This is a genomic window from Prosthecobacter sp. (genome assembly GCF_034366625.1).
Classification (GTDB): domain Bacteria; phylum Verrucomicrobiota; class Verrucomicrobiia; order Verrucomicrobiales; family Verrucomicrobiaceae; genus Prosthecobacter.
This window is the reverse complement of record NZ_JAXMIH010000027.1, coordinates 1-41924: the sequence shown is the minus strand read 5'-3', so window position 1 is coordinate 41924 and position 41924 is coordinate 1. Positions and strand designations below refer to the sequence as shown.

The following is a 41924-nucleotide window of genomic DNA, read 5'->3' as shown; positions in this document are numbered from 1 at the left end:
CGGCATCGCGCCGTTCCGTGCGTTCCTCGAAGAACGCAAAGCCACGAACGCCAAGGGCAAGGCGTGGCTCTTCTTCGGCGAGGTCAGCTCCAAGTCCTGCTACTTCTACAAAGACGAGTTCGACGCCTATCTCGCCGACGGCACGCTGACGAAGCTCAGCACCGCTTGGAGTCGTGATCAGGCCGAAAAAATCTACGTGCAGCACAAGATGCTCGAAGCCAGCGCCGAGTTCTGGGCCTGGCTCGAACAGGGTGCGATCATGTACGTCTGCGGCGATGCCGCCCGCATGGCCGGCGACGTGGACAAAGCGATGCACACGATCATCGAGAAGGAGGGCGGTAAAACGCCTGAAGAAGCCATTGCTTATGTGCAAGCGATGAAGGATGCGAAGCGGTATCGCAGGGATGTGTATTGAACCCTGGCAACGCCTCACATGACAACGGTGCCCCTAACTCGTCGAAGACAAGGCAGGGAGTCGTTGATTGTGATGGGCCTTTTCATGGCTGTTGGAGGGGCATGGCAACTTAGCGTGGTTGTCTCATCCGGCGGAATCGATGTTTGGTTTGCGTTTGGGCTTTTGGCAGTTGGCTTGTGGACGTTCGTGGACTGCTGGAAAGGAGCTCGTGGTGTTCATGCGCTTGAATGGGAAGCGGATCACGTCACGATCTCCAGCGACGGGAAGACCGTGTTTGATGGTGCTTTTCACGAGATCAAGACCGTCGTGGGAGATCAACTTGGCTACGACCTTCACCTTGGGACGTTTTTTGTTTATCGAGTGAAGTCCGCGAATGTCAGTGACGAACTCCGTGCGCTGCTGGATGCAGCATGCGCAAGCTGACGCTTGGATTACACTTACTTCACTAACCACAAAATCCCCGTCGCCGTCACCTGGATGTTCTTCTTCACGGGCGTGAGCTTGAAGGCTTCCAACGTGAGCGCGGCGGGATCGTACTGATCGCGGATCTTCTGCGTCTCATCGGCGACCTGCTTCTCGAGTTCTGCCATGTCGGCTTTGACGGACTCAAGCTCGTTTTCTGCGGCTTTGACGTCCTGGCCTTCCTTCCAGACGCGTGAGGCGCTGCTGATGGTGCTGGTTTTCACGAGGCTGGTTTTGCGGCCGAAGATTGCGCCGAGGATGCTGCCGCCGATGTGCATGGCGGTGCTCAGCTTGGCGCTGCTGGACTGTGTTTTTTGGGCATCCACCTTTGCCGCGGTCTTCTCGGCCCGGGTTTCGAGCGTTTTCATGGTTTTCGCCGTTTTCACGCGGAGGTCCTCGATGGCGGCGTCGCGTTGTTCGCGGGCGGTTTGGGTGACGCGGGCTTTGAACTCGTCCTGTTTCTCGCCGGGGTTGGAATAGGCCTCCAGCAGCGGGCTGAAGAAGACTTCGAGGCTGTGATTGGCATAGACCCAGTCGGTGAAGTCTTTCTTGATGCTGGTGTAGGTGCTGGATTTCAGCGCGGGGCCGGGGAGATCGGAAAAGGCGGCGCTTCCCTTCGGTTCGGAATCGTACTGCGAGAGATCGTCGTTCTTCGGGATGTCGATGAACTTGTCCCACAAGACCTTCTGCTTCTCGATGTCGATGGCGTTGACGAGCGTGACGATGCTCTTGCCGCTGATTTTGCGTTTCGCGTCGTCGAACACAACGGTGGCGCTGCGCACGATGGCGGGCGTGTAGGTGAGGCGTTCGCCGTCTTCGTCGCTGGGCTGGAACAGCTCGGTGGTGTCTTCCGGCAGCTTCGGACGCGTGGTGTTGCGGTCGGCGTTGGAAGTGCTGGCTCCGGGAGGCGCAAAGCCGTCGTCTTCGGCGGCAGCGGCTTCTTTTTTCGCGGGGCGGATCGGGTCCATCAGCGCCTTGATCTGCGGGCGTGAGAGCGGGCCGCTGAGGTAGCAGAGGATCCAGCGCACGTTGAAGACCACGGGATGATCTTCGTGGACGTTGTTCATGAGGAAGACGCGATTGCCGAGGCTGGCGAGCGTCTGCTCCATGAGCTGACGATCAAACTTGCCACCAGCGGTGTTCGCCGCGCCTTCGAGGCCGTCGAGAACGCGCATCTTGTCGCGCTCCGTCTGCAAACGACCGAGCCACCAGGTGCCGATATTGGCGAGCGCCTTGTAGTCGAGGTCGGCGGGGTTTTGCGTGGCGAGAAGGATGCCGAGGCCAAAGGCGCGCGCTTGTTTGAGCAGGAACATCATCGGCTTCTTCGACGGCGGCATGGCCGTGGGCGGCAGGTAGCCGAAGATTTCATCCATGTAGAACAGGGCACGCAGAGAGGTGGTGCCCTGCTGCGTGCGCATCCAGCCGAGGAGCTGATTGAGCAGCAGCGAGACGAAGAACATGCGCTCGGTGTCGCTCAGATGTGCGATGCAGAAGATGGTGACGCGTGGCTTGCCCTCCTTTGTGTAATACATGCGCTGGATGTCGAGCGGCTCGCCCTCCAGCCAGGTGCTGAAGCCGGGGGAGGCGAGCAGGTTGTTCAGTTTCATCGCCAGCGGCGTGCGCTTGGACTCCGGCATGAAGCTGTCGAGATCGACGACACCGATCTTCCGAATGGGCGGCTGCTGGATGTGGCGCACAAGGTTTTCGAGTGAGATGTTTTGCCCTTTCTTCCAGCAATGCGCGACGATGTTGCTGAGCAGGATGTGCTCCGGCGACTGGATGGGATCGGCTTCGATGTCCATGAGGCCGAGCATGGAGGAAACGGTGCTCTCGATGCGGTCCGCGAGCGCCTCCGCGTCTTCCATGACCTCAGCGGGCGGGCAGTTCAGTGAGCTGAGAATCGACACGGGCAGGCCGGCATTGCTTCCGGGTGTGTAGATCGCCATATCGACGGTCTCGCGCAGCTTTTTGATGCGGTCGGCGCTCTGACCCCAATCGCCGAGGCCCTTTTGCCACATGGCCGATTGGGCGGCGGCGTAGTCGTCGGGAGACTGGTTTTTGCGACGTGCCTCGTCCTCATTGATCCAAGGGCGGAACTCCTGCGGCGTGAGATTCGGGAACGTGAGCAGCGCATTGCCGAGATCGCCCTTGGGGTCGATGGCGATGACGGGAACGCCGTCGATGGCCGCTTCTTCGAGCAGCGCGAGGCAGAGACCGGTCTTGCCGCTGCCAGTCATGCCGAGCACGACACCGTGGGTCACGAGATCCTTCGAATCGTAGAGCACGAGATCGTCTTTGACCTGTTTGGCGGCGAGATCGTATTCGCGGCCGAGGTAGAAGGCACCGAGCTTTTCGTATTGGTCTGGGGAGATGGGCATGGTGGAAGAAGGTGTGCCGGAGCGTGGCGGGGGCGGGTGTAATTGCAAAATGAGAAATGGGAAATGCAAAATAGGAAATGGCAGGCAGGGTGCGCGTCTATGCGTGCCGCATCTTTAATCATGATGACTGTTTCCACTTTTGCTGCCGAAGGCTTGAACTACCCCACGACACGGAAAGAGAGCGTGGTGGATGTGCATCACGGAGTGAAGATCGCTGATCCGTATCGCTGGCTGGAGGATGACAATTCGGAGGAGACGAAGGCGTGGGTGAAGGCGCAGAACGAGGTGACGTTTGGGTATCTGGAAAAGCTGCCACGCAGGGGCGAGATCGAGAAGCGGTTGCGGGAGCTGTGGAATTACGAGCGTATCGGCATGCCGTTTGAGCGTGGTGGGCGGTGGTTTTATTCGCACAACTCAGGATTGCAGAATCAGGCGGTGCTGAAGACAGCAGAGTCACTGGAAGGTGAGGCGAAGGTGCTGCTCGATCCGAATGCGATGTCGAAGGAAGGGACGACCTCGCTGTCGGATTATGAGGCGAGTGAGGATGGCAAACTCATCGCGTATGGTGTTTCAGAGGCTGGGAGCGACTGGACGACGATTCGCGTGCGTGACATCGCCTCGGGGCGCGATTCAGACGATCTCGTGAAGTGGGTGAAGTTCAGCGGCGTGTCGTGGAAGAAAGACGGCAGCGGCTTTTTCTACTCCCGCTATGATGAGCCGAAGCCCGGTGCGGCTTTGACGGCGAAGAACGAATTTCACAAACTTTACTTCCACAAGCTGGGCACAGCGCAGAGTGACGACACGCTGATCTACGAGCGCAAAGACGAGCCGAAGTGGGGCTTTGGCGGCAGCGTGACGGAAGATGGGGAGTATCTCATCATCCAGGTGTGGCTGGGCACGGAGCCGAAGAACCGGGTGTTTTACAAGAAGATCGCCGGTGATGCTCCAGTGGTGGAGCTGCTGCACGAAAACGACGCGCGCTACGAATTCATCGACAACTACGGACCGGTGTTCTACTTCCGCACGGATTTGAATGCGTCTTGTTTTCAGGTCATCGCCATAGACACGCGCAAACCGCAGCGCGGCAACTGGCGCATCGTGGTGCCGGAAGTGCCGAGGGTGCTGCTGGAAGACGTCAGCACCGTGGGCGGACAGATGTTCTGCCAGTATCTGCGTGATGCTAAGACGGAGGTGAAGTGCTTCGATTATACTGGGAAGCTGATTCGTGACGTGAAACTGCCCGGCATCGGCTCCGCAGGCGGTTTTTGGGGCCATCGCAAGGACACGGAGACGTTCTTCACCTTCATGGGCTTCACAGAGCCGGGCGCGATCTACCGCATGGATTTGAAAACCGGCGAAAGCAAGCTGTGGCGGAAGCCGGACGTGAAATTCGACGGCTCTGCCTTTGAGACGAAGCAGGTCTTCTTCAAGAGCAAGGACGGCACGCAGGTGCCGATGTTCATCGTCCACAAGAAGGGCCTCCAGCTCGACGGATCGAATCCGACGCTTCTGTATGGCTACGGCGGTTTCAATATCAACATGGTGCCCGGATTCTCCGTCTCGCGTGCCGTATGGCTGGAAATGGGCGGCGTCTTCGCGATGCCGAACCTGCGCGGCGGTGGCGAGTATGGCCGCGAGTGGCATCTGGCGGGCATCAAGCTCGGCAAACAGAACGTGTTCGACGATTTCATCGCAGCGGCGGAGTGGTTGATCGCAAACAAGTACACGACGAGCGCCAAACTCGCGATTCAAGGCGGCAGCAACGGCGGCTTGCTCGTCGGTGCGTGTATGACGCAGCGCCCCGAACTCTACGCCGCAGCCTTGCCCGCTGTGGGCGTGCTGGACATGCTGCGCTTCGAGAAATTCACCATCGGCTGGGGCTGGAAGAGCGATTACGGCACCGTGGAGAACGGCGCGGAGTTCAAGGCTCTGCTCAAGTACTCGCCGTATCACAATCTGAAGCCCGGCACCCGCTATCCGGCCACGCTCGTGCTCACCAGCGACCACGATGACCGTGTCGTGCCTGCACACAGCTTCAAATTTGGTTCCAGATTGCAGGAATATCAGGCTAAAGACGGCCCGCCGACTTTGATCCGCATCGAAACCAGCGCGGGGCACGGTGCAGGCACGGCGCTGAACAAGACCATCGAGAAGACGGCGGACGAGTGGGCGTTTTTGGTGAGAGTGTTGGAGATGAAGGCTGAGTGATGAGGCGAAAGCCTTTAGATTTCCTAATTGCTCTTTAAATTTTCCACTGGTCAAACCGACAAGGCTCCGGCTTATGTGCCAGCTTACATTCTGCCATGGCATCCGATTCGTCATCTCCTGCCTCATACGACTTCTTCATCAGCTACACGGGGGTTGATCAAGCATGGGCTGAGTGGATCGCATGGCATTTAGAGGCTGTAGGTTACACGACCATCATCCAGGCATGGGATTTTAAGGCGGGAGGCGTTTTTCCCGCTGATATGCACCACGCGCTCCAGCAGAGCGCTCGCGTCCTGTGTGTGTTATCACCGGAATACATGCTTTCGGACTACTGCGAAGCCGAATGGCTCTCCGCATTCAAAAGTGATCCTGTTGGCAAGTTGGGTCGTCTTGTCTTGGTGCGTGTCGTGGATTGCAAGCCTTCCGGGCTTCTCGACGGGCGCACCTATATTGATCTTGTGGGCAAGCAGGCAGATGCTGCAATTTCAATTCTTCTCGAACGGCTCAAGGCGGCGCGCGCTAAGCCAGCATCTCCTCCTCATCCGCCCAGCATCAGCAAGCCCATTGCAACACCTCCGATCTTCCCCGGCACTCCAACGAATAACCTCCCTTCTTTGCAGCCCTTCTTCGGGCGTGAAAAGGAGATCGCTGACATTCGTGCGGCTATTGCCCCTGACTCGCATACCTGGGGAACCCTGATTGACGGTGAAGGTGGAATGGGTAAGACCTCGCTGGCAGTCAGTGTGGCCTACAACTTCCCGGCTACGCAATTCAAGAAGATCATCTTTGTCTCCGTGAAGCAGAGGGAGATGGATGATCATAAGGAACGGAAGCTGGATGGCTTCGCGCTCTCGACATGGCTGGAAATGCTCAATATCATCGCTCATGAACTCGGACAGAACGACATCACAAAGTCCCCTGAGAATGAACGCGCGAAGCTGGTTAAGGAAGCACTCCGTGGACAACAGGTGTTTCTGGTGTTGGACAATCTCGAAACTCTGTCTGAAGCCGAACAGGATCAGCTTTTCACCTTCTTGGAGTATCTGCCTAGTGGCTGCAAAGCCATTCTCACGAGTCGCATATTTTTCGGGAACAAACTGCAGGCCATCAAACTGCATGAACTGGATCAAGTCTCTGCGCTAAAGCTCTTCGACGAGATCGCTAAACACAACAAATCGTTCGCACAATCCACCAAGGAAGAGCGCATTAATCTTTATGAGAAGACCGGCGGAAGACCGCTTCTGATGCGTTGGGTGGCTGGTCAGGTCGGTAGCGGCCACTGCACCTGCCTTGCTGATGCACTTGCCCACCTTCGTAGTTGTCCAGATGGAAATGACGCCTTGAGTTTTGTTTTCGGCGATCTGCTATCTAGCCTCACTGGTGCAGACGTTAAGATTCTAGCCTCCCTCACGTTTCCCAGCCAATCCATTCCTGTAAAGGTGGTTGCGGAGATCAGCGGCGTAGTTTTGGAGCACGCACATCGACGCCTCAAACTCCTTACCAACCGCTCCCTTGTCGTTTCCGACCCGGAGGGGAAAGAATATACTCTTGTGCCGATGGTTGCTGACTTCTTACGCAAGTCCCGACCCGAAGTTGTGAATGAAATCGGCAGCCGTTTGGAGCAGCATTCCTATGCGCTCATTGTCAAGAATGGCGGTCGCGATAACGGTCACTTTGAGGCACTCGATGCGACTTGGTCAATCATTGCACCCGCCTTGCGGCTATTTCTCGCCGGGCCGAATGATCGACTTCAGATCGTTTGTGATGCGCTCCATGGCTTTTTCAATTTTAAGGGCCATTGGGATGACTGGTTCTCTCTTACACATGACGCCGAAGTCAGAGCTGTAGCGGCGGCGGATTTTTTGAAGGCCGGTTGGAGGGCTTATGATACCGGCTCTATCCATCACTTGCGCGGCGAGCCCGCAGAAGTGCTCATCTGCGCCGACCGCGCTGCGGCCTACTGGCTTAAAGCTCCCGCCGGTGTCTATGAGCAGGCCGCTGCCATTCAATTGCGCGGCTGTGGACACTGTTTGGCGAAGAATTACTCAGCGGCCATCGTGGCTCATCGTGAATCCGTAGAGCTTCGTAAAGCCTCGGGCGGTGAGTTTATCGATATCGCTGCCGAACTGAACTGGCTCGCTGGGGCCGAGCAACATTCCGGTGATTTCTCCTCTGCAGAGCGCGACTACAGTGAAGCTTTGAGCATCGCCCGAGCCATCAAACATCCTGAAGGCATCGTTACTTACACCGGCAATCTGGCCGAATTGGCACTAGTTCGCGAGGATTGGATTGGCGCAGAAACCTTGGCTCGTGAGGCCCTGACCTTGGCAGAAAAAGTTGGTCGCTTGGAACTGATCGCCACAGATAGCGCCCGCCTCGCCCTAGCCCTTGCTCGTCAAGGCCGCAAGTCTGAGGCTCTCACGTATGCCCAATGTGCGGTGAATATTTTTACAAAGCTTGGCCATTCCGCCTTCGTCGCTGCCCAGGAAGTGTTGCGGGAGTGTGAAGCGGCGGTTTGATTACTCAAGGATCACGGGCAGCCAGTCCGAAGCAGGTCATCGAAGAATGTGTGATTGAATCCTCGTGAAGCCGCGCTGCTTCTGCGGCTTCGGAGAGCCGCGCTCCCAGGCTGCTATTCGCGAATGAAGAAATTCGCGAAGGTCACGGGCGTGCCGAAGTCGGCGATGCCGATGGGGCCTTTGGCTTGGCCTTCGAGCGTGGCTTCGAGCACTTGAGGGCTGGCGTCTTGGGTCTCGGTGAGGGTGGCGGTGGCCTGTTTGCCGTCGAGTTTGAGGCGGAGGCGGTACCATTTGCCGAGTTTCACTTTGTCGGGGCCGAAGACGATGGGGGCTTTGCCGGTGCCGATGAGGACGGCGGGATTCTTTTCGCCTCGGACGCAGAAGCCGGTGTAAGGCGTGTTCAAATTGGCGGATTTGAGAATCTGGAAGTCGGCGATGAATTCGCCGTTGGCGATTTCGGCTTCACTCCAGAGCGGAGTGCCTTCCTGGCCGTCGGTGGTGACGAGTTGGAGATTCCAGTTGGAGGTTTTCCATCGCGATTCGGCATCGGCGGGCATTTTCCAGCCGCGGAAATCGAGACCGTTGTAGAGATGCTTCCAGCCTTGATCGAGCGGTGCGGAATCGGCGGCGGTGGCGCCAGTGCTGGGCAGTTCTTTGATGCGGACGTTGCGGAACTCGACGGGTGCGCCTTCGGATTCGAGGGCGAGGTAGCCTTTGCGCCAAAAGCATTTGTCGCCGCCGGAGACGACCTTGCCATTCACGGCGAGTGTGAGCGTGCCGTTGTTGCCGGTGATGCGGTAGTGGTTCCATTCGGGCGAGGGTTTGCTGCGTTCCTCGCTGGGGAAGCTGCGCTGGCCGTTGTGGTCGCCATGCGGCTCCATGGTGGCACCGTGGATGGGAAAGACATCGCCATGCGTGGTGAACCAGCGTGGCTTGGTGGGATCGGCCTTCTTCATGTAGCCGTTCTCGAGCACCTGAACCTCAATGCCGCGCAGGAAGGGTACGCCGGGAGCGGAGATGGGGCTGCCCCAGATGAAGACGCCGGAATTCCCGCCGCTGGTGAGGTGCCGCCACTCGCACTCCATGATGAAGTTCTCATACTGCTTCTCGGTGCGCATGGCTCCGGTGGGGATGCCGGTGCAGCGCACAACGCCGTCCTTGATGCTCCAGGTTTCGGGAGCGCAGTTCGCATTCACCCAGCCGCTGAGATCCTTGCCGTTGAACATCGGAACGAAGCCCTCGTCATCGGCGGCGTGGGTGAAGGTGAGCGCGGTGGAAAGTGCGAAGGCGCAGAGGAGCGAGGTTGGTTTCATGCGGCAAGAGTACGCTGCCGAAGGTCAAGGCTTCGCAGTCAAAGTGTCAAGGTGGTCAAGTGTCGCTGTCCTGACCTCCTTGACGAATCTTGACTGCTTGACTCTCTGCTTGATCACCCAAACAGCGCTGTCACCGCCTTGCCACCGTCCGTCAGCGGCACAGGGCGTGAGCCGTCCATGAGTTCCTTGTTCGGATCGATGCCCATTGCGGCGTGAACCGTCGCGTGGAAATCAACAAGCGGCACGGGGTTCACGACAGGTTTCTTCGCCAGTTCGTCGGAGACGCCATACGCGCCGCAATGCTTCAGACCACCACCGGCGAGCACCATCGAGAACGTGGTGCCCTGATGACCGCGTCCGCCGCGTCCGTCGAATTCTGGTGGGCGGCCGAATTCGGTGCCGACAACGATGAGGGTCTTGTCGAGGAGCTTCTGGGTCTTCAAATCGCGAATCAACGCGGCGAGCGCGGTGTCGAGTTCCTGGATGAGCAGATGCTGATTGGCGCTGCCTTCATTGTGAATGTCCCAGCCCGTGCCGTTCATGAAGTTGAGGTTGTGCGAGACTTCGATGAAACGTACACCGGCTTGGACCAGACGACGCGCGAGCAAGCAACGCTGGCCGAACTCGCCGCCGTAGTCGTTGCGCAGGTCTGCGGACTCCTGCTTGAGATTGAAATGCTTCATGAACTGCGGCCCGGAGAGCTTCAAGGCCTGCGCTTGCGCGGTCTGGTAGTCGGCAATGGCCGAATCCTTCGGCGAGCGCTCCATCAGCGGCTGTAGCAGTTTCGCGCGAGTACTAGCGCGACTTTCATCGACAAAGTCGGGGCGGGTGAAGCCGGAGGGGCCGGTGTTGGTGTCGGTGAGATAGACATAGCCCGACTTCGCCCCGAGAAAACCCGGCCCACGGCTCACATTCGGATAGCCGATCAAAATATACGGCGGCACCTCAGGATTGGCCGCGCCCCGCTCATGCGCGATGATCGAGCCGATGCTCGGATAGACCACATTGCCGGAGATCATGCGTCCGGTATGCACGATGTTCGTCGCGAAGGCATGCTCGTCGATGACCGCATGGTTCACCGTGCGCATCACCGTCACATGCTCCATCACCTTCGCCGTGCGGCTCAGATGCTCCGTCACCTGCACGCCCGGCACAGTGGTGTCGATGGCTTTGTACATGGAACCGGCGACTTTCGTCTTGCTCTTGTTATCCCCGAGCTTCTTCGGATCAAAGGTGTCGATCTGCGCCATGCCACCGCCGAGCCAGATGAAGATGCAATGCTCCGCCTTGCCCTTCGGCGTGTGGACGGGCGTGTTGTTCGCGAAAAGAGGCGCGGCACCGAAAGCGGCGGCTTGGGTGAGGAAGGAGCGGCGGTTCATGAGATTCATCACTCTATCAAACGCCGATCCGAGCCGTTTTTCACGCCGCATGGCACCTCACTTTCGTGGGGGATCAGTACAGCCAGTTTTCCACCTTGAGGCCGGGCACCAGCTCTGGACTTTCTATCTGAACAGCAGCGTGGACGCTCGATAGGTGCAACTTTGGGCGGGCCCCTACTGCCGCCCCGGCTTTGTTTGCTTTTTCAAAGGCCTTCCGAACCTGGGAGCAGAAACGGGGATTCTCTGAAACCGCTCCGCCAAATCCACAGTTCAACCCGTATGCGAAACGCATTTGTCGTCTTCATTTTTACCAGTCTGGTCCACGCCATCGTCGTCTCGGCACAGTCTCCTTTGACCATGGACTCGCCTGCTCCTGGGCAGTTCGGCCTGAACTACGCCAGCAGCCTGAATCATCCCTGGCGGCTCATGGCGAGTGATGATCTGACCCTCTGGCGCTACGATCCTGCGGTCACCGTGGGAAATGGCGGCGTGCAGTCGGTGATCAAGTCAGCAGCCGGGGTGGAGCGCCGATTCTGGCGTGTCACAGATTTCCCACCAGATGCGGGCTACAAGATGACTGCTGGCCCCTACACGGTGGCACCGTTTGCGGATGAGTCCTGGGTGGACACGGCTCGCGGCTACACCATGCCGGTGCGGATTTACGCACCCGCCATCGGCCAAGGGGGCGCTCCCTTCCCCATCGTCGTGCTCTCGCATGGTCTCAGTGGGTCGATCGGTGCGTTTGACACGCTTTCTGCCTATCTGGCCAGTCACGGTTATATTTGCCTCATGATCGAGCACGACGACACCCGCACTCTGAGCCGTGTCGCGCGGCCGCTGGATGTGACGTTTGCCATCGACGTGTTGCTCGCCAGTCCGACCCATCCGCTGCTCGCCGGGCGTGTGGACGGGGCTCGCATCGCCCATAGCGGGCATTCCTTTGGTGCTTTCACCACGCTGGCGGTGCTGGGGGCGCAGTATCACATCACGGATAACGAGGCCTCTGCCATCGTGAGTTATCCCGATGCTCGGGTGAAGTGCGGTGTGCCGCTATCACCGCAGGGTGCCACCACGCTGGGGTTGTTCAGCGGGTCGTGGGATCTGATCACACGGCCATCACTCACCATGCACGGCACGCTCGACACCGCACCCGGCACTCCGGTGGCGATCACGCGCCGCCAGCCGTATGATGAGATGCCCGCTGGCAACAAAGCTCACCTCACCCTGGATGAAGGCATTCATTCCGACTTCAGCGACACCGGCATCGCCGATCACGGGAACTACTATTCGCGATGGTATTTCCCCGCCATGCTCGCCTTCCTCGACACCCATCTCAGCGGCAATGCCACTGCTGCAGCGTGGCTCGATGCGCTCACTCTGACACGTCTGAGCAGCGGTGTGGTGCTGCTGGAAACGAAGTGATTTTTCTCACGAAAAATCATGGAGCCGCACGGCCATGCACCATTAGCAGCATCCGTTTCTCACATTGGCAAAACTACGGGCTGAAGGCCCACTCGGGAGCATTCAGCATGGCCCAGAGGACGTCTTCCATGCGGGTGCGCCATTGAGCGTCGAGTTTTTCGGTGGGAGGATCGCCTTGGCGGGCGGCGGTTTCCTGGGCCATGCGGACGGTGGTGGCTTCGCCGTCGAGGTGGTTGGACCAACTGACGTACTTCTCACGCGAGCGTGTTGGCTTGGAGCTTGGGGCCTGGGGCTTGGAATGACGGGTGTCGAAGTCGGTGCTGAGGTGCTGGATGTAGAGTTCGCGTTCCTGGGCGGTGGGCTTGCGGGTGAGGAGCTTCAAGAACAGGGTGTCGATGAGTTCATCCACTGACCGTGCTTTCACTGCGATGTCGGTGACACCGTGGTCGTCGCTCAAGCGCGTGAGCCAGACTCCGAGGGTGCCGTTGCTGAGGATTGCGGGCTGGAGGACGTTCGGGTCGGCATCGCGTTTGCTGATGGGGTCTTGGCGGCTGCCGCGCCAGCCGAAGGCTCCGAGCACGTCGGTGACGGCCTGGATTCTTGGCAGGGCGAGGCTGGGGCGGTCGCGCTCGTTGCTGGTGCTGGTGAGCATCCATGAGCGATGCGGTTTGCCCATGTGGATGGCGTTTTTGAGATCGCGAGTGTTGTCGATGTCGAGGCAGACTTCCTCGGTGTGGAAAGGCTTGCCGGTGGCGGCGAACAATGAGTCCACGATCTGCTCGGCCTGGAGACGACGCGGGGCAGGGGAAGTGTAGAGCGGGCTGGTTTGTTTTAACTCGGGATCGGTGGCGCGTTGGTAGGCGTGGCTGTTCAAGATGAGACGGGCGAGGTTTTTCACATCGTAACCGCCGCGCACGAATTCGCGACCGAGCCACTGGATGAGTTCTGGATGCGTGGGTTTGCCTTTCTCCCAATCTTCTACGGGCTCGACGATGCCACGGCCCATGAAGCGGGACCAGATGCGATTGGCGGTGACTTGCGCGAAGCGCTCGTTCTGCGGCGCGGTGATCATGGCGGCGAGTACGTCGCGTGTGTCCTTCGGATCTTCGGCGAGTTTGCCAGCGGACTCGTCGCAGAACTCGGCAAAGGGCCACTTCGGCTGCACTTTGGTGCCAGGCATGAGTGTGACCTGAATGAGCGGTTTGCGGCCACCGGCGTGGATCTTGTCCATCGGCACGCTACTGGTCTTCGGCACTTCGATTTCTTTCGTGCCGAGCATGGCGGCGAGTTCGAAGAGGTCTTGCTGCAAGGATTTACCGGTGGGCGAGTCGTGGCAGCGTGCGCATTTCATTTCTACACCGAGGAAGGCGGTGCTGACGATGGTTCCTTTCGCGGCCATCGGCACATCGTTCTGCGATGCAGTGCCAAAGCCGGCTGGTCCGCCGAGACGCTCGCTGCCCTTCATGCGCAGGAGTTCGGTGACGAAGAAATCCATCGGCTTGTTGTCCTTCAGCGACTCGTAAAGCCACCAGCGGAAGGGGCCAGTGTTGTTGAGTGTGGGATTGAGGATGTTCGGGTTTTCGGCGAGCACGTCTTGCCAGTAGCCCATCCAATTGTCAGCCCAGCGCGGGTCATTCAACAGGCGGTCGATGGCAGCTTTGCGGTCGGGATTCTTTTGGAATGCCTCGATCTCTGCCAGCGTCGGCACGACGCCGATGGTGTCGATGGTGACACGGCGTAGGAAGTTCAGATCATCGGTCAAAGGCGTGAGTGTGAGGTGATCAGCGCGGATGTCAGGCCAGTGAGCGCCTTCCTTGATCCAGGTGGTGAGCAAAGCGATCTCGTCCTTGGTTAGCGGCTTGCCTTTCGGCGGCATGACTTCGTCTTCATCGTCGGAGGTGATGCGGGCGATGATGGCGCTGTGATCCGGTTTGCCAGGCTCGACGGCGGCACCGTCGGATTTGCCGCCTTTGAGCGCGTCGGTCAGTGAATCGAGATGCAGGCCGCCCTTGGCCTTCGCGCCGCGATGGCATTCGTTGCATTTGGCCTCAAGAATGGGCATCACATCTTTGAAATAGTCGATGCTGCCTTTGTGCGAGTCCTGTTCCTTCACGCCGTCGATGCGCGCGGCGATGAAATGATCGATCTCGTTGCTGGCGGGGAAGTTCTTCGGCAGTTCGGGCACCTTCACAGGCTCCGCTTTCGCGAACCATGCCTTCGTGGCCTCGCGGCGCTTTGCCCAATATGGATCCGACTTCGCACGCAGTTCGGCACGCTTCTTCGCATTCACGACATCGTAGTGCGCGGTGCGTTCCTTCTCGTATTCGGCCCAGCCAGCGTCGTTGTAGGCCACTTCGCGTTTGCCAGCGGTGACGAGCTGCCAGGTTTCAGTGCCCTGTTTCGACCAAGCGACGACGGTTTCGCCGAGTTCGGGACGACGCATGCTTTTACCGGCGAAACTGCCGACCACCGTCTCCAGCACGATGAACTGCGGCTTGCCGGTGCCTTCAAACTCACACCACGATTCGCGATTGCCCGGCGGGGCGAAGCGGAAGTCAGTACCGAGGTCGAGATAGTCTTTCTGATCTGCCACGAGGTGATGGCCGTCGCTGTCGCTCGGCGGGAAAGGCGTGGTGAGGATGGTTTTGCCGTCGATGTAGAGATTTGTGGCACCACGAGCACGCAGCAGGAGGCGATGCTTGCCTTTCGGGAAGGTCACGCTGGCAGCGGCACGCAGCAGGAAGGGCACGTGACGTTCGCCGCGCACACCGGTATCGACATATTTCTGCGGCACGTCGAGGAAGCCAAGCACGTCCTCCGTGTAGGTCTCGGCGACCTTGGGCGGCTCGCTGGGCCACGCATTCGAGTCGGGCATGCCTTCTTCGGCCAATTGCACGAGCACGCGGCCTGCGGGCACCTGTTTTTTCGCGATGGGAGGCGGTGGTGGAACGAATTGATACTTCGCTTTGAGCGCATCGGTGTCGATGGCACCGCGATAGATCGCCACTTCATCAAGCCAGCCATTGAGCGAATGCGAGGAGGCCAGGGTGGAACCGCTGCCGATCATGAGCGCGTCGCCATCGGTCACTGGAGCACGATCTGTCTCGCCGCCCATGTCCCAGACGCCGTCGGTGGGCTGGCCGTCGATGAAGCCCTTGATGCTTTTGAGTTTTCCGAACGTGTAGGTCACCGCGATGTGGTGCCAGCCTTGCAGCGGCATGGTGTCCTTTGACCACCAGCGATGCCAGTCGCCCTTTTTGCCAGGAACATCGGCGCTGTGGAACAGGAAGCCGATCTGTGCTCCGCCCTTCGCTGTTTGCAGACGCAGCGCGTAGTTTTGGTTTTCTGCGCCGAACTCCTTCGTGCCGAGGCGTCCTTTGCCGATGATGTAAGGCGTGCCGCTGGCTCCAGGAGCCTTCACCCAGGCTTCGAGCGTGATCGTTTCGTTCAGGCCGAAGCGCAGTTCCTCGCTGTCCGCGACCTTCAGCGCCTTTTTGCCATCGCCGATGAAACGAATGGCCGTGTTGTCCTTGGCGAAGCCGGGATACGTCGGCGCGCGCGGGCCGGGTTCCGTGGCGTCAGCGAAGCTCCACTGCATGACCGGCTTGGCGACGACCTTGTCGGAAATGTCATTGCCCGCGTTGCTGTCGTTTTGGGTGAAAGCGGAAGGGGCGAATGCGAGGGATAGGAGGAAGAGGGTGAAGGACTGGCGCGTCATGCTGCTATCAACGACTATTTGGGACTGGTTTCAGCATTTTGGCACCCCACTTTAGTGAGGGGATCAATCGAGCGGATGCTACTCCAGGAGTGTCTGCTTATGGAGTCCTTACCAACCTCCAGAATCTTGGCCCAAGGCATCCAAAGAAAAAGAGTTCATCGATGGCACGAGTCATGAGGAAGGGGGGAATCTAGGAAGCCGCTCTCTGCCTTCCGTTTTACACTTTTCCCATTTGTCATCCCCACCTCTTGCGTCACCGCGCTCTTGCGCTATGGAAACCGACGAAGGCCGTTTGATCTCCACCTGGTTGTCGTTCCCCCCGTCCCCATGAAACATCCGTTCGCCTCCGCTCTACTCCTGCTGGTGCTCGCCGGCGCCTCCGCGTCGGCCATCGTCATCCCCGATCCGTTGCCCCCGGCACCGGAACCCATCGAGGACATCCTGCGTCTCCAGATCTTCCTCGACACGCAGCTCTTCGGTCCCGGCAAGCTCGACGGCCGTCCCGGCGAGTTCACCACCAAGGCCCTCAAGCGTTACCAACGCGCGCAGGGTTTCCCCGAGACCGAGCTTGAAGCGCACACCCTGGACCTCGCCAGCGTGCCGGAGACTTACACCACCTACACCATCCGCCCCGAAGACCTCACCTTCGTCGGCGACCTGCCCCGCCAGCCCTCCGCGCAGAGCCGGAAAAAGTACCTGCCCTACGACTCGCTGCTGGAGTTCCTGACCGAGCGCTTTCACAGCGCGCCCGAACTCCTCGAGTTCATCAACCGCCCGCTCAAGCTCAGCGCCCTCAAGCCTGGCGACGTCGTCAAAGTCCCCACCGTGCAGCCTTTCCTCATCGAGCAGCTCACCGAGGTGCCCAAACTGCCCGAAGTTCCCGAGTATCAGACCCGCATCATCAAGATCGACACGCGCGAGAAGCTGCTCGGCCTGTGGGAAGGCGAGAAGCTGCTCGCCAGTCTGCCCATCACCCCCGGCAGCGGCCACCTCGCCACGCCCCCCGGCACTTGGCGCATCGTCGGCATCACGCAGTTGCCTACCTTCCGCTGGGACAAAAGCGTGCTCGAGTACGGTGTGCGCAGCGGGAACTTCTACGAGCTGCCCATTGGCCCGAACAATCCTGTTGGCGTCATGTGGATCGGCCTCAACCGCGCCGGCATCGGCATCCATGGCACCAACCAACCGCAGACCATCGGCCGCAGCGCCAGCCACGGCTGCATGCGCACCGCCAACTGGGATGTCGTGCGGCTCGTCAAGCTGATCAGCCAGGGCATGACCGTCACCATCGAAGGCCCGCCGCCTGATCCCCGGCCCGTGATCGCCAAAAAAGCCATTCCGCTGCCGCCGCCTCCCGAGCCGCCCAAGCGTGGCTTCTTCAAGTGGCTCTTTGGGAAGAAGTAGGCGGAATCGTGCTCGATTCAGAGCTGCCGCACGCGGCCTCGGCGGATCATGCCGAAGCTACTTCCGCCACAGCCATTTCATCGCCTCCGGGAAGAGGCTCGCGCCATGCTTGCTGTTATGCGCGCCATCGCCAAAGGCGAAGGTGAAATCATACTGTTGGTAGGCCAGCGCCTTGGCCATCTGCTGGTTCGCCAGCGGCCAGTTGCCAAAGGGATTGTCCAGATCGCTGCTGCCATCTTGCAGGTAGATGCGCAGCGGTTTGCGCTCCGTCAGGCGGATGATCGAGGGATACACATGCCCGCCCGCCAGATCGACGTAGCTGCCGATGGTGGAGAACACTTTGCGGAACTTGTCCGGCCGCTCCCAGGCCACGGTGAAGGCGCAGATCGCCCCGCTGCTCGCTCCCGCGATGGCCCAGCCTTCCGGGTTGTCCGTCAGCTTGTAGTCCTTCTGCACCTGCGGGATGATTTCTTCGAGCAGGAAGCGCGCATACGTGTCGCCCAGCGTGTTGTACTCCTTGCCACGGTTGTTGTTCTTCCACGCGCTCGGCGGCTTCGTGTCGCCAAGGTGGCCCGGATTGATGAAGATCGCGATGGTGGGCCGCATGTCCCCGCTGGCGATGAGATTGTCGAACACCACCGGCACGCGCCACGCGCCCTTCACACCGACGTAGTCATGCCCGTCCTGAAAGACCATCAGGTTCGCTGGTTGCTCCGGCTTGTACTGCGCTGGCACATAGATCCACCAGTCACGCTTCGTCCCCGCATAGATCTTCGACTCATGCACCGGCATCGGAATCACCTTCCCCTTCGGCACCGCCGGGTTTTCCTGGGAGAGCGGACCGAGTTGGTAGTCATCCACTGCCAGAACAGAGAATGAGAGCGCAAAATGAACGGCAAAGAGTGTGCGTGTCAGCATGGTCGCGCATCATGAGGATTGGCCGCATGAGCGTCAAGCAGGATGGCGGCAGTCGGCCTACTCCAGCCAGTTCTCGAATTTCAGGCCGGGAACTTTGCCAAAGTCCACCACGTTGCGGGTCAGCAGCGTGGCATCATGTGCCAGTGAGATGGCGGCGATTTTGAGGTCGTTCGTGCCGATGCGGACACGCTTTTTCTCCAGGGCCTCGTATTCAGCCACCGACTCCTCATCCAGCAGCAAGATCGGCCAGCGCGCATGGGATTCGACCGTGCGGATCAAGCGCGCATACGCGGTGATCTGGCTGCGGGGCTTGGCGTGACGTTTGATTTCCACCAGCCAGCCGCGCAGTTGCTCCTCACAGGTCACGGCGGTGATGAACGCATCATCGTGGGCTTGTTCCAGCCTGGCCAGCAGTCTCGTCCCGGCGGGTGAGCGCACTTCCAGCTCGCTCAGGTGATCCGTGTCGAGCACCAGCATGGCATTCAGCGGGTTTTCCGTCCTTTGCGCCACTGCGCTCCCGCTTTGAAGGCCCGGCGGGTCATGGCATCATCCGGCAGCACACCCACTGTGCTGCGCCAGTCCTTCGCCACTGGCGCGAGGCCCAGCACTTTGTCACGCAGCACTTCAAATTCAGTTTCGAGCGTGGCGAGGCGTGCGCCGACGGTGGGACGTTTGGTGAGTGTCTTGCTCATGACCGGAGGCTAGCAGCAAGGAGGGAAACGCTCCAGCTTTTTCATGCGGTGGTGCTCGCAGCAGGACGTCGCAGAAAAGACATTGGCATGAACACTCGACGTCTTGGGGGGCGGAGTGCTGCGGGCTCGGAGGCCCGCGCTCCATCACACCGCAAACCTCTCCCCATCCTGCCGCGCTCTGCCCAGCGTCACCCAGCTCTCCAGAATCTCCTGCAAATCCGCCGCCTTGGCGCGGGAGAAGGATTGGGTGAGTTCTTCAGCGGTGACGGCTTGGCCCGCCGCATGCAGCGCCTGTTCCGTCGCGCGGATGCGTTCGGCCAGCGGCTTCGGCCAGGGCTGCCGCACGGGCTTAGAGCTTAGGGCGGAGGGCGTAGAGCCAGATTTGGCCTTCGCCCCCTTCTCCTGCTTGAGCGGCAGCTCATCAGACTCTTCGCCCTTCGCTCTTGGCCCTTGGCTCTGATACTCCGGCCGCAGCCAGTGGATGACGCCGCGTTGCTCATCGGCGGCGCGTTGGGCGTTGAGGGTGACGAGGCGGCTGAGGATTTCGGCGTCGGTCAGCGTCGTGGGCCAGCCGTAGGCGGCGCACACGGCGGCGTCGAGGTCGTCGTGGAGTTGTTTGAGCAGAGAGACGAGGCCACGGTCGTGGATGAGGCGTTCTTTGTCGGTCAGGGCGGCGGGCTTGGGCATTGTAGTCCCGCCTTGAGGCGGTTCTGGGGACTCCAAGGCACCGCCTGAAGGCGGAACTACAATACTCCTGAGCTTCTCCAGCACGTTGTACATCCCGGTCAGCGTCAGGCCGGGATGCTGGGCCTGCACGCGCTTGCGGTGCGCGTCGAGCTCCTCCGCCACGGCCCGGATGCGCTCCTGTTCCGCTTCTCCGCACAACGGAAATGGAAACTTCTCCATGCAATCGGAGTGATTGTAAGTGGAGTCGTTGCCAACACCAAGCCATCCTCCCGCAGCGTTCGCAAACACCACATGGACGTGTGATGAGAGCACGCCAAGAGCGAAACCATCGTCGAACGCCATCACCAACACCTTGCTCTCAGGGAGATACTCCGAGCTCACGAATTGAAACACGCGATGCCTCGCTGTTCGTGACGTGACTATAAAGCGATCAAGTCCTTTGAGTGCTTCACGGAAGCGCCCCCGAGGCTCAGCATGGATCCACCAGTCGGTTCGATACTTCTCGCGAGCATTCGTGAGCCTCTCTGGCCGCACACGATCATAGAGACGTTGAAAAGCATCTGGATACTTTGTGCGGAGCTCTTCGACGGTCAGTCCAATCGTATCAATCACATACAGCTCGCGTGTTTCTTGCATCAGATCGCGACCGGTGATGTAGGGGCGTAATAAAGCAGACCTTGTACTGCCTGCTAAGCCTGTAAGTTCTTCAGGCGTGACCACAAAGCCTTGTCCTGAAAGCTGCACACCAGGATTTGCCAATCCATAGTTTGCCTTGAGCGGAGTGATATTCGAAATGTTAGAACCGACGGTTAGATCGCCAAAGATCTTGCCGTGCTTCGTCGGCGCAAACTTCACGATGGACGAGCCATCGTCGTGCGGTTCCTCTTCCGTGACTTCGAGCAAATCGCCTTCGCTCTCACCCGCGACACCCACGGTCATGGCGATGCGCACGGCGGCACCTTCAGCCGTGTCCACCCACGGGTGATCGGGGATGGCGAAGGCGAGGGAGAGCGGCGGTTTGGCGCTGAGATGAAGCTGCACCACGCGGCGGGCGAAGGTCTGGCGCAGGCTGTTGGTGGTGATGAGACCGAAGCGCTGTGCTTTGCCAGTGCGGACGAGTTCGGCGGCCTTGTGCCACCAGTAGAGCACGAAGTCGGCGGAGTCGGGCACGTCGGGATACGCGGCACGCAAGGTTTCCGCGTAGCCGTCGCCCAAATCCTCACGCACCTTCACTTTGCCGATGAAGGGCGGATTGCCGACGATGTAATCGGCTGCGGGCCAGAGGGCGGGACGTGGTTTGGCATACGCGAGCAGCGGCACGCGTTTGGTTTCATCCGGCAGTTCGCGATTCGTGACGGGATCGATGCGGAGACTGCGGCGATCCCAGACGGTGCGGATGTTGCCGTCGGCATCGCGCAGGGGCTGCGGCTCGCCGTCATAGGCCAGCACGGCGTCGCGGCACTCGATGTTCTTGAAGGCGCGCAGGATCGGCTCCGGCGGGGTGCGCTGGCCGTGGATGCGGAAGTGCCACTGCAAGTAGCCGATCCACAGCACGAGTTCGGCGATGGAGGCGGCACGCGGGTTGAGTTCGATGCCGAGGAACTGGTGGGGATCGATGGTGTGCGTCTCCAGCTCGAGCTTCATGTCCTCGCCGAACTGCGAGCCGACATCGAGCACCTCGCCTTCGAGGATTTTGAGATGCTGCAAGGCGACGTAGAGAAAGTTGCCGCTGCCGCAGGCGGGATCGAGCACGCGCAACCTGGCAGAGCTTGTCGTGAAAGGTGTTGATCTCCTTGCGCGCCTTCTTGAGGTCGTCGGCACGCGCATGGGTGATGGCGGCGGCGCGGACGTTCTCCCATTCCTCGCGCAGCGGCTCGATGACGGTGGGCAGCACGAGGCGCTCGACATACGCACGCGGCGTGAAGTGCGCGCCGAGGGCGTGGCGCTCCTCCGGCACGAGGGCGCGCTCCAGCAGCGTGCCGAAGATGGCGGGCTCGACGTTCTTCCACTGCTTGCTGGCCGCCTGCTTGAGCAGGCCGAGCTGGAGGCCGTTCACGGGCAGCACGATGTCATCGGCAAACAGGCCGCCATTGAACTTGAGCAGCTTTTTGCGCAGCACGACGGAGATGCTCTTGCCGGTGCCGGTGTTCATCTCACGGAACAGCGTGCTGAGCAGCTCGGGGAAGCCGATGCCGTCCTTCGGCACGGAATTCAACAGCTCGGTGAAGGCGTGGTCGGGCAGCAGGCCCACGTCTTCGGCGAACATGCAGAACAGGCAGCGCGTGAGGAACTGGGCGACGACTTCGGGGTCGTGCTTTTCCTGTTCGAGGGACTTCGCCAGCTCGGCGAGATAACCGGCGATCTCGCGTGTGACCTCGGCGCTGACCTTCGCGGGATCGAGCGCGGCGGGGTTCGTCCAGATGAGGCGCAGGCGTTCGCGGATGTCCTCGCGCTCCAGATCCTTGAGCTGGATGCGGAAGGTGCGCGGGTCGGGGAACGGCAGGTAGGCCTTCCCCGCCTGGGTGAAGTCGGCATAGACCTCGAAGCTGTGGCCCACATCGCAGACGAGGATGAAGGGCGGATTCGGCTCCTCGGCCGGCAGGGAGCGCACATAGCGCTCCGCCTGGCCCTTGGCGCGGATCATGGCGTCGTCCCAGGAGCCGGTGCCGCGCACGGGGCCGGACTTTTTCACACCCGCGATGGCCCCGGCCTCGATGGCGGCGGCTTCCAGGGCGGACTGCTCCAGCTTCTGCGCGGTGAACTGCTTCGATTCGAGCACGAAGTGCGCACGGCGGTAGAGATCGAGGAAATTCGTGCTCTGCCCGCCCGGCACCTTCACCGGATACTCAAAGCTGTAGCCGTCCGCGTGATTGTGCGAGGGCGGCGGGACGCCGAGGAGCTGCGTGAGGCCGATGAGGAAGGATTGCGAGTTCGCCCGCTCATTGGACTCCGCCTTGGACCAGTGGTCGATGAAGGCGGTGGGAGTGGTGAGAGCGGTCATCGGAGAGGGTGGCAACAGGAGAGATGGAGTGCTGGAGTGTTGCTGCGCTGATGAAAGCGGAAGTGTGTTGGGATGGCAAGAGGTGGAATGGATTTGCGCGGAATGACGAAGCGAGTGGGAACCGGGATCAGGGATCGGGGATCAGAACATTTAGGCATTAGATCGAGTAATGTTTTGACATCAAAGCCCCTCACTCACTAAAATCATTCATATGTGCTCTGAAAGCTCCTTGTCTGCCTGATCGAGATTGCGCCAACCCTCATACCCTATGAAATACGTCCACGCCTTCCTCGCACTCCTGTTATGCTCATGTGCCGCCACGACGCAGACCAAGAACCCAGCCCAATCGTATGCGAACACCCAGGTGTTTCGTGAAAAGGATGGTGCGCTGCAGGTGGTCGCAGATTGGGATGCCATCGCCCTCTCAACAACGACAGACCCGCCAATGGCGGTCCTTGGGGGTCTTAAAGGGCGCATTGTCGGCGGGAAATGCGCTTATGCATATTACATCATTGATTGCGAGTACCAAGCCAAGGCTGGGTCCATGCAGGTGGCGGAGGAAGATATTAGCACCAAAGTCAGAGAGCTCCCTTATACCAGAGGCATGCTGGAGCAGGCAGCCCAAGGCCAGGGGTTGCATGTGCCCCTGCCCCAATGGCGGACACGCCAGGTTCTCTCCGCCGCCTATGTGCGCGGCTTCCTGCAAAAAATAGATGAGACCCTGGCCCATCCACCCACTGCACTCCGACCATCGGCGGTGCCATGGTATCGCCGTTGACATGCAGACCTCGGAGTGACGACGGCAGTGGTCAGAGGAAAGGGGTCTTCCCCGGACGAAAGGGTATGGCTGCCGCGCCGAATGGTATCGACCCCGCGCCGTCCATGGAATACCCCGCGCGGCGCGGGGTGTCCGCTCCGCCGTCCGGTATCGCCCCCGCGAGAAATGGGAGAGCCGCCCATTCGGCCGGGACCGCTGCTGGCGGATGTGGTTTTCACCCACGCCTGGAGATGACCGCACACGGAGTGTCCGGTCCACTTCATGGCAGACCCATCACGCAATCCGCCCGCAGCACTGCTTGAACTTCTTGCCGCTGCCGCAGGGGCAGGGGTCGTTGCGGCCGACCTTGCTGTGGTCGGGCTTGGGCTTGTTCGAGCCGGCGCTGGGAATGATGAGGCGGGGACCGTCGCGGCCGGGATTGGGCGGAGCTTCTTCCCCTCCCTCCTCGTCTTCCTGGCGGCGCTGCGGCGCTGCGGACTCGCCGCTCTGCTGGGCGGCCATCTGGGCGAGGAACTGCTCAAACGCGGCAAGCTGCTGGGTGCTGCGGAAGAGGTTGCCGAGGACTTCGCCGTTGATGTTGTTCATCAGCTCCGCGAAAATCGTGAAGGCCTCCTGCTTGAACTCGATGAGCGGGTCTTTCTGGCCGTAGGTGCGCAGGCTGACGCCTTCCTTCAAGGCATCGAGCGCATACAGATGCTCCTGCCACAGGCGGTCGATGGCATTGAGGAGGATCATCTTCTCGATCTCCTGCAAGGCCGTCGGGTTGGCGTTGCCGACCTTCACGCCGTAGGCATTGAGGATCTTCTCCTTCAACCACGCGGACTTGGCGTCGAAGTCGAGCGCCTTGAAGGCGTCGTCGAACTCGCGCAGGCCGATCGGGAACGTGGTGTTCACCCACTGGAGCAGGTTGTCGTAATCGGCCTCGCTGTCGTCCTTGGCATCCTTCGGCACGAAGACGCTGAGACGCTCGGTGATGCCCTTCTCCACGGCCTCATTGATGAGGATGCGGGTGTCGTTGCTGTTGAGCACGTCGTTGCGCCATTCATAGACGACCTCGCGCTGCTGGTTCATCACGTCATCGTATTCGAGGACGCGCTTGCGCCAGACGTAGTTGCGCTGCTCGACGCGCTTCTGCGCGGTTTCGACGCTACGATTGAGCCAGGGGTGCTGCAACTCCTCGCCTTCCTTCATGCCGAAGCGCTCCATCATCTTCGTCATGCGCTCAGCGGCGCCGAAGTTGCGCATGAGATCGTCTTCAAAGCTGAGGAAGAATTTGCTCTCGCCTGGATCGCCCTGACGCGCACTACGACCGCGCAACTGGCGGTCCACACGACGTGATTCATGGCGTTCCGTCGCCAGAACGAACAAACCGCCGAGATCAGAGACGCCTTCGCCCAGTTTGATGTCGGTACCACGACCGGCCATGTTGGTGGAGATCGTCACAGCACTGCGATGACCGGCGCGGGCGACGATTTCAGCCTCCTGGCGGTGGTACTTCGCATTGAGCACGTTGTGCGTGATCTTTTGCAGCTTGAGCATGCGGGAGACCATTTCGGAGGCCTCGACACTGGCGGTGCCGACGAGGATCGGCTGGCCCTTGGCGTTCAATTCGCGGATCAGGTCGATCACGGCGGCGAACTTTTCGCGGCGGGTCTTGTAGATGCTGTCGTTGTGATCCTTGCGCTTCACCGGACGATTCGTCGGGATGGTGAGCACGTCGAGATTGTAGATGTCATGGAACTCGGCGGCGTCCGTTTCCGCCGTACCGGTCATGCCACCGAGCTTCATGTAGAGGCGGAAGTAGTTCTGAATCGTGATGGTGGCGAGCGTCTGCGTCTCGGCGTCGATCTGCACGCCTTCCTTGGCTTCCACAGCCTGATGCAAACCATCGCTCCAGCGGCGACCGGCCATCTTGCGGCCAGTCTGCGCATCGACGATGATGACTTTGTTCTCCTCGACGACGTACTCGACATCCTTCTCATACAGGCAGAAGGCGCGCAGAAGCTGGCTGATCTGATGAATGCGCTGACCTTGATGAGAGAGGCGGTCCTGCATCTCGGTCTTCTTGCGCTGACGGGCTTCTTCGGAAAGCGAGGTGTCGCCGTCGATCTCGGAATACACGGTGGCAATGTCCGGCAGCACGAAGGCGTCCGGCTCATCGGGGCTGAGGAAATTGCGCCCCATCTCGGTGAGATCGGCGTCGTGGCTCTTTTCCTCAATGAAGTAGTACAGCTCCTCCTTGAGCTTGAAGAACTCGACCTTCTGCGTGTCGGCGTAGAGCGAGAGCTCGGCCTTCTCCATCGCACGACGGAGTTCCGGCTCTTCCATGCAACGGGCAAGCGCACGGTTCTTCGGCTGGCCCATGTGGACCTGGAAAAGTTTCAAACCAGCCTGCTCCAGCACCCCGGCGGCGGCGGCTTCCTTGGCCTCGGTGATGAGACGATTGCACAGCGTGTTCTGACGGCGCACGAGCTGATCCACGAGCGGCTTGTAGCGCTCGTACTGATGATTGCTCTCCGCCGCCATGACCGGGCCGCTGATGATCAACGGCGTACGCGCCTCGTCGATGAGCACGGAGTCCACTTCATCCACGATGGCAAAGTAATGACCGCGCTGCACCTGCTGCTCCTTGCTGGAGGCCATGCCGTTGTCGCGCAGGTAGTCGAATCCGAACTCGCTGTTCGTTCCATAAGTGATGTCGGCCTGATACTGCTCGCGACGGATGTGGCTGGGCTGGTCGTTCTGAATGCAACCGACCGTGAGGCCGAGGAACTTGTACAAGCTGCCCATCCACTCGCTGTCGCGTCGTGCGAGGTAATCATTCACCGTGATGACATGCACACCGCGGCCGGTGAGCGCGTTCAAGTACACCGGCAGCGTGCCGACGAGCGTCTTCCCTTCCCCAGTCGCCATTTCAGCGATCATGCCGCGATGCAGGGCCACACCGCCGACGAGCTGCACATCGAAGTGAATCATGTTCCAGCCCAGCGGCTGGTCGCAGACGACGATCTCGCTACCACACATGCGGCGGGCGGCGTTTTTCACCACGGCGTAGGCTTCGGGCAGGATGTCATTGAGCATCTTCTGCTCGATGGCGGCGAAGTCCGGCTGGATCGCGTTCCATGCCTCGCGTGCGCGGTCGATGCGCGTCTTCTTTTCATCCAAGGCCGCTGTGCGCCAGCGGCCCTGGGCGATGTAGTCGTCTTCCAGGGCCTGGAAATGCTGCTTCAGCGCGGCGAAGTACTGCTCCACCTGCTCCAGGCAGGCATCCACAGCGGCTTCGTCCGCGATGCGCAGGCTGACGCCGCCGAGGAACGGCGGAGTGTGGAAAGCGCGGAACTGGGCCTGCCACTTCTGTGTGCGCTCGCGCAGCGCGTCCTCAGGCTCCTGTTGCAGTTGCTCCTCGTGCCGGTTGATCTCGGCCACGGCGGGCATGAGCTTGCGCACGGTGCGCTGGTTCTTGGTACCGATGATTTTTTTGATGATCCAGTTGAACATGAGAAAAGAATTACGCCGACCGGCGCACAACGGCCGGGCTTGGGGGAGGCCGAATGTGGCGGAAGTCGGCGCTGGCGCAACAACTCAAACAGCAGCCTTCGGCCGCAGCACCGCTTCCTTCACCCGGCGCGGAATCATCGCGTTGCTCACCACCTCCGGCTTCACACTGCGCAGGAAATCGAGCAGGATCACCGGTGATTCGACGATCATGCGCTCGATTTGATCACGCCGGTGCGTCCACGGGCAGTTGCGGTGCAGGTAGTCAAGATCGGCGAGGATTTCCTCGACATCACCCTCGCTGAAACCGGCGAGCTGGAAGGCGTATGGATCGGAAAGTGGCATGGCTGCGGCGAACGGTGAAAGTGTGCAGATGAAATCGAGAATGCACGATCCGACAAGCGCTTCCACGCCACTTTTGGCAAACAAAACACGATTGACGGACAAGCCGGGCAGTCTTCGAAACCCTTTAGAAAGGCATAGTTGTCGAGGGGTGATAAGAGCTGCGGCGCTAATGTTGGAAGACTTGCGAAACAAGCAGTGCAAGCCAACAATCCACCATGCATTTCGACGACGAAGCGGTTCGGCGACATTTTAACACTTGGCACTGGTTGCTGGAAAACTTCGGCGGGCTCTCAGCGATAAGAGGAACCCGGCTAGCCCTGCCGCGTGACTTTGCGTCGATCCAGCCGACGCGGGATCATGCGTTTGCCGAAAAGACCTTCGAAATGGTAAAAACACTGATGGGCATGTCTGACTGGCCTTGCCGTCTGGGGCAGTTTCCCGATGGCAGCGAACAGAATGTGGCACGGCGGCATAGTCTCGACGGCGAGTGGAGTTCCAACGGACCTGCTGGGCTCTACATCAAGACCGAGGAGGGTGTGACCATCGGCTACTCGAACGCACAACTCGACAAACCCAGTGCGCTGGTCGCCACACTGGCCCACGAATTGTGCCACTACCTGCTGAAGATGGCAGCACGCAGTCATCCGCCTGGCGGCTGGCAGGATCACGAACTGCATACGGACACGGCCTGCGGCTTCATGGGCTTCGGAATCTTCGCCTGCAATGCTGTCTTCGATTTCCAGCAGTGGGGTGATCACCAGATGTCAGGCTGGAAGTGGTCGCGCCAGGGTTATCTCAGCGAAAGTGAGCATTCTTACTCGCTGGCCCTCTACTGCGCGCTCACCGGCATAGATGCCAAGACCGCCTCCGCGCACCTCAAAAACAATCCACGCGAGTATTTCGAGATGGCTCTCGATGACATTTCCCACCGCCCGGCAGAAATGGATAGGCTGCTGCGTGTGAAATGCCTTCCAAGGTCACTGCCGCCAATTTTAAGCATCGAATCCGAGTCGGATGCGTCAGTCGATTCCGCGCCGGACTCTGCCGCAGTGTTCACACGCATGGATGTCGAGGAACTCGGCCCTACGAAGCCGTGGTATGCGCCGCTGTGGGATTTTTACATGCGGCTTGCCTCCGCACAGGCCGGCGAATGCTGGCATGACAAGGAATTCGCCGCCATGGACCTGCTCCAGCCAGCACTGCGGCATGCGGTGCTTGCCATGCGCTTCACGCTACGTTTCGATGACCAAGGACTGCAAGGTGCCATCATTCTGGAAGAAGCAGATGAGCCCGCGCGCTCTGAACAAATGCTCCAAGAAACGATTCAAGCCTTTGAAGCGCTTCGCGACTGTCCTCGCGCCCGTTTTCTACAGATGCTGCTTCCTGGAATCGCCGTACATTTTGCCGAACTTGAACGAGCTGAGCGGGAAGAAACGCTGGACGAGTTTTTCTCACCACTTGATCAAGACGAAGCCTGGCGTGGCTTGGATCTGCTGTGGAATCACGAGTTGCGCCGCATGATTCGTGACAAGCCGATGACATTCGTGCATCCAGCAGGTTGAAATACCCTTGTAGCATTCACCTGTTCGTCGCGTTATCTGGCTGCTCATGCCCCGCATACTCTGGCAAAACACCGACATCTCCTGGCTCGCCGCCGTGGTGGTCGTTGTTGTTCTCGCGCTGCTGTGGGTGGGTTACCGCAGGTCGCCGTTGCGCGGATGGCGCCGCCTTGCCGCGACGTTGTGCAAGCTGGCGGCTCTCGCGCTGCTGGCGCTGTGCCTGCTCGATCCGCTGTGGACACGCACGCAGCCGAAGAAGGGTGAAAACGAGATCGTCGTGCTCGTGGATGCCAGCGCCTCACTCGATCTGGCGGAGTCTGCGGGTGGAGAAACCCGCGCGGCCCAGGTGCAGGCGGCTTTGGCCAGCGGCGCTGATGATGCGGCATGGATCAAGGCGCTGGGCGAAGATTTTCGGCTGCGGCTGATGACCAGTGGCCCGCAAACGAAGAGCGTGCCGCATTTTCGCGGATTGAAGTTCGACGGCACACGCTCGGATTTCTGCCGCACACTGATGACGCTGCGCACCGGCGGCTCGAACCTCGCGGCGGTGATTGTGGTGAGCGACGGCAACGCCACCGATGCCGCCGCATGGAAAACAGACGCCAAAGGCGCGCCCGTTTTCACCGTGCTGGCAGGAGAGAAAGCCCCGCAGCCCGATTTGAGCATCGTGGATGCCAGCGTGGCGACGAGCCCCTTTGAAGATGCGCCTATCACAATCACCGCACGCGTAAGTGGCAGCGGCAAAGGCACGCTCAGCGCGCTGGATGAGCAGGGAAAACCGATGGCAACGGAGAAAGTGACTTTGAGCGGAAACACACCGCAAACACTGCGGCTGCGATTGCCGGTGGCGAAACCCGGCGTGTCGTTTCAGCGGCTCGAACTCAAGAGCGAAGGCACGAAAGAGGCCACGCTGACGAACAACACACGCCTGCTGGCCGCAGATCGCGGCGCGGGGCCGTATCGTGTGCTTTACGTCTCGGGCAGGCCGAACTGGGAGTACAAATTCCTGCGCCGCGCCATCGCAGGTGATGATGACATCCAGATGCCCGCGCTGGTGCGCATCGCCAAACGCGAACCGAAGTTTGAATGGCGTGGCAAGGCCGGGGAGAGCGTGAATCCGCTGTTTCGCGGCTTTGGAGCCAAAGATGGCGAGGAAGCGCAGCGCTACGACCAGCCGGTGATCATCCGCCTCGGCACGAAGGATGCGAAAGAGCTCACCGACGGCTTTCCGAAAGCAGCGGAGGATTTGTTTGCCGAATTTCGCGCCATCATTCTCGACGACATCGAGGCGCAGTTTTTCACGCAGGAGCAGATGAACCTCATCGAGCGCTTCGTGAGCGAGCGCGGCGGTGCCTTGCTCATGCTCGGCGGCCAGGAGTGCTTCCGCGCCGGGGGTTACGACAACACGCCCATCGGCCGCATGCTGCCGGTTTATCTCGATCAAGCAACGAGCGGACCCGCCATCGGTGATGCGCGGTTCAATCTCACGCGTGAGGGCTGGCTGGAGTCGTGGATGCGCCTGCGCACCGACCGCGAGGAGGATGAGAAGCGCCTCGCCTCGATGGCGGCGTTTCATTCCGTGAATCCCGCCTTCTCCATCAAGCCCGGCGCGAGCATCCTGGCCACGGTTTCCGACGCGCAGAACTCGTATCCAGCCATCGCAGTGCAGCGCTTTGGCGAAGGACGCGTGGGCAGCATGCTCATCGGCGATCTGTGGCGCTGGGGCCTGAACAATGAAGATTCACACAAGGACATGGACCGCCTGTGGCGTCAGCTCATGCGCTGGCTCGTCGTCGATGTGAGCGATTCGATCACCTTCGCCGCTGAGACCGACGCCGCCGACCACGAACGCGTGAAACTGGCCGTGCGGGTGCGTGATCGTGCCTTCAAAGCGAACAGCGATGCCCTCGTGAAGATCGAGGTCACGCAGCCCGATGGCACGAAGTCGCAGCTCTTCGTCGAACCGAGCCTTAAAGAGGCGGGCTTGTTTGAAACCGAGTTCTTCGCCGCCAAACCGGGCAACTATCGCGCCGCAGCGACAGTCGAAGACGCGGAAAAACGCACGCCGCTCGGCTCGAAGGCCGTCGGCTGGACTTATGACCCGATGGCGGAGGAATTTGGCCGCTTGGAACCGAATCGCGATTTGATGCAACGCATCGCCAGTGAGACGGGTGGGAAGATGATCGAGCTGGATGACATCGCGAAGCTGTCGGACATGCTGAAAAACATCCGCGTGCCGGTCGAAGTGACGCTATCGACCCCGCTGTGGCACACACCCTGGATTTTTATCGCGATTCTGCTGCTGCTGCTTGGCGAATGGATCCTGCGCAGGAAAGGAGGCATGGCATGAGACTTTGGCTTTTCATTCTCTTCACCTGCACTCTTCAAGCGCGAAACCTTGACGTCATCATCGTGCGCGGCGCGGATGGCGCGGAGGAGTATGGAAGAAAGTTCTCATCTCAGGTGGAAGCCTGGGCGGCCGCCTGTTCCAAGGCGGGCTTCGCGCCGGAAGTGTTCAAAGGGGAAAAAACGACTGCGGAGCTACAAGAGCGCCTCGCACGAGCCAAACCAGACCGCGCGCTATGGCTGGTGCTGATCGGCCACGGCACGTTTGATGGCCGCGAGGCGAAGTTTAACGCCGAGGGGCCGGATTTTGACGCGAAGCAGCTCGCAGGCTGGCTCGCGCCGCTGAAGCAGGAGATCGCCGTCATTCACTGCGCGTCATCCAGCGGCGGATTTGTGCGTCCGCTGGCCGGAAAAGGCCGCATCATCATCACGGCGACGAAAGGCCCGGATGAAGTTTTCTATGCCCGCTTTGGCGAGCATTTCGCCGAAGCCATCGGCGGGTTGGATGATGCTGACCTCGATCAGGACAAGCAGGTTTCGCTGCTGGAAGCCTTCCGCCATGCCAGCAAGGCGGTGGCAACGTTCTACGAGAACGAGGGACGTCTCGCCACCGAACACGCGCTGATCGAAGACAACGGCGACGGGGTCGCCACGCGCCGTGAAGTGCTCGAAGCACCGCCTGCTGACGCCAAGCTCGACGGCGAACGCGCCGCGCAACTCGTCCTCGTGCTCAGCGAAGAGGAGAAGCAGCTCACCGACGAGCAACGAACGAAACGCGACGCTCTCGAAGTCGATTTGAAGAAGCTCAAGGAGCAACGCGGGCAGTTGGGTGAGGAAGCCTATTACACCAAGCTGGAAAAACTGCTGCGGGAGCTCGGCGAGGTTTACGGATCATCACGCCCCGCGACGTAATCCCGAAACGCCTGCGCCACGCGCTGGGTGACAGCACCAGCGCCGCCAGGCATCTCGCGCTCATTGATTCGCGCCAACGGATGCACATCGCGGGTGCTGGAAGACAGAAAGGCTTCGTCACAGGTTTGCAGGATGGTGATGGGCAGGGCTGTTTCTTCGACGGCGATGCCCGCAGCCTGACATGCCTCGATGGTGAGAGCACGTGTGACACCGGCGAGGCAGCCGGAGCTGAGCGGCGGTGTTTGCACGCGGCCATTGGCAACAATGAAGATGTTGGTGCCGGTGCCTTCGCAAAGTTCGTCGCGAGTGTTGGCAAACAAGGCCTCACCAGCCCCTTGGGCATGCGCCAAGGCCAGGGCGCGGACGTTTTCGGCATACGAAGTCGATTTGATGCCGGTGAGGGCGCCACGCTCGTTACGCGGCCATGGCACGGTGATCACGGTCTCGGTGGGTGGCCATGGTTTGAGCACGGTGGCGGCCGCGGTCATTGTGGAGGCCGAGTCGCCACGATCCGAGCCGAGCGGGCCATCACCGCTGGTCAGCGTGACGCGGACACGGGCGTCAGTCAGATGGTTTGCGTTCATCACGTCGTGAATTGCCTTCAAATAAGTCTCGAAAACAGGCGGCGTGATACCCATCGACTCGCAGGAGGCGACGAGACGCCGCCAGTGCCGCGTGAGGGTGAACGGCTTGCCATTGCGAGCGACAAGCGTCTCGAACACGCCATCGCCAACAAGAAAGCCGTGATCGAAGGGTGAGATGCGCGCTTCGGCGGTGCTGATGATGCGACCATTGAGCCAGATGAATGAGGGAAGGTTCACGCGCGCATGATGCCTTGAACCCAATCATTCTCAACAGTCTCAACTTTGCACTTGCACGGAAAGCAGCTTGAGCCAATATCCGGGCCGCAAGTTTCGCGGGTGTAGCTCAGTGGTAGAGCATCTCCTTGCCAAGGAGAATGTCGCGCGTTCGAATCGCGTCACCCGCTCCATCTCTCCCAGAGAGATGGCGTCCGTCCCCAAGCCTTCATGTTTGTCTGGTCCAAACTTTCCGCCTCACGCTGGGCAGACGCCTGGGAAGAACGCTTCGCGGGAATGACCGACGCCACGCTCGTCATCACCAGCATCCCTGGCCGCAAAACGATCCGCGTGGAGGTCTATTGCATGACGCAGAAGCGTGCGAACGCCATCCAGAAGCAGTTTGGCGGCAGCGTGCGTCATTTGAAAAAGCAGAACTGGGCGGCCATGTCTGCCCAGGCACCGCCACCAGTGAAAGTGCGCGAGACCTTCGTCATCTGCACCGCCCGGACACATGCTGAGATCGCGAAGGCACGAAAGACCTTCCCCAATCGTGACATCATCGCCGTGCCGGCTGACATGGCCTTTGGCACCGGCCACCATGCCACCACGGCCACCGTGCTGCGGCTGCTGGTCGATGCCGCCAAACCACTTCAGGACGCAGGCCGGAAATGGAGCATGGCCGATCTCGGCTGCGGCAGCGGCATCCTGGCAATCGCTGCGGCGAAACTGGGTGCGAGCCGGGTCTGGGGCTGCGATTACGATCCTGCTGCCGTGCGCATCGCCAAGGAGAACGCCACGCGCAACGGCACGCCCAAGGTGCGCTTCTCCCAGATCGATGTGCTCAAGTGGCAGCCAAAGCAGACCTGGGACATCGTGGCCGCGAACATCTTCCATGACGTGCTGGAGGCCGCCTTCCCGCAGCTCCTCCAGGCCGTTGCCCCCGGCGGCATCCTGATGCTCTCCGGCATTCTGAAGTCCCAGGCCCAGGACTGCCTGGCCGCCGGAAAACGTGCCGGTTTCATCGTCCAGAAGGTGGTCACCAAGGGCAAGTGGGTGACGGCTTTGGGCACCGCCAAGCCGACATAATCTCCCGCCAGTTTCACCAAACTGGGTTTTCCGTTCCAGCGTACTTAAGCCTTGAGTTTGAACGTATTGATCTCTAAACTTCACAAGAGTTAAGCAGCCACTCATGCTCTTCGATCCCGCTTCCTCATCCGGCGGGGCTGGAATTTCCAGCCCGGCCAAGAAGCGCACTCTCTTGGGCAGAACCAAAACGGAGGGTAATCGCATCGGCCTGCTGCCCACCGAGGGCTGGCGGAAGCGCAACATGCAGTTCCTCAATGAGGTGCTCATTCCCTCGCTGCTCTCCCCCCGCAAACCGGGCCAGGACTTCGGACTTCTGCCGATCGCGACTCAGGATGAGATCGCGGTGACATGGCTCGGCCATGCGGGTTTCTTTGCCCAGGTGGGCGGCATCAACATCGCCATCGACCCCAACTGGGCGCTGTGGCACGGCCCGGTGAAGAGGCTGCGGCATCCCAGCGTCTGGGCGCATGATCTCCCCCCCATCGACCTCGTGCTGGTGACGCATGCGCACTACGACCATCTGCATCTGCCGAGCCTGCGCAAACTGGCCGCCGCACAGCCGATCATCGTCCCTGAGGGGGTCGGCCAGCTCGTGAAGAACTGCGGGTTCGGTCGCATTGTGGAATTGAAGACCTGGCAAAGCGCCACCTTCCGGGATCTGCGCATCACCCTCACCCCCGCCCGCCACTGGGGCGCGCGCATGATCCACGACACACACCGGCAGTTCGGCGGCTTTTTGATCAAATCGCCCGACCGCTGCCTCTACCACTGTGGTGACAGCGCCATGTTCGACGGCTTTCAGGAGATCGGCAAACGTGCCGACATCGATCTCGCCCTCATGCCCATCGGTGCCTATGACGCTCCCAGCGGCCGACCGGTGCACATGAATCCTGAGGAGGCGCTGGACGCCTTCGAGATGCTGGGCGCGAATTCGATGGTGCCGATGCATCACGAAACCTTCCCGCTCGGCGGCGAACCCATCCACGAACCCGCCGAGCGCCTCGTCAAAGCCGCCCTCGAACGTCAGATGGAACATCGCGTGCGCCTGCTGCGCGAGGGTGAATCCGCCATTTATTGAGTGAGTGCACGGCCTGAGTTGACGCTCATCGCGATTGTTTCCGCAGATGGTTTCATTTCCACCGGCACGGGCGTGCCGTGGCAGCTTCCGCGTGACAAGGAGCACTTCCGCCGGGCTACTCGCGGCCAGTGGTTGCTCATCGGACGCCGCACCTATGAGGAAATGCTCGGCTGGTTCCGAGATCACCACCCCTTGGTTTTGACACGTGACAACGGTTTCAGACCTCCCATTGGCGAGCGGGTCGGCAGCGTCGAGGAAGCGTTGCTCATCGCGGGCCAGGCTGGCGCACGCGAACTGATGGTCGTGGGCGGCAGCGGGCCTTTCGCAGCCGCCATGCCATGGGCAGACCGGCTTCTCCTGACCGAGGTGGAGTCCATTCTGGGCCACGGAGTGCCTTTCCCGGACATTGCACCGGATCAATGGCAGGTCGTGTTCCGCCAGACGTTTCCCCCTGACGCCGAGAATGCCCTTGGAATGGCGATGGTGACCTATGAGCGCCGCCAGCCGCGGCCAGTCGCCGCTTAATTTTACGTTCTCGAAAAATTCAAGATGAGCAAAACCAGGTTTGGTGTATCTAAGCCATGCTGATGACCACCCACCCACGGCTCCAACCGGGCATCACCGCCGCTTTGCTGGCAGGTGCCACGCTGTTCTTCATCGGCTGCGCCAGCCTGAACAAGACCACCACCGCCGCAAACTCGGCCGAAACCGGCAGACAGGACGCCGTGCTGGTGAAATCCCCCACAGACTTGAGCTTCCTGCTCAGCATGAGCTTCACCGAGGCCAAGAGCATCTCCACGCAGCAGCTTGAGTTCCCCCCCTATCTCAAAATCGCCGCCGATTCGATCGAAGTCTTCAAATACTCGGCCGACGGCAAGCCGCGCAGGGCGCGGGCGCGCGGCAAGGTCTTCGTCGAGATGAATTTCAGCGAGCCCGCCAAGGCGCTCTGCCAGGAGGTGTTCATCACCGAGGACGAAATCATCCTGCGCGGCAGCCCCATCCTGCAACGCGGCGGCAGCATGGTGGAAGGTCTCGACGACAGCACCATCTTTTACCTGTTTGGCAGCTCCCTGCGTGTCATCGGCTTGCACAAGGTGAGCAACCAGACCGAAGTCACCTCCCTGCTGCCCGCGCTCGGCACTTGGGCACAGGGTCCAAACTTCTTGCTCCCACCTCTGACCGAAAGCGCCGTCCCCTCCAGCATTCGTGATGCCATGCAGCGTGCCGCCGAGGCCGAGATGCTGCACCAGAAGACACGCGAAATCTACGGACCTGCGCAGCAGGATACTCCTCCAGCTCCGCAGCCCCAGCCGGAAAAAGAGACCAAGAAATCCAAGTCCGCGCCACCAGCACCGTCCACCACCACGGCCAAGACAAATCCTCCCGTCGAGGTTCGCCGCGCCCTCCCGAACAAGAAATCGTTCTGGAGCAAGACAAGGGCGTAAAACTCACCCCACGATCGCCTTGGGCACACGCCCATGCACGTCGGTCAGCCGGTAATCACGTCCGGCGTAACGATACGTCAGCTTCTCGTGATCCATGCCCAGCAGATGCAGGATCGTCGCGTGGATGTCGTGAATGTGCATCTTGTCCACCGCCGCCTTGAAGCCAAACTCATCGCTCTGCCCATACGCCGTGCCACCCTGCGCACCGCCGCCCGCGAAGAACATGCAGAAGCCGTGCGGATTGTGATCGCGACCGTTGCCGTTCTCACTCACCGGCGTGCGGCCAAATTCGCCGCCCCACACAATGAGCGTGTCGTCCAGCATGCCGCGCTGCTTCAGATCGCCGATCAGCGCCGCGATGGGCCGGTCGATGTCCGCCGCGAGCTTCCGTGTCGTCGCATCATGATTCGAGTGCGAATCCCACGGCTGACCGTTGCCATAGTAAAGCTGCACAAACCGCACGCCGCGCTCCACCAGCCGTCGCGCCATCAGGCAGCCATTGGAAAAGTGGCTCGTGCCATACATCTCGCGCACCTTCGCTGGTTCCAAGTTCACATCAAAGGCATCCGTCGCCGCCGACTGCATGCGGAAGGCCGTCTCCATCGCCTGAATGCGTCCATTGAGTGCCACATCGGCTCCGCCACGTGCCACCAGATGCTCCGCATTCAGCGCCTGCATCAGATCAAGCTGCTTCCGCTGCTCAGTCGGTGAGAAGCGCTCGTTTGTCAGCCACGGAATCATCTGCTTCGGATCGAGGTTCGAGTGATTGATGTACACGCCCTGATGCTGCGCTGGCAGAAACGCGCTGCTCCACAGAATCGAAAACCGCACCGGCTTGCCCGGACATAGCACCACAAACGACGGCAGGTTCGCGTTCTCATTGCCCAAGCCGTAGCTCAGCCACGAACCCATGCTCGGCACGCGCTCCGTCATCGTGCCGTTGTTCATCAACAGTAACGCCGGGCCATGATTCGGATTGTCCGTGTGGCAGGAACGCAGCACGCACAGGTCATCCGCATGCCGCGCCAGATTGGGCAGCAACTCGCTGATCTCCAGCCCGCTCTGCCCATGCTTCGCATAGCCATACGGTGACGCCAGCAGCCCGCCCGTCGGCCGTTCCGTGCGCAGGTCGGCCCCGGTCGGCTTCTGGCCCGCGTATTTCACCAAGCCCGGCTTCGGATCGAAAAAATCCGGCCCGAACGGCCCTCCGTTCATGAACAGATGAATCACCCGCTTCGCCTTCGGCAGGAAGTGCGACCTCGGCCCTGCTTGCACCGTCGCAGCCAGCCCAAGCGCCCCCAAACCGCCGCCCATGCGGGTCAGCAGTTCACGACGGGAAAGCGCGGAGAGATCAGACATCTCCAAAATACGCATTCAGGCCCGTATCCTTGCGTCGGCGCGGACTGCCAGCTCAATGTTTCGCGCTCGATGTTGGCGCTGGCTTCGCCTTCGCCTCATCCCGCTCCTGCAGCGCATATCCAATCGGAATGTAAACCGCCAGGCAGTAGCCCAAGCACCAGATCACCGTGCCCCGCCAGAACCTCACCGGCTGCCGGTCGCGGAAGGCCGGACCCGTGTTGTCGTTCAGACAGCCCGTCTGCACCGTCTGCACCAGATGGCTGGCCACGAGGAAGCTCCACAGCGGCGCGAACACGGTCATGAAACCGAATTCGTGAATCACCGCGCCACACACCGCCGACACCACCGAGAGGCCAAACAGCAGCCAGAACCACGGCGAACGAAACTGCATTTTCCGCTCTGGCACGCTGGGCGGTGGACCATAGGAGGCAGGATCGCCCTCGCGCCGGATCGTCCATCCCAGCGCTCCCTGTCCACGGATGTCGCCACAGGCCGGACAATCCATCGTCAGCCCTTCCGCACGCTCCAGATCGGCGAGTCCCGGCCGCGCACAGAACGGACAGCGCAGCCTCAACCGCCGGCGCTGAATCCGAATGCCCATCCAAAGACACGTCACCGCCAGCACCACGAACACGCCTAGCCAGATCGTCGCCAGATGAGCCATCACACCATCGCCCGGCTCATCAGCCAGCATGAAAACCCCGATCCAGCCAAGGATCATCGTTGGCGGCGCTGTTTTGCAAAAATAAAACCAGAAGCGGTAGCTCACGCGGCAGAGAAAAAGAGATTTCCGAATGCTTGGCAAGCATTCTCCGCTCCTGTGATTCATCCTCAACAGGCCGCGGTCCATAATCGGACACAGTGCGGACACGGATCACTTCAAAATTGGTAGGCAACCTTTTCGTCGCTGGATATTCCGATCCACTGCTTCTTCTTCAGTCCGTTCAACACATCCTTCACGTCATCGTCTGTCAGCAGTTTGTTGAAGGCCGAGTGAATCATCGAACAAAGAGATTTCACCTTTTTGGGACGTCCGTCCTTCTCTGGGCTCCTCATCTTCCCAAGTTGAACCTTCACACGCTCCATGCGCTCGTTCAGAGGCAGCGTTCGCAGATCCAGTAGAACCGGTATTTGGGCAAAAACTTCGGCGCGTGCAGCCAGGACCTTCTGACTGGTGAGGTGGGTGATCAGAGCATCGAAGCCTTTGTCCCGCGAGAGGATGTGGAAGTAACCCTGCGGATCAGCTACAGCCTGCCTGCCGGTATGGTGGGCTAGAATGAAATCGAGGGCATTCTTGCCGGCACAATCCACCTCGATCAGCTCCACTTGGGCATGGTGGCGATGAACTTGCGTCATCAGGTCTTTCGGCACACGGTTCTGCTGCTTCCCGAGAAACAGAAACACCTTCACAGGTTTGCCTGCGATGAGATCAAGGTCAATCTCCTGCACGCTTTCGAAATCGACAAAGATGTAGTTGGGACGGCTCATGCGACGACAGTTGGTTTCTCCTCGGGAACAATGGAGCGATTGCCCCGGCATTGCGGAAAGCGTGAGCAGCTCCAGAAGAAGCTTCCAGCAGTGGCCCCTTGTTTCGCCTCTTTGTATAACATCTCTCCTCCGCACTTCGGGCACTCGGGTGTATCGGTTAAGCGGGAATCAGCCTGGACATTGGACGGCGGCACCGAGGCAGCTTTGCACTCACCTTGAACTTGCCGCACCATTTCCCACAAAAGGCTTCCATCGATCAACTTGACGGGTTTCCCTTTGGCAAATGCCTCTGCATCGGCGGTAAAATGACCTGTGGTGACGATGATCACCTCGTCTGCCTTGCGATCATGCAGAATGCCAAACATCTCACGCACCACAGATACTCCTACCGACCACTCCTTCCACCGCTTGCATTGCACCAGCGCTGTGCACCCGGCTTTCTTCAAGAGGATGTCCACGCCGCCGTCCGGTCCTGTGTCGAGAGAATAGTCTGCGGTGTATCCTTGCCTGCGGAAGGCTTCCGCCACCAATACCTCAAAATCCTTCCAGGGCGTGTGGCGCAGCGAATCCAGTCCCGTTTGTTGATCCACGAGCTTGGAGCGGCGGGAACGATGGACTGCACTGAGGGCGGCAAAGAAGACAAAGAACCCCAGCGCCATCGGTGCATACAGGCTGGTCGCGAATGAAAAGAGCGGCTCACTCTTGGTGTCGATCTGGGTGCGTTGCAGCCGCTCCAGCACGCCATAGCTGACCGCGCCCAGCGTAAGACACACCCAAGGTGGAAGCTTCATCAAGAATTCATCCAATGGAGGTGAGGTGCGGGTAAAACGTCGTGCCATCCGGTACGATCTGCATGCTCTGAAAAGCGCGCAAGCAAAGGCCTGATTGAAGCATGATTATTCTCTCTTCAGCCGTGAGGAGCAAGACCTCCACCTCTCATGCCTTCAAACACTCGCAGTGTTGTCATTCAAGACTGGGAAGATGGGAACGGGGCAGCGAGCATTCGCTTCGTGGCTATGCAGCTTGCCCGTTTCAGGAAATGTGGGGAAAAGAGTGTTCACGCCCCTTCACCCGTTATCGGAGCTTTGCAGAGGCTCTGTCGGATGACTAAATGCCCCTCATGCCATGGCAAAACCGCATCGTGCTTTGGCAAAACGCCACTGCACGACGACAATCGCGACGCCGTCCTGCGCTTTGACAGAATCACGCTGTACAAGCCCTCGACACCCCAGGCTTCGACACCCCAGGCATACTGAGCTATCTCTGCCCGCTCAGTCTGGGGTAGCTCACAAAATCACACCTCTGCTGGCCTGTTCCTTCAACCCAAGCCCACATACCCATGAGCCACTCACCCACCGAAGACTGGCGGCCCGAGCCGGAGCCGCAGAATGAGCTGGAACGTCTGATCAAGCAGGCGGCGGAAGATCCGTCGCTCCAGGGACGGATGTTCCGGCTGCTGATGAAGTCGGAACTCTTCATCTACGTGCCCTACCACCCGGAGCTGGTGGGGGAGCACACGCGCACGACGGACCAGGGCTTTGTCTGGTGTACCTATGGCGATGCGGACGGACCCTTCGCTGCGGTGTTTACCAGCCAGGCCGCTGCCGACTATGAGATGCGCAACGTCCGCAAGGCCGGAGGCCCGAAACCGATGATCTGCGCGATGCCGGCGGATGTGCTGATGGGATTCCTCAATGACAAGCACACGACAGTGCGGGTGATGGCGGCAGGCGGCGGCACGATCCGGCTGGAACCGCCGGCAGTGGCATCGTTGGTGGCGGGGGAATTCACCGGGCAGCGAGCGATACCCAGCAGCGAAGAAAAGGCGCTGGTGATGCTCTACCCCGTGCCGGAGGCCAAGGTGCCGATGAAGCTGCGGCAGGCCATCCGGGTCTTCTGTGCCCGGCGGCGGGTGCCCATCGGCGTCTATGTGTTTCATCAGGCGGACGCGCAGACGGGCGAGGTGCCGGGCAACGACCTGCGGGTGATCCTGTGGCTGCGCCATGCGGACAACGTGTTCTACAATGACTTCTGCCTGATGGCGCAGAAGCTCACGCCACGGCACCTGGAGTTCTTCTGCGCGGTGATCACCTCCGACGACGAGCAGGCGGTGACCTTCCTGCAACAGCAGACGCCGCTGTGGCCGCTGCTGAAGGCGGAGTGAGGGCGACGAGAGCTACAGATGCCCTTGTCGCTGTCGCGTATCGAACTCCGCCCTTCTGGAGATGGAGTGCAGACTTGTTGGAGGGTACATGAAACCGTTCCTTGGAACCAAGCGCAGGCTCAGTCCGTCGAGCCCCCTGACGTGCAGGTCCGTTTTTCGCTTTGACAGAACGCCGCTGCCAACACGCAACGCCGTGTTGCGAGACGGCAACGCCGCGCTGCGAAGGTGCAACGGCGTGTTGCGAGACGGCAACACCGCGCTGCGAAGGTGCAACGGCGTGATGCGAGACGGCAACGCCGCACTGCGAAAGCCCAACGGCGTGTTGCGAGACGGCAACGTCGCGCTGCGAAAGCACAACGGCGTGTTGCGAGACGGCAACACCGCGCTGCGAAAGCGCAACGGCGTATTGCAGGGGCGTGTCCGAAAGTTTGTGTTTTCGGGAGTTTGGTTATGTTTTGGTCTGGGTTGTTTTTTTGATTGAGCGCATGCGCTCAATCAAAAAAATCGCGACCCGAACTGGATCGCAAATTGGTTGGCGGCGGCTTTCCAGTTC

Annotated in this window: 30 protein-coding genes, 1 tRNA gene and 2 pseudogenes; 17 read left to right on the top strand and 16 right to left on the bottom strand. The window is 60.3% G+C overall.

Features of this window, described 5'->3' with window-relative positions:
* Both U1A53_RS25220 and U1A53_RS25215 read left to right on the top strand, forming a co-directional pair.
* Positions 1-415 (top strand): annotated as a pseudogene (locus U1A53_RS25220) (sulfite reductase subunit alpha); the annotation flags it as partial.
* Positions 416-433: 18 nt separating this feature from the next.
* Positions 434-838 (top strand): hypothetical protein, encoded by a 405-nt coding sequence (locus tag U1A53_RS25215; RefSeq protein WP_322284658.1) that lies wholly within the window; start codon positions 434-436, stop codon positions 836-838.
* Between the two features lie 14 nt (positions 839-852).
* Here the strand turns inward: U1A53_RS25215 and U1A53_RS25210 are convergent, their stop codons facing one another.
* Positions 853-3255, bottom strand: coding sequence for a DUF87 domain-containing protein (locus tag U1A53_RS25210; protein WP_322284657.1), 2403 nt, complete (start codon positions 3253-3255; stop codon positions 853-855).
* A 120-nt stretch (positions 3256-3375) separates the two neighbouring features.
* Between U1A53_RS25210 and U1A53_RS25205 the strand changes: the two genes are divergently transcribed.
* Positions 3376-5463 (top strand): prolyl oligopeptidase family serine peptidase, encoded by a 2088-nt coding sequence (locus U1A53_RS25205; protein WP_322284656.1) that lies wholly within the window; start codon positions 3376-3378, stop codon positions 5461-5463.
* Between the two features lie 95 nt (positions 5464-5558).
* A complete protein-coding gene (locus U1A53_RS25200; protein ID WP_322284655.1) occupies positions 5559-7982 on the top strand; it encodes a TIR domain-containing protein in 2424 nt (807 codons plus the stop codon).
* Positions 7983-8095: 113 nt separating this feature from the next.
* Here the strand turns inward: U1A53_RS25200 and U1A53_RS25195 are convergent, their stop codons facing one another.
* Both U1A53_RS25195 and U1A53_RS25190 read right to left on the bottom strand, forming a co-directional pair.
* On the bottom strand, positions 8096-9295 hold the full coding sequence (locus U1A53_RS25195) for a DUF1080 domain-containing protein (protein ID WP_322284654.1): 1200 nt from the start codon (positions 9293-9295) through the stop codon (positions 8096-8098).
* A 113-nt stretch (positions 9296-9408) separates the two neighbouring features.
* Positions 9409-10674 (bottom strand): DUF1501 domain-containing protein, encoded by a 1266-nt coding sequence (locus U1A53_RS25190; RefSeq protein ID WP_322284653.1) that lies wholly within the window; start codon positions 10672-10674, stop codon positions 9409-9411.
* A 279-nt stretch (positions 10675-10953) separates the two neighbouring features.
* On the opposite strand from U1A53_RS25190, the gene U1A53_RS25185 reads away from it, so the two are divergent.
* Complete coding sequence (locus U1A53_RS25185) at positions 10954-12096, top strand: hypothetical protein (RefSeq protein WP_322284652.1); 1143 nt, start codon at positions 10954-10956, stop codon at positions 12094-12096.
* A gap of 73 nt (positions 12097-12169) precedes the next feature.
* Here the strand turns inward: U1A53_RS25185 and U1A53_RS25180 are convergent, their stop codons facing one another.
* Entirely contained in the window at positions 12170-15814 is a 3645-nt protein-coding gene (locus tag U1A53_RS25180) for a DUF1553 domain-containing protein (protein ID WP_322284651.1), read from the bottom strand.
* 327 nt (positions 15815-16141) lie between these two features.
* On the opposite strand from U1A53_RS25180, the gene U1A53_RS25175 reads away from it, so the two are divergent.
* On the top strand, positions 16142-17218 hold the full coding sequence (locus U1A53_RS25175; RefSeq protein ID WP_322284650.1) for a L,D-transpeptidase family protein: 1077 nt from the start codon (positions 16142-16144) through the stop codon (positions 17216-17218).
* 57 nt (positions 17219-17275) lie between these two features.
* On the opposite strand, the gene U1A53_RS25170 is transcribed toward U1A53_RS25175, so the two are convergent.
* From U1A53_RS25170 to U1A53_RS25150, 5 genes and pseudogenes are all read right to left on the bottom strand, one after another.
* Positions 17276-18136, bottom strand: coding sequence for an alpha/beta hydrolase-fold protein (locus tag U1A53_RS25170; RefSeq protein ID WP_322284649.1), 861 nt, complete (start codon positions 18134-18136; stop codon positions 17276-17278).
* A 57-nt stretch (positions 18137-18193) separates the two neighbouring features.
* Positions 18194-18613, bottom strand: coding sequence for a type II toxin-antitoxin system VapC family toxin (locus tag U1A53_RS25165; protein ID WP_322284648.1), 420 nt, complete (start codon positions 18611-18613; stop codon positions 18194-18196).
* A gap of 5 nt (positions 18614-18618) precedes the next feature.
* Positions 18619-18828 (bottom strand): hypothetical protein, encoded by a 210-nt coding sequence (locus tag U1A53_RS25160; RefSeq protein ID WP_322284646.1) that lies wholly within the window; start codon positions 18826-18828, stop codon positions 18619-18621.
* A gap of 144 nt (positions 18829-18972) precedes the next feature.
* The gene (locus U1A53_RS25155; protein ID WP_322284645.1) at positions 18973-21267 is read right to left on the bottom strand and encodes a DNA methyltransferase; all 2295 of its coding nucleotides are present in this window, start codon (positions 21265-21267) and stop codon (positions 18973-18975) included.
* Positions 21268-21652: 385 nt separating this feature from the next.
* Positions 21653-22516: pseudogene (locus U1A53_RS25150) on the bottom strand (type IIL restriction-modification enzyme MmeI); the annotation flags it as partial.
* Positions 22517-22784: 268 nt separating this feature from the next.
* Between U1A53_RS25150 and U1A53_RS25145 the strand changes: the two are divergent.
* Positions 22785-23294: a hypothetical protein gene (locus tag U1A53_RS25145; RefSeq protein WP_322284644.1), complete on the top strand. Its 510-nt coding sequence runs from the start codon at positions 22785-22787 to the stop codon at positions 23292-23294.
* A gap of 273 nt (positions 23295-23567) precedes the next feature.
* Here U1A53_RS25145 and secA read toward each other — a convergent pair whose 3' ends face one another.
* Positions 23568-26792, bottom strand: a complete 3225-nt coding sequence (gene secA, locus U1A53_RS25140; protein WP_322284643.1) for a preprotein translocase subunit SecA — start codon at positions 26790-26792, stop codon at positions 23568-23570.
* A gap of 84 nt (positions 26793-26876) precedes the next feature.
* Positions 26877-27134 (bottom strand): hypothetical protein, encoded by a 258-nt coding sequence (locus U1A53_RS25135; RefSeq protein ID WP_322284642.1) that lies wholly within the window; start codon positions 27132-27134, stop codon positions 26877-26879.
* A gap of 215 nt (positions 27135-27349) precedes the next feature.
* Here U1A53_RS25135 and U1A53_RS25130 point away from each other — a divergent pair, with 215 nt between their 5' ends.
* Genes U1A53_RS25130 through U1A53_RS25120 form a run of 3 tightly spaced genes read left to right on the top strand, consistent with a single transcriptional unit; the run spans position 27350 to position 31951 of the window.
* Complete coding sequence (locus U1A53_RS25130) at positions 27350-28696, top strand: hypothetical protein (RefSeq protein WP_322284641.1); 1347 nt, start codon at positions 27350-27352, stop codon at positions 28694-28696.
* 46 nt (positions 28697-28742) lie between these two features.
* Positions 28743-31043, top strand: coding sequence for a hypothetical protein (locus U1A53_RS25125; RefSeq protein ID WP_322284640.1), 2301 nt, complete (start codon positions 28743-28745; stop codon positions 31041-31043).
* Positions 31040-31951, top strand: coding sequence for a hypothetical protein (locus U1A53_RS25120; protein ID WP_322284639.1), 912 nt, complete (start codon positions 31040-31042; stop codon positions 31949-31951). The genes U1A53_RS25125 and U1A53_RS25120 overlap by 4 nt, the downstream gene beginning before the upstream one ends.
* Here the strand turns inward: U1A53_RS25120 and U1A53_RS25115 are convergent.
* On the bottom strand, positions 31924-32772 hold the full coding sequence (locus U1A53_RS25115) for an aminotransferase class IV (RefSeq protein ID WP_322284638.1): 849 nt from the start codon (positions 32770-32772) through the stop codon (positions 31924-31926). The two genes, U1A53_RS25120 and U1A53_RS25115, sit on opposite strands and share 28 nt — an antisense overlap.
* Before the next feature lie 95 nt (positions 32773-32867).
* Between U1A53_RS25115 and U1A53_RS25110 the strand changes: the two genes are divergently transcribed.
* The 5 genes from U1A53_RS25110 to U1A53_RS25090 all read left to right on the top strand — a co-directional run bounded on the left by U1A53_RS25110 (position 32868) and on the right by U1A53_RS25090 (position 36360).
* Positions 32868-32942: transfer RNA gene (locus tag U1A53_RS25110), tRNA-Gly, on the top strand.
* 37 nt (positions 32943-32979) lie between these two features.
* Positions 32980-33837, top strand: coding sequence for a 50S ribosomal protein L11 methyltransferase (locus U1A53_RS25105; RefSeq protein WP_322284636.1), 858 nt, complete (start codon positions 32980-32982; stop codon positions 33835-33837).
* 103 nt (positions 33838-33940) lie between these two features.
* Complete coding sequence (locus tag U1A53_RS25100) at positions 33941-34915, top strand: MBL fold metallo-hydrolase (RefSeq protein ID WP_322284635.1); 975 nt, start codon at positions 33941-33943, stop codon at positions 34913-34915.
* Positions 34916-35440, top strand: a complete 525-nt coding sequence (locus U1A53_RS25095; protein ID WP_322284634.1) for a dihydrofolate reductase — start codon at positions 34916-34918, stop codon at positions 35438-35440.
* A 62-nt stretch (positions 35441-35502) separates the two neighbouring features.
* Positions 35503-36360 (top strand): hypothetical protein, encoded by an 858-nt coding sequence (locus U1A53_RS25090; protein WP_322284633.1) that lies wholly within the window; start codon positions 35503-35505, stop codon positions 36358-36360.
* A gap of 3 nt (positions 36361-36363) precedes the next feature.
* Here the strand turns inward: U1A53_RS25090 and U1A53_RS25085 are convergent, their stop codons facing one another.
* The 4 genes from U1A53_RS25085 to U1A53_RS25070 all read right to left on the bottom strand — a co-directional run bounded on the left by U1A53_RS25085 (position 36364) and on the right by U1A53_RS25070 (position 39998).
* On the bottom strand, positions 36364-37719 hold the full coding sequence (locus tag U1A53_RS25085; RefSeq protein ID WP_322284632.1) for a DUF1501 domain-containing protein: 1356 nt from the start codon (positions 37717-37719) through the stop codon (positions 36364-36366).
* 52 nt (positions 37720-37771) lie between these two features.
* Entirely contained in the window at positions 37772-38488 is a 717-nt protein-coding gene (locus tag U1A53_RS25080; RefSeq protein WP_322284631.1) for a hypothetical protein, read from the bottom strand.
* Positions 38489-38598: 110 nt separating this feature from the next.
* Complete coding sequence (locus U1A53_RS25075) at positions 38599-39207, bottom strand: PIN domain-containing protein (RefSeq protein ID WP_322284659.1); 609 nt, start codon at positions 39205-39207, stop codon at positions 38599-38601.
* Positions 39204-39998 (bottom strand): restriction endonuclease, encoded by a 795-nt coding sequence (locus U1A53_RS25070; protein ID WP_322284630.1) that lies wholly within the window; start codon positions 39996-39998, stop codon positions 39204-39206. The genes U1A53_RS25075 and U1A53_RS25070 overlap by 4 nt, the downstream gene beginning before the upstream one ends.
* Before the next feature lie 548 nt (positions 39999-40546).
* Between U1A53_RS25070 and U1A53_RS25065 the strand changes: the two genes are divergently transcribed.
* Positions 40547-41371 carry an SseB family protein gene (locus U1A53_RS25065; RefSeq protein WP_322284629.1) on the top strand — a complete coding sequence of 275 codons (825 nt, stop codon included), beginning with the start codon at positions 40547-40549 and terminating at the stop codon, positions 41369-41371.
* Positions 41372-41459: 88 nt separating this feature from the next.
* Positions 41460-41852 (top strand): hypothetical protein, encoded by a 393-nt coding sequence (locus U1A53_RS25060; protein ID WP_322284628.1) that lies wholly within the window; start codon positions 41460-41462, stop codon positions 41850-41852.
* Positions 41853-41924: the final 72 nt, after the last annotated feature.

Excerpts from the sequence above, each read along its gene's own strand:
- U1A53_RS25215 (WP_322284658.1), top strand. The coding sequence starts at position 434 with ATGACAACGGTGCCCCTAACTCGTCGAAGACAAGGCAGGGAGTCGTTG.
- U1A53_RS25210 (WP_322284657.1), bottom strand. The coding sequence starts at position 3,255 with ATGCCCATCTCCCCAGACCAATACGAAAAGCTCGGTGCCTTCTACCTC.
- U1A53_RS25205 (WP_322284656.1), top strand. The coding sequence starts at position 3,376 with ATGATGACTGTTTCCACTTTTGCTGCCGAAGGCTTGAACTACCCCACG.
- U1A53_RS25200 (WP_322284655.1), top strand. The coding sequence starts at position 5,559 with ATGGCATCCGATTCGTCATCTCCTGCCTCATACGACTTCTTCATCAGC.
- U1A53_RS25195 (WP_322284654.1), bottom strand. The coding sequence starts at position 9,295 with ATGAAACCAACCTCGCTCCTCTGCGCCTTCGCACTTTCCACCGCGCTC.
- U1A53_RS25190 (WP_322284653.1), bottom strand. The coding sequence starts at position 10,674 with ATGAACCGCCGCTCCTTCCTCACCCAAGCCGCCGCTTTCGGTGCCGCG.
- U1A53_RS25185 (WP_322284652.1), top strand. The coding sequence starts at position 10,954 with ATGCGAAACGCATTTGTCGTCTTCATTTTTACCAGTCTGGTCCACGCC.
- U1A53_RS25180 (WP_322284651.1), bottom strand. The coding sequence starts at position 15,814 with ATGACGCGCCAGTCCTTCACCCTCTTCCTCCTATCCCTCGCATTCGCC.
- U1A53_RS25175 (WP_322284650.1), top strand. The coding sequence starts at position 16,142 with ATGAAACATCCGTTCGCCTCCGCTCTACTCCTGCTGGTGCTCGCCGGC.
- U1A53_RS25170 (WP_322284649.1), bottom strand. The coding sequence starts at position 18,136 with ATGCTGACACGCACACTCTTTGCCGTTCATTTTGCGCTCTCATTCTCT.
- U1A53_RS25165 (WP_322284648.1), bottom strand. The coding sequence starts at position 18,613 with ATGCTGGTGCTCGACACGGATCACCTGAGCGAGCTGGAAGTGCGCTCA.
- U1A53_RS25160 (WP_322284646.1), bottom strand. The coding sequence starts at position 18,828 with ATGAGCAAGACACTCACCAAACGTCCCACCGTCGGCGCACGCCTCGCC.
- U1A53_RS25145 (WP_322284644.1), top strand. The coding sequence starts at position 22,785 with ATGAAATACGTCCACGCCTTCCTCGCACTCCTGTTATGCTCATGTGCC.
- secA (WP_322284643.1), bottom strand. The coding sequence starts at position 26,792 with ATGTTCAACTGGATCATCAAAAAAATCATCGGTACCAAGAACCAGCGC.
- U1A53_RS25135 (WP_322284642.1), bottom strand. The coding sequence starts at position 27,134 with ATGCCACTTTCCGATCCATACGCCTTCCAGCTCGCCGGTTTCAGCGAG.
- U1A53_RS25130 (WP_322284641.1), top strand. The coding sequence starts at position 27,350 with ATGCATTTCGACGACGAAGCGGTTCGGCGACATTTTAACACTTGGCAC.
- U1A53_RS25125 (WP_322284640.1), top strand. The coding sequence starts at position 28,743 with ATGCCCCGCATACTCTGGCAAAACACCGACATCTCCTGGCTCGCCGCC.
- U1A53_RS25120 (WP_322284639.1), top strand. The coding sequence starts at position 31,040 with ATGAGACTTTGGCTTTTCATTCTCTTCACCTGCACTCTTCAAGCGCGA.
- U1A53_RS25105 (WP_322284636.1), top strand. The coding sequence starts at position 32,980 with ATGTTTGTCTGGTCCAAACTTTCCGCCTCACGCTGGGCAGACGCCTGG.
- U1A53_RS25100 (WP_322284635.1), top strand. The coding sequence starts at position 33,941 with ATGCTCTTCGATCCCGCTTCCTCATCCGGCGGGGCTGGAATTTCCAGC.
- U1A53_RS25090 (WP_322284633.1), top strand. The coding sequence starts at position 35,503 with ATGACCACCCACCCACGGCTCCAACCGGGCATCACCGCCGCTTTGCTG.
- U1A53_RS25085 (WP_322284632.1), bottom strand. The coding sequence starts at position 37,719 with ATGTCTGATCTCTCCGCGCTTTCCCGTCGTGAACTGCTGACCCGCATG.
- U1A53_RS25075 (WP_322284659.1), bottom strand. The coding sequence starts at position 39,207 with ATGAGCCGTCCCAACTACATCTTTGTCGATTTCGAAAGCGTGCAGGAG.
- U1A53_RS25070 (WP_322284630.1), bottom strand. The coding sequence starts at position 39,998 with ATGAAGCTTCCACCTTGGGTGTGTCTTACGCTGGGCGCGGTCAGCTAT.
- U1A53_RS25065 (WP_322284629.1), top strand. The coding sequence starts at position 40,547 with ATGAGCCACTCACCCACCGAAGACTGGCGGCCCGAGCCGGAGCCGCAG.
- U1A53_RS25060 (WP_322284628.1), top strand. The coding sequence starts at position 41,460 with ATGAAACCGTTCCTTGGAACCAAGCGCAGGCTCAGTCCGTCGAGCCCC.